Source organism: Bacillus cereus group sp. N31 (assembly GCF_016483245.1).
Taxonomy (GTDB): Bacteria; Bacillota; Bacilli; order Bacillales; family Bacillaceae_G; genus Bacillus_A; species Bacillus_A toyonensis.
The window spans coordinates 114,457-172,127 of record NZ_JAEHCH010000001.1; the positions used below are offsets into that span (position 1 = coordinate 114,457).

The following is a 57,671-nucleotide window of genomic DNA, read 5'->3' on the forward strand; positions in this document are numbered from 1 at the left end:
GAAAAGATGTACCAGATGGCGTTATGACAAAATGTCCGAAATGTAAAAAAATCATGTATACGAAAGAACTTCTGAAAAATTTAAAAGTATGTGTGAACTGTGGATATCATCATCCTATGAATGCATGGGAGCGCCTTGATAGTATATTGGATGAAGGGTCATTCCGTGAGTATGACAAAGAAATGGTTTCATTAAATCCACTCGAGTTTCCAGGATATGAAGAGAAATTAGAGAACGATCGTAAGAAGACTGAATTGAATGAAGCGGTTGTAACTGGTGAAGGAACAATTGATGACATGCTTGTTGTTGTTGCAGTAATGGATTCTCGTTTTCGAATGGGGAGCATGGGCTCTGTTGTAGGAGAAAAAATTGCCCGTGCGGTTGAAAAGGCATACGACTTACAAGTTCCATTTATTATCTTTACTGCTTCGGGTGGTGCCCGTATGCAAGAAGGTATATTAAGTTTAATGCAAATGGCAAAAACAAGCGTAGCTTTGAAAAAGCATAGTAATGCAGGAGGGTTATTTATTTCTGTTATGACTCACCCAACGACGGGCGGGGTTTCAGCGAGTTTTGCTTCACTTGGTGATTATAATCTTGCAGAGCCAGGTGCACTTATCGGATTTGCTGGTAGACGTGTAATTGAACAAACAGTGCGTGAGAAACTACCGGAAGATTTCCAAACGGCAGAATTTTTACTAGACCATGGTCAATTAGATGCGGTTGTGCATCGTGATGATATGAAAGAATCACTTCGTAAGATTTTAGAAGTTCATCAAGGAGGGGAAATGGCTGTATGGCAGAGCTAGAATTTGAAAAACCAGTTGTTGAGCTAAGAAATAAGATCCGTGAACTGAAAGACTATACGAAAAACAGCCAGATGGACTTCAGTGAGGAGATTCGTATTTTGGAAGACAAGCTAGAAAATTTAGAGGAAGATATATACGGCAATATGAAAGTATGGGACCGTGTGCAAATTGCTCGTCATGCAGAACGACCGACAACGCTCGATTATATTGAGCACTTATTTACTGATTTTTTTGAATGTCATGGAGATCGCCTATTTGGCGATGATGCAGCGATTGTCGGCGGCATTGCGAAATATAAGGGGATGCCTGTAACTGTAATTGGGCATCAGCGCGGAAAAGATACGAAAGAAAATATTCGTCGTAATTTTGGGATGCCTCATCCAGAAGGATATCGAAAAGCACTGCGTCTCATGAAACAAGCGGAAAAGTTTAATCGTCCTATTATTTGTTTCATCGATACGAAGGGAGCTTATCCTGGTAAAGCAGCTGAAGAACGTGGACAAAGTGAAGCTATTGCCCGCAATCTATTTGAGATGGCAGGTTTAACGGTACCAGTTATTTGTATCGTTATCGGTGAAGGCGGTAGTGGTGGTGCGCTAGGTCTTGGAGTAGGAGATTACATTCATATGCTAGAAAATTCCACTTATTCTGTTATTACACCAGAGGGTGCAGCGGCAATTCTTTGGAAAGATGCAGGAAAAGCGAAGGAAGCTGCAGAAGCAATGAAAATTACAGCAGCAGATTTGAAAGAATTAGGTGTAATTGATGAAATTATTCCAGAGGCAAAAGGTGGAGCTCACCGTAATCTTTTAAAACAGTCAGAAAATATAGACTTAATGATTAGAAAAACTTTTGAACAATTAAACGGAATTTCGAAAGATGAATTAATCGAAAAACGTTATGAAAAATATATGAAAATTGGGCAAGTTTCGTTTTCAAACGCTTCCATTGGGATAAAATAAGAAAAGCGTGCGTTCCTCTTCGCGAATGCACGTTTTTATTATGAAAAGACACATCTTCTCCATTGTGTTTTTATATTTTTTCGTGTTATTTTATTATAAGGCAAATAATCTTTATGAGGTGAGTACAAATGAAACGTATTGGTGTATTAACAAGTGGTGGAGATTCACCTGGTATGAATGCTGCCATTCGTGCAGTTGTTCGTAAAGCGATTTTCCATGATATTGAAGTATATGGTATTTACCATGGATACGCTGGATTAATTTCTGGTCACATTGAAAAATTAGAACTTGGTTCTGTTGGCGATATTATCCACCGCGGTGGTACGAAATTATATACAGCAAGATGTCCTGAGTTTAAAGACCCAGAAGTACGACTAAAAGGTATCGAGCAATTAAAGAAACACGGTATCGAAGGACTTGTTGTTATTGGTGGAGATGGCTCTTACCAAGGTGCTAAAAAATTAACTGAACAAGGATTCCCATGTGTTGGTGTACCAGGTACAATCGACAATGATATTCCTGGAACAGACTTCACAATTGGTTTCGATACAGCTTTAAATACTGTTATTGATGCAATTGATAAAATCCGTGACACAGCTACATCTCATGAACGTACATATGTTATCGAAGTAATGGGACGTCATGCTGGAGACATCGCATTATGGGCTGGTTTAGCTGATGGTGCAGAAACGATCTTAATTCCAGAAGAAGAGTATGACATGGATGATGTAATCGCTCGTCTAAAACGCGGTAGTGAACGTGGGAAAAAACACAGTATTATCATTGTAGCTGAAGGTGTTGGAAGTGCAATTGACATCGGTAAGCATATTGAAGAAGCAACAAACTTTGATACTCGTGTAACTGTATTAGGTCACGTACAACGTGGTGGATCACCAAGTGCACAAGACCGTGTATTAGCAAGTCGTCTTGGCGCAAGAGCAGTTGAGTTGTTAATTGCTGGTAAAGGTGGACGCTGTGTAGGTATTCAAGATAATAAACTTGTTGATCATGACATTATCGAGGCGTTAGCTCAAAAGCATACAATCGATAAAGATATGTATCAATTATCTAAAGAATTATCCATCTAATCGGCGTAATGTCGGATATTTGGGAACGGTTTCATAATTTTCGGAGGTGCAATATGCGTAAAACTAAAATTGTATGTACAATAGGTCCTGCTAGTGAAAGTATTGAGAAATTAGAACAATTAATGGAAGCGGGTATGAACGTTGCTCGTTTAAACTTCTCTCATGGTAGCCATGAAGAGCACGGCGCTCGTATTAAAAACATTCGTGAAGCTTCAAAGAAAACTGGTAAAACAGTTGGTATCTTACTTGATACAAAAGGTCCAGAAATCCGTACTCACGACTTCGTAGACGGACAAGCTGAACTTGTAACAGGTGCAGAAGTAGTTCTTTCTACTGAGCAAGTATTAGGTACTGCGGAGAAGTTCTCTGTATCTTATGCTGGTCTTTATGATGATGTAGACCCAGGTTCTCGCATTCTAATTGATGACGGTCTTATCGAGCTAGAAGTAATCGAAAAAGCTGACGGAAACATCCGTACAAAAGTTTTAAACAGTGGAACTGTAAAAAATAAAAAAGGTGTTAACGTACCAAACGTAAGCATTAAGCTTCCTGGTATCACTGAAAAAGACGTAAAAGATATCATCTTTGGTATCGAGCAAAAAGTTGATTTCATCGCAGCATCTTTCGTTCGTAAAGCATCTGACGTATTAGAAATCCGTGAATTATTAGAAGAGCATAATGCTCAATACATCCAAATCGTACCAAAAATCGAAAACCAAGAAGGTATCGACAATATCGATTCAATCTTAGAAGTTTCTGACGGTTTAATGGTAGCTCGTGGTGATATGGGTGTGGAAATTCCACCAGAAGAAGTACCTTTAGTACAAAAACGTCTAATCAAAAAATGTAACGTATTAGGTAAACCGGTTATTACTGCAACGCAAATGTTAGATTCTATGCAACGTAACCCACGTCCAACTCGTGCGGAAGCAAGTGACGTAGCTAACGCAATCTTCGATGGTACGGATGCAATCATGCTTTCAGGTGAAACTGCTGCTGGTCAATATCCAGTAGAAGCGGTAACAATGATGGCTAACATTGCAGTACGTGTTGAAAAATCATTACAATACGAAGATATGTTCAAAAAACGTATTAAAGAGTTCACTCCAACAATTACAGATGCAATTAGCCAATCTGTTGCGCATACAGCACTTGCTCTTGATGTAGCTGCGATCGTAGCTCCGACAGAAAGTGGACATACTGCGAAAATGATCTCTAAATACCGTCCAAAATCTCCAATCGTAGCTGTAACATCTGACGAGCAAGTAGGACGTCGTCTTGCACTTGTTTGGGGTGTACAAGCATTTATGGCTGGGAAACGTGCAGCGTCTACTGACGAAATGTTAGATACTGCGATTCACACAGGTATGGATGCAGGTCTAATCGGACTTGGAGACACTGTAGTAATCACTGCGGGTGTTCCAGTTGCTGAAACTGGTACAACAAACTTAATGAAAATCCATGTTGTTGGTGAAGAAGTTGCTAAAGGACAAGGAATCGGTCGTAAAGCTGCAAAAGGTAAAGTAGTTGTAGCAAAAACAGCTGCTGAAGCTGTAGCGAACGTAAACGAAGGTGATATCCTTGTTACAACAAGCACTGATAAAGATATGATTTCTGCAATCGAAAAAGCTGCTGCTTTAGTTGTAGAAGAAGGTGGTTTAACTAGCCATGCAGCTGTTGTAGGCGTATCAATCGGTATTCCTGTTATTGTTGGTGTAAACGGCGTAACAGCAACTTTAAAAAATGGCCAAGAAGTAACAGTTGATGCGGCACGCGGAATTGTTTATAATGGACATGCGGAAGTGCTATAAGAAGTAATACGGAGAGAAGGAGCGGAGTCCTTCTCTTTTTTTTACACAAAAACATGATAGAACTATTTTAAAACGTCTAAATTTGCTTTTACAAGCTGCTTGTTATGAAGTTTAATGTGAATGGATGTCTTACTTCTGTTTAGTCTATATGAGCGTTTTAGGGGTCTTTAAAGCGATTTGTGAAAGGAGTGCAGAACTGTGAAATGGTTGTTATTCTTGTTGATTTTAATACCGGCGGTTGAGATTACGGTATTAATTGGGTCGAGTCATGTAATAGGGTTATGGTCTACGTTCGCTATGATTGTATTTACTGGTGTTGTAGGTGTATATTTGGCGAAAAGGCAAGGGTTTAAAGTGCTTAGAGAGATTCAATCTAAGTTGAATAGAGGAGAAATGCCAGGCGAGGCAGTACTAGATGGTATTTTTGTATTTGTAGGAGGTATTCTTTTAGTGCTTCCTGGATATGTGACGGATGTAATGGGGTTTATTTTTGTTGTCCCTTTTACTAGGGCTTTATTGAAGCCGCTTGTTATGAAGTGGATGGAATGGAAGTTTAGAAAGAGATCTACTATTATTATTCAGAAGTAGTGCTTAGATTATAGCGATCTAAGCACTACTTTTTTTATTCTGTAAAAAGCCTGATTGGTGCGGGTTAATAATTAGTGGGGGATGAACAAAACCGGATTGATTAAAGTTTCACTTTATTGTGTAGGATATATATTTCTGATTGAACATGTAAATTGGATACTATTTGTTCTTAATGAATAGGATGTAGAAAAAATCCGCTATATTGAAGTTTTATTTTTGTGTATGAAGGATCGAGGAACGTAATGAAATCTGATAAAAGCAGGGAAATCGTTAGTTGAAGCCTTATCTTATACTAATTTGTATATTTATTCATTTACATAAAAAGTAATAAATGTAAGTAATAATTATAAAATAAATAGAATAAAAATGTATTTTCGGTTAAAAAATTCGTTTTTATATGCAAAAAAACAAGAGAATTATCCTTTTTGGGGGCAATTCTCTTTTTGCATGTAGTTAGTATGAAAAAGAAGTACAAGGAATAATGAGTGGGAAATTGCACTCATTATTCCTTAAGTTTTTTGTGTGAATTAGAAATTATTGTTTTGAAGAGGGTGAACCTTTAATGTATTTCCACAAGTCATGGAAGACATGAGCTTTGTGTAATGTATTAAGTAGTACTAATGTGACTGGACCGATGATTAATCCTAAGAAACCGAAGAGCTTAAAGCCGATAAATAGAGCGACTAGTGTCGCTAATGGATCCAGGCCAATATTAGATGAAAGTACTTTAGGTTCCATAATTTGCCTTTGGACAATCACGACGATGTATAGAATAAGAAGACCGATGGCGAATGCAGTGTCGCCAGTGAAAAATACGTATATAACCCAAGGGACGAAGACGGCTCCTGTCCCTAAGTATGGGAGTAAATCTACAACACCTGTAATAATCGCGATAGTAATAGCGTATGGTACGCGTAATATTAAAAGCCCGATTAGTACAATAACGGTTGTCATAGATACGAGTGTAAGTTGCGCTTTCACAAAACCGAACAAAGCTTTTCTTAAATCGACAAAAATAGTTTTTCCGTAGCCATGTACACGATTCGGTAGAAGTTTTCTTGCTTTTTGAGCAAGACGGTGCCAATCGTAACTAATGAAGAAAGTGGCTAATAAAATGAATACAAGAACAGTTAGAGTTGTTGGTAATGCACTAATGAAATTTGTTAATCCACTTATAATAGCTGTTAAAAGTTCTTTCATTTGTGTTGTTGCTTCAGTTCCTAAGTTTTGGATGTTTTGTGTAATTGTATAACGCTGCGGTTCTCCAAGATGATTAAATTTAGAAATTAAATCGTCATAGAGAGGCATAATATGATTAAGTGCAAATTGCTCTGCGAATTTAACGATATCCGGAAACTTTACTGTAACAAGTTGTAGTAAGTATGTTGTGGCAGATATTGCTTCTGTTACAAGGTATGTAACAAGCCCGACGATAGCTCCGAATACGAGAATTAAGCTAACGAGTACTGCTAGTGCGCGAGGGAATTGTAGTTTTTGATTAAGGAAATTGACGACAGGATTAATCAAATAAGCAAATGCAAAAGCGATAATAAAAGGATAGATAAGTCCTGACATGTATAGTAATACATAGAACCCAGCTACCGTTGCTACAATGACAAATATGAGTCGCAATATCATATATAGTAAGTTTCGGTTCAAAGATGTATACCTCCCATTCCAATTTGTATTAGCCTAATTCGTTCAACTTATAACGAGTAGCATTCACTGATTAAAGTTTCACTTTTATGTTATAGTGGAATGATGGATTTTCCCTGCTTTTTCAATACATGAACGACTGTAAAAGCTTGTTGATGATGCTTCTACTATATGGTAAAAACTTCATTTTCTCTTCTTTTTATTTTACCTGTTTCTTGTTAGAAAAGAAAGGAGAGACCATCGTTTTCAAAAATGTATATATGCTTTGATTTTTTTGGTTACAGTCTCGTTTTGTAAGTTAAAAATGCATACAAAAATGAAATTGTTGGCTTATTCTCATTGGCGAATAGACATCGATATGACATGTATAACGATAGGTTTAAAGGTATTTTTGTTTGGAAGCGAGTTCATTATTTTCAGAAAGGAAGTGCAAACATGATTAGTCAGTCAACGTTATTTTTATTCATACTACTTATTATAGGACTTATTGCTAAAAACCAATCGCTTACTGTAGCCATTGGAGTGTTATTCTTATTGAAGTTTACGTTTTTAGGAGATAAAGTCTTTCCTTATTTACAAACGAAAGGGATTAACCTTGGTGTAACAGTCATTACAATAGCAGTGCTCGTACCGATTGCGACAGGGGAAATAGGCTTTAAACAACTCGGAGAAGCAGCGAAATCATATTATGCATGGATTGCTTTAGCCTCAGGTGTGGCGGTCGCTTTGTTAGCGAAAGGCGGCGTACAATTATTGACGACGGACCCTCATATTACAACTGCGCTTGTTTTTGGGACGATTATAGCGGTTGCCTTATTTAATGGGGTGGCTGTAGGCCCGTTAATTGGGGCTGGAATTGCCTATGCAGTTATGAGTATTATACAAATGTTTAAATAAGGAATTTTATAGTAATATAAAATTTTTGAATTCTTTCTGTTCACAAAAGTCAGATAATTGTTTATAATAGAATTAGAAACTTTGAAAAGTTACATAACAGCAGAGACTTTACACCAGATAAAATAAAAATAACATAAAACAATTTTATAATGATATTGTTTTATGTTGTTTTTATCATAAAACTCTTCGGAATTCATTTTCCTCACTAACTTGTTGTTCTGAGCGTGAGGATTCGGGGAGACATTCACGCTCATGCTTTCCATGTAAGCAATGGACATTAAGAGGGGAACATCGCAACAAATGTGCATGATCGTGCATTTTGCTTGCCTAAAGAGTGAACGGGCGTTCATAATTCATAAGGGGAGCAAATAGATATAAGGAGCAAGGTTGGGAGAATTTTTCAGGAAAAGGAGAGAATGTCATGACTGTTATTCGAGGTTTAGAAGGGGTAGTAGCAACAACATCATCTGTGAGCTCTATTATTGATGATACATTAACTTATGTTGGGTATAATATTGATGATTTAGCTGAGAATGCTACATTTGAAGAAGTAGTGTACTTATTATGGCACCGCAAGCTTCCTAACGAACAAGAACTAGCGGAATTTAATGAAACTGTATCAGAATACTATAAAGTGCCAGGTGAAATTTTAACATATTTGAAACAAGTAGATTTAAAGATCGCACATCCTATGTCTGTTTTACGAACTGCAATTTCCATGCTATCATTATACGATGAGAGCGCTGAAATTATGGATGAAAAGTCCAATTATTTGAAAGCGGTTAAATTACAAGCTCAAGTGGGGACTTTAATTGCCGCTTATGCAAGAATCCGTAAAGGTTTAGATATTGTTGAACCGAGAAAAGATTTATCATTAGCTGCAAACTTCTTGTACATGTTAAATGATCGTGAGCCAAATGAAGTTGAAATTGAAGCTTTTGATAAGGCGCTTGTACTTCATGCAGATCATGAGTTAAACGCTTCTACATTTACTGCACGTGTTTGCGTAGCTACACTTTCAGATGTATATTCTGGTATTACTGCAGCAATCGGTGCGTTAAAAGGTCCTCTTCACGGCGGGGCAAATGAAAATGTAATGAAGATGTTAACTGAAATTGGCGAAGAAGAAAATGTAGAATCATATATTCATAATGCTCTTCAAAATAAAGTGAAAATCATGGGCTTTGGTCATCGTGTGTATGAGCAAGGTGATCCACGTGCAAAACATTTACGTGAAATGTCTAAGAGATTATGCGTGCTTTTAGGAGAAGAGAAATGGTATAATATGTCTATCAAAATTGAAGACATTGTAACAAAAGAAAAAGGTCTTCCACCAAATGTTGATTTCTATTCAGCTTCTGTATACCATTGTTTAGGAATTGACCATGACTTATTTACACCTATTTTTGCAATTAGCCGTATGTCAGGCTGGTTAGCTCATATTCTAGAACAATATGAAAACAACCGTTTAATCCGTCCGCGTGCTGATTATAATGGACCAACACATCAAGTATATGTTCCAATTGCACAACGATAAGCGAAAAACACTATTTCGATAGTAAAAATACGCTTTCAAAAGTCTGATTTTTTTGGGAAGATGTAATGATTAGAATATTTTAATTTGACTAACGGTTTGAACTGAGGGGTTATTCCCTCAGTTTCATACATATGAAATTTCAAACATGGGGGTTATCACATTGACGACAGGTGAAAAAATTACTGTAACTAATGGTGTTATGAATGTACCAAACAATCCGATTATTCCATTTATCGAAGGAGATGGAATTGGTCCTGATATTTGGGAAGCTGCATCTCGCGTACTAGAAGCAGCAGTAGAAAAAGCTTATGATGGTGAGAAGAAAATCGTTTGGAAAGAAGTGCTTGCAGGGGAAAAAGCATTCAACCAAACAGGCGAGTGGTTACCAGAAGAGACTTTAAATTTAATCCGTGAATATTTAATCGCAATTAAAGGTCCACTTACAACTCCAGTTGGCGGTGGTATTCGTTCTCTAAACGTAGCGCTTCGTCAAGAATTAGATTTATACGTATGTCTACGTCCAGTTCGTTATTTTGAAGGTGTTCCTTCACCTGTAAAACGTCCGGAAGATACTGATATGGTTATTTTCCGTGAAAATACAGAAGACATTTATGCTGGAATTGAATATGCACAAGGATCTCCAGAAGCAGAAAAAGTTCTTGCTTTCTTAAAAGAAGCAATGGGTGTTAATAAAATCCGCTTCCCAGAAACATCTGGTATTGGTATTAAACCAATTTCAGAAGAAGGGACAAAGCGTCTTGTTCGTGCTGCAATTCAATATGCAATTAACGAAAAACGCTCTTCTGTTACATTAGTTCATAAAGGAAACATTATGAAATTTACAGAAGGTGCTTTCAAAAACTGGGGTTATGAAGTTGCGGAACAAGAATTTGGCGATAAAGTATTTACTTGGGCTGAATATGATCGCATCGTTGAAAAAGATGGCAAAGATGCAGCGAATAAAGCGATGGCAGACGCAGAAGTGGCTGGAAAAATCATCGTAAAAGATTCTATTGCAGATATCTTCTTACAACAAATTTTAACTCGTCCACGTGAGTTCGATGTTGTTGCAACAATGAACTTAAATGGTGACTATATCTCTGATGCACTTGCTGCACAAGTAGGTGGAATTGGTATTGCACCTGGTGCAAACATTAACTATGTGACTGGACATGCTATATTTGAAGCTACACATGGTACAGCTCCAAAATATGCAGGTTTAGACAAAGTAAACCCATCTTCTGTTCTTCTTTCTGGTGTATTATTACTAGAACATTTAGGATGGAATGAAGCTGCGAAATTAGTAACTGATTCAGTTGAGAAAACAATTGCATCAAAAGTAGTAACATACGACTTCGCTCGTCTAATGGAAGGCGCAACAGAAGTGAAATGTTCTGAATTTGCTAATGAGCTTATTAAAAACATGGATGTAGCGATAATCAAAAACGCATAATTAAAGTGGGGGGTAAATTATGACAATCAAACGCAAGAAAGTTTCAGTCATCGGTGCAGGATTTACAGGAGCAACAACAGCATTCTTATTAGCACAAAAAGAACTTGCAGATGTTGTATTAGTGGACATTCCACAACTGGAAAATCCAACAAAAGGGAAAGCGTTAGATATGTTAGAAGCGAGCCCAGTACAAGGTTTTGATGCTAACATTATTGGAACATCTGATTACGCAGATACTGCTGATTCTGACGTTGTCGTTATTACAGCAGGTATTGCACGTAAGCCTGGTATGAGCCGTGATGACTTAGTAGCAACGAACTCTAAAATTATGAAAAGTATTACGCGCGACATTGCAAAACATTCACCAAATGCAATTATTGTTGTATTAACAAATCCAGTTGATGCAATGACATATTCTGTATTTAAAGAAGCGGGATTCCCGAAAGAGCGTGTTATCGGCCAATCGGGCGTATTAGATACAGCTCGTTTCCGTACATTCATTGCACAAGAATTAAATCTTTCTGTGAAAGACATTACAGGATTTGTTCTTGGTGGACACGGTGACGACATGGTACCTCTTGTACGTTATTCCTATGCGGGTGGCATTCCGTTAGAAACGTTAATTCCGAAAGAGCGTTTAGAGGCAATTGTAGAACGTACACGTAAGGGTGGCGGAGAGATTGTAGGCTTATTAGGAAATGGTAGTGCATATTACGCACCAGCGGCTTCTTTAGTTGAAATGACAGAAGCAATCTTAAAAGATCAACGCCGTGTATTACCGGCTATTGCGTATCTTGAAGGTGAATATGGTTATAGTGACCTTTACTTAGGGGTACCAGTAATTCTAGGTGGTAACGGAATTGAAAAAATTATTGAATTAGAACTTCTTGCAGAGGAAAAAGAAGCGTTAGATCGCTCTGTAGAGTCTGTACGTAACGTTATGAAAGTTCTTGTTTAATAATTAAATATAAGCGGAAAAAGATTCGGGGCCCCGAATCTTTTTCTACTATTTAATGAAATGTTTTTTTGAAATAATATGAAAACGCTATCATTTGTAGTATCCTATAATGAAACTGTAGATTTATACTATACATTGCCCTCATCATAGTAAATTTCGGATAAGGTATCGCTTTTAGTAGGATAATAAGGTGAAAAAATCGGAGGGGGTTGTAACATGTTAAAGAAAAAAGTTCAAATTGGTCGTAAAATGGATGAAATTACAGTAGGAGAGAAACTATCTATCACTGAAAAAATTGAGGATAAAGATTTGTTATTGTATTTAGGGCTAACGAATGATGCCAATCCATTATATATTCAGCATGATTACGCATCCCAAACTCCGTATGAAAAGCCGATTGTACCAAGCATTATGCTAACGGGAATGATTACAACGGCGGTTACGAAATATTTACCAGGTCCAGGTAGTCATATTATTAGGAAGGACCTTACGTTCGTGAAGCATGTTCACCATTATGAAACGTTACAAATCCACTTTGAAGTTGTGGCTGTTTCTGAGGAGGCACATACAATTGATATGCTTGTATCTGCTCATGATGAAAAAGGAGAAACGGTTGTTAAAGGTTCATTAACGGTAACGCCACCTTTTAAATCTGTTTCCATTATGGAAAAAGCATTAGATAATTTTTAAAACATGAAAATATGAATAGCGCTAGCATACCTTTAATAAGGGAGCTAGCGCTATTTTTAGTTGAAGAATCCTTCAGCAAATCCTTCAGCGAAATCTGAACAACCCGTTTTAATCGTATCCCAGCTTGGAGCGTTAAAAGTAAGAATACATGTTACTACTAAAGTTAGAATAGGTAGTACTAGTCGCATAATAGAATCTCCATACAATTAATATTCATATATATTAATTATTATATTAAATTATCACATACTTTAATAACTGAAGTCAATTGAAGGAGGGATTTTTTAAGTGAGATGGAAAAGGGAAGACGTTATTTTTGAAACGATAAGAGAAGCTGAAGTGTGGGCAGACGGGATCGCGAATGAAATGTACGGAAGAGTATTTGATGGATATGAAACACCGGACTATAAAATAGCGTATGTTCTATCTTTTTTCTTAGCACAAAATCGAGAATTCAATGTTCATACGGAAGTAGAATGTAATGAGAATATAGAATTGTATAAAGTGTGGATAGTAACACGTTAATTGAGCCGAGTGTAATTGTTTTTAGAGATAACGAGAGCATAATCTGAATCCATGAATAGACAATTATATTGAGGGGGGACCTGTTTTCTAGTATGATGAGAATAACGGGGAAAATACTAGGATGAAGAAGGTTTCAAGTCTATAACTTGGAGGAAAAGAATGAACAATCGTATTTTAGTAGTTGATGATGAGGAATTTATCTTAACTTTAATTGAATTTAATTTACAACAAGCTGGTTTTGAAGTTATAACAGCGATGGACGGAGAAATGGCGCTTCAAAAAGCGACAACAGAACGTCCGGATTTAATTATATTAGATTTAATGCTTCCAAAAATGGATGGTATGGAAGTTTGTAAAGAATTACGATTGCAGCGTGTTATGACGCCGATTTTAATGTTAACAGCAAAAGATGATGAATTTGATAAGGTGCTAGGTCTTGAACTTGGGGCGGATGATTATATGACGAAGCCATTTAGTCCAAGAGAAGTTGTTGCTCGTGTGAAGGCGATTTTGCGTCGTACGAAATTACAGCAAGAAGAGCAAGTTGCAGAAGCGCCAGATGAAGATAGCATCCTAATTGCAGACCTTAAAATTTTACCGGAGTTTTATGAGGCTTATTTCCAAGGAAGAAAGCTTGAATTAACCCCAAAAGAATTTGAACTACTTGTTTATCTTGCGAAAAATAAAAGTCGCGTGTTGACGCGTGATCAATTATTAAGTGCTGTATGGAATTATGATTTTGCTGGTGATACACGAATTGTTGATGTTCATATTAGCCACTTGCGCGATAAAATTGAAAAAAATACGAAAAAACCGACGTACATTAAAACGATACGTGGTTTAGGATATAAATTAGAGGAGCCAAAAGGGGATGAATAAATTTCGTTCCAGGCTTCTTTTTACATTTGTTTCTCTTATTGTGTTTATTTTAGTTGGACTAGGTTTACTGTTAGAAACCGTGTTTGAAAACTATTATATAGATCATGCGAAAGAGAGAATGGTAAAAGAAACAGGATATGTTGCGGTATTAGCAGAAGAACAAGGTTTTGAGGATGTTTTAAAAAAGCCGTATGTATTTGAAAAGTTAGAAGAAAAAATACCAGCTTCTATTATATTTGTGGATGAAAAAAAGAAAGTTCAATATAGCAAAGGACCACACTCTGCATTTAGTCAAGAGATGATTAAAGAACTTTCTGCCGAAACAGCGAAACAAAGAAATAAAGTCATTACGAAAGAAACGGATCAGAAGAATGAATTTTATCATGCGGTGTTCGTTCAAGATGTAGCAGGGAAACAAGGATACATTTTGGTGAAAAGTACAATTGAGCCTCTGAAAGATGTTCATCAAAAAACGTGGGGATTATTAATTATTGGATTTGTTATCGCTTGTCTTGTAGTCGTGTTTTTAGGTATGAAAATTACAGGGCAATATATTAGGCCAATTGAATCAGTTACGAAAGTGGCGATTGAATTAGCGAAGGGAAATTATAAAGCACGTGCTTATGAAAGTCATTCGGATGAAACAGGAATGCTGAGTAAAGCGATTAATATTTTAGCTCGTAATTTACAAGAGATGACACTTGAACAAGAAATGCAACAAGATCGTCTGCATACGTTAATCGAAAATATGGGAAGTGGAATGATTTTAATTGATAGCCGCGGTTATATAAACCTTGTAAACCGTTCTTATAAAGAGACTTTCCACGTAACAGATGAAGAATATTTAGATCGCTTATATTATGAATCGTTCCACCATACAGAAATTATAGAGCTTGTGGAAGAAATCTTTATGACAGAAGTGAAAGTGCGTAAACAAATGTTATTGCCACTTGGAATTGAGCGAAAGCATTTCGAAGTATATGGAGCGCCGATTATCGGGACGAACCATGAATGGAAAGGGATTGTTCTCGTATTCCATGACATAACAGAGTTAAAGAGATTAGAACAAATGAGAAAAGACTTTTTAGCAAATGTTTCTCATGAACTAAAGACGCCAATTACTTCTATTAAAGGTTTTTCAGAAACGCTCTTGGATGGAGCGATGGATAATAAGAAATTCTGCGAACATTTCTTACACATTATTTTAAAAGAAAGTGAACGCATGCAGGGGTTAATTGAAGATTTATTAGATTTGTCAAAGATTGAGCAACAAGGGTTTAAACTAAATATGGAAACCGTTGATATGAAGGGACTTCTTGAAGATATTCATATGGTGCTTGACAATAAAGCAGGCGAAAAAGAAATCTCTTTACAAGTGAATGTATTAAAACGTGTCTCTGTCATTGGAGATCCTGGTCGTTTGAAACAAATCTTTATTAATTTAATTAATAATGCAATCGTATATACACCGGCTGGAGGCGTTGTTTCTGTTGAATTAGCAGAAGATAAATACAATGCTTATATAAAAGTATCTGATACTGGAATTGGTATTAGTAAAGATGAAATTCCACGTATTTTTGAACGTTTTTACCGAGTGGATAAAGCGAGAAGTAGAAATACTGGTGGTACAGGTCTTGGATTATCGATTGTAAAGCATTTAGTTGAGGCACATCACGGTACAATTACTGTGGATAGTGAAGTTGGGGAAGGGACAACATTTACAGTTGTTTTACCGAAATCGGCAACTGAAAAATAGGATGAAGGATATTTACAATATATTAACAATGGCTTAATTAAATATTAATAAAGCTCTGTTAATATAATACATGAAAACCCCTTCATCCAAGGAGTAATTTTGGACGAGAATAGTTATGCTGTTCTCGTCACTTCCCTTTATGCCAATATAAGTTTGATATATATGAAAGAAAAAAACCGTTATTTTTCTTCTCTCTATTAGTCATGTTAATATAGAGAGAGGAAAGGAACGGTTTTTTTTCTATGTGAAAATCGTTTCAAATTTGTATGGGGAGGTTTCTGTTGTGGAAAAAAAAGTCGTATTAGTAGATGGTAATAATATCGCGTATCGTGCTTTCTTTGCACTACCGCTTTTAAATAACGACAAAGGTATACATACGAACGCAATTTACGGTTTTACAATGATGTTAATGAGAATATTAGAGGAAGAAAAGCCAACGCATATGCTTGTTGCGTTTGATGCAGGAAAAACGACATTCCGTCATAAAACGTATAGCGAGTATAAAGGAGGACGTCAAAAGACTCCACCTGAGTTATCAGAACAATTCCCGTTTATTCGTGAGATGCTTGATGCATTTAATGTACCGCGTTATGAACTAGAAAATTATGAAGCGGATGACATTATGGGGACGTTAGCGAAAGAAGCGAGTGAGCAAGGGTTTCATGTTAAGGTTATTTCAGGAGATAAAGATTTACTTCAACTTGTTTCTGATAATACGCTTGTATGTATACCTCGAAAAGGGATTACAGAAGTAGATGAATATACGAAAGAAGCTTTATTTGAGAAATACAGTTTATCACCAAAGCAAATTATCGATATGAAAGGTTTAATGGGGGACCAGTCAGATAATATTCCGGGTGTACCAGGAGTTGGTGAAAAAACTGCAATTAAATTGTTAACGCAATTTGAAACGGTTGAAGCAGTGTATGAAAATATCGATCAAGTAAGCGGGAAGAAATTAAAAGAAAAACTAGAAGCGAATAAAGAACAAGCTCTTATGAGTAAAGATCTTGCAACTATTATTACAGATGCGCCGATTACAGTGCATGTGGATGATATGGAGTATAAAGGATATGAAGCAAGTGATGTGATTCCAATGTTCGAGAATTTAGGATTTACATCTCTTTTGAATAAATTAGGTGTTACGCCAGAAGAAACAGCTCCAGCTGAATTAGATGATATTACATTTGATATTGTGGAAGAAGTTACAGAAGAAATGCTTCAGCAAGATAGTGCACTTATTGTAGAAGTACAAGAAGATAACTATCATAAAGCGGACATTCAAGGTTTTGGTATTCAAAATGAAAATGGTTGCTACTTTATTCAGACGGACATAGCACTTGCATCCGAGGCTTTCAAAGCATGGCTTGCAAATGGAGAAATGAGAAAGCATACATTTGATGCGAAGCGAGCTATCGTTGCACTCAAATGGAAGGGTATAGATATTCAAGGAATCGACTTTGATTTATTAATTGCTGCTTATTTACTTGATCCAGCTGATACGGATAAAGATTTCCGTACTGTAGCGAAAATGAAAGAAACGCATGCCGTGAAATCGGATGAAGAAGTTTATGGAAAAGGTGCGAAGCGTGCTGTTCCAGAGCTAGAAGTAGTAGCGGAGCATGTAGCTCGAAAAGTGCATGTATTATATGATGTAAAGCAAACGTTCTTGGAAGAATTAAAAAAGAACGAGCAATATAAATTGTTTACAGAGTTAGAATTACCACTTGCACGTGTACTAGCTGATATGGAAGTAAAAGGTGTAAAAGTTGATACGGAGCGCCTTCGTAATATGGGAGAAGAACTTGCGGGTAGATTAAAGGGAATGGAACAGGAAATTTATAAGCTTGCGGGAACAGAATTTAATATTAATTCACCGAAGCAACTTGGGGTTATTCTGTTTGAGAATTTAAACTTACCAGTTATTAAAAAGACGAAAACAGGTTATTCTACGTCAGCTGATGTACTAGATAAACTTATGAATCATCATGAAATTATTCCAAACATTTTACATTATCGTCAGTTAGGGAAATTAAATTCAACTTACATTGAAGGTTTACTAAAAGTTGTACATGAAGATTCATCGAAAATTCATACTCGCTTTAATCAAGTTTTAACACAAACAGGTCGATTAAGTTCAACAGATCCGAACTTGCAAAATATACCGATTCGATTAGAAGAAGGAAGAAAGATTCGTCAGGCATTTGTTCCATCAGAAGAAGGATGGATTATGTATGCGGCCGATTATTCACAAATTGAACTTCGTGTATTAGCTCATATTGCAAATGATAAAGGGCTAGTTGAAGCGTTCCAACATGATATGGATATTCATACGAAAACAGCTATGGACGTATTCGGTGTTGGAAAAGATGAAGTAACTTCGAATATGAGACGACAAGCGAAAGCTGTTAACTTCGGAATTGTGTATGGTATTAGTGATTACGGTCTTTCACAAAACTTAGGAATTACAAGAAAAGCAGCAGCGGAATTTATTGAAAAGTATTTAGAAAGTTTCCCTGGTGTACAAGAATACATGGATGACATCGTAAAAGATGCGAAACAAAAAGGGTATGTGGCTACCTTATTAAATCGTCGCCGTTACATTCCGGAAATTACGAGTCGTAATTTCAATTTACGTAGCTTTGCTGAGCGTACAGCTATGAATACACCAATTCAAGGTAGTGCTGCAGATATTATAAAGATAGCTATGATTATTATGGCAGATCGTTTAGAAGAAGAAGGATTACAAGCGCGTCTTCTTCTGCAAGTACACGATGAATTAATCTTTGAAGCACCAAAAGAAGAAATTGAAAAATTAGAGAAGCTTGTACCAGAAGTAATGGAGCATGCAATTGAACTCGCAGTTCCACTGAAAGTTGATTATTCTTACGGTCCAACTTGGTACGACGCAAAATAAGGAAGTGATGAAATGCCTGAATTACCAGAGGTTGAAAACGTCAGACGGACACTCGAAAATCTTGTAACAGGAAAAACGATTGAAGATGTTATTGTTACGTATCCAAAAATAGTAAAACGACCAGATGATGCGGAAATCTTTAAAGAAATGCTCAGAGGCGAGAAAATTGAAACGATAAAGCGAAGAGGTAAGTTTTTGCTTTTATATGTAACGAATTATGTTATCGTTTCACATTTGCGTATGGAAGGAAAGTTTTTACTGCATCAAGAGGATGAGCCAATTGATAAGCATACGCACGTCCGTTTCTTATTTACAGATGGAACTGAATTACATTATAAAGATGTGAGAAAGTTTGGTACGATGCATCTCTTTAAAAAAGGTGAAGAGTTGAATCAAATGCCTCTTGTTGACTTAGGTCCAGAGCCATTTGATGCTGAATTGACACCACAGTATTTACAAGAAAAATTGCAAAAGACAAATCGTAAAATAAAAGTCGTATTATTAGATCAGCGTCTTTTAGTAGGGCTTGGAAATATATATGTAGATGAAGTTTTATTCCGTTCTCATATCCATCCAGAGCGAGAAGCTGCATCTTTAACGCAAGAAGAAATCGAAAGAATTTACGAAGCAATTGTTACAACGCTAGGCGAAGCAGTGAAGCGAGGCGGAAGCACAATTAGAACGTATATGAATTCGCAAGGGCAAATTGGTTCATTCCAAGAACTTTTAAATGTATATGGGAAAAAGGGAGAACCATGTGTAACTTGTGGCACGATATTAGAAAAAACAGTTGTTGGCGGAAGAGGGACGCATTATTGCCCAATTTGTCAGCCTAGAATATAGAAAAGAGATAACATCGGATAGGCATTTGTCATATACATACAGCAGAGCTATGTATAAGGGAGGAGCTTACCGATGTACCTTTATTTATCTCTTATTTTATTAGCTTTTACATTAAGCTTAGATAGCTGTAGTGTAGGGCTGACATATGGTTTGAGAAGCGTAAGAATTCCACTAAGATCAATTATAATTATCGGAATCTGTTCAGCGGCTGTTATGCTTGTTTCAATGGGAATTGGACATATGATTGCGAAAATATTTTCACCTGTTATCGCAACGCGTATCGGTGGGCTTGTTCTTATTGGAATAGGGATTTGGGTATTATATCAATTTTTTCGAAGTGATAAAAAGGAAGAACCGAAGCAAGAAGAGAAGGTTTGGAAACTAGAAATTGCTTCACTTGGGTTAGTAATTCAAATTTTACGGAAACCGACTGTTGCAGATTTTGATAAATCGGGAACTATTTCTGCAGGAGAAGCGCTACTTCTTGGTATCGCACTTTCCGTGGATTCGTTTGGTGCTGGAATTGGTGCATCTTTATTAGGTTATGCACCCGCTATGATGGCAATATTAGTTGCAGTTATGAGTTCTTTATTTTTGTTTATTGGAATGAAGCTGGGTACAGTTTTATCGAATATGAAATGGTTACAAAAATTTACATTCCTGCCTGGGGTATTACTCATTATTATTGGAATTTGGAAAATGTAAGTATGGGCGTGGAACATTAGTTTCGCGCCTTTTATTATGAGGAGGAGAAGTATTATGACAGTGGTAATTGGATTAACGGGAGGAATTGCAAGCGGAAAAAGTACGGTATCAGAAATGTTTCGTGGGCTAAGTATACCGGTTATTGACGCAGATGTTATTGCAAGAGAAGTTGTAGAACGAGGAAAACCAGCATATAACAAAATAGTAGAAGTATTTGGAACGGAAGTGTTACAAAAAGATGGAGAACTGGATCGGCCGAAATTAGGAAATGTTGTTTTCTATAATGAAGAAAAACGATTGCAGTTAAATAAAATTGTTCATCCTGCAGTACGTGAGGAAATGAATGCACAAAAGGAAATGTACATAAAAGAAAGTATGCAAGCGGTTGTGTTAGATATCCCTCTTTTGTTTGAAAGTAAATTAACAAGTCTCGTTGATCGTGTTTTAGTTGTAGCTGTCACGCCTAATACGCAATTAAAACGTTTAATGGAGCGAAATAATTTTTCGGAAGAAGAAGCAAAAGCACGTATACAATCGCAAATGCCGTTAGAAGAAAAAGTGAAGCATGCGGATGAAGTAATAAATAATGATGGCACAATTATGGGAACGAAAACACAATTACAGGAAATTTTAAAGAAATGGAACATTATTGACTAAAAAATTGTGAAATTAATGAAAATGCTTAGTGACATATCCCCTTTTTGTGTTATACTATTATTGGGATTGGAGATAAATAGTATAACGCATTCAAGGGGGATAACATATTATGACTCGTGTGGCAATTAATGGATTTGGACGTATTGGGAGAATGGTATTTCGTCAGGCAATAAAAGAAAGCGCATTCGAAATTGTAGCAATCAATGCAAGCTATCCATCTGAAACGTTAGCACATTTAATTAAATATGATACAGTTCACGGCAAGTTTGACGGAACAGTAGAAGCATTTGAAGATCACTTATTAGTTGATGGGAAAATGATTCGCCTTTTAAACAACCGCGATCCAAAGGAATTGCCTTGGACAGATCTAGGTGTTGAAGTTGTAATTGAAGCAACTGGTAAATTTAATTCAAAAGAAAAAGCAATTCTTCACGTTGAAGCTGGAGCGAAAAAAGTTATTTTAACAGCGCCTGGTAAAAATGAAGATGTAACAATTGTAGTTGGTGTGAACGAAGACCAATTAGATATTACAAAACATACCGTTATTTCAAATGCATCTTGTACAACAAACTGTTTAGCGCCTGTTGTGAAGGTGTTAGATGAGCAGTTTGGAATTGAAAACGGTTTAATGACGACTGTTCACGCTTATACAAATGACCAAAAAAATATTGATAACCCACATAAAGATTTAAGAAGAGCACGTGCTTGCGGACAATCAATCATTCCGACAACGACAGGTGCTGCGAAAGCGCTAGCAAAAGTTCTTCCGCATTTAAACGGAAAACTTCATGGCATGGCACTTCGTGTACCAACACCAAACGTGTCTCTTGTTGACTTAGTAGTAGATGTAAAACGTGATGTGACAGTTGAAGCTATTAACGATGCATTCAAAACGGTTGCAAACGGTGCGTTAAAAGGTATTGTAGAATTTAGCGAAGAGCCTTTAGTATCTATTGACTTTAATACAAATACACACTCAGCTATTATTGATGGCTTATCTACAATGGTAATGGGTGATCGTAAAGTAAAAGTACTTGCTTGGTATGATAACGAGTGGGGCTACTCTCGTCGTGTTGTAGATCTTGTAACGTTAGTTGTTGACGAATTAGCGAAACAAAAAAATGTGCAACATATTTAAGTGAATAAGGGAGAGGGCAAGTGAATATTGCCCTCTCTTTTTTATTTTTTTCTGAAAAGGAAAAAAATTATATGAGTATATTTTGGAAAGTGGACATACCACGAAGCGTTGTTATTACTGTATTTGTGAATCATTTCTTTTTTTTAGGGAAAAGTAAAGAGGAAAATATGACAGAAAATCGAAAAAACTGTTGTTGCAAAATGAAAATAAACAAAGTATACTAACACTCGTAAACTTAAGAGCTGAGGTACGTAGTCACTACTTAAAGGGTTAGGACCTCTCTGGACTAACTTTCCCCCGTGGTAGTGGAGCAAGCCAAATTGCAAATTAGTTTTCAATTCGAACAGTTAGAATAAATTTACAAGGGGGAACTGTAGAATGGATACTATGGATACGATGGGTCGTCACGTGATCGCTGAACTTTGGGATTGCGATTTCGACAAGCTTAATGACATGCCGTATATTGAACAATTATTTGTGGATGCAGCACTAAGAGCTGGTGCTGAAGTGCGTGAGGTTGCTTTCCATAAATTTGCACCACAAGGTGTAAGTGGAGTAGTAATTATCTCGGAATCACATTTAACAATTCATAGCTTTCCGGAGCACGGTTACGCAAGTATTGATGTTTATACTTGTGGGGATCGTATTGATCCAAATGTTGCTGCAGAATATATTGCAGAAGGTTTAAACGCGAAAACGCGTGAGAGCATCGAGCTTCCTCGAGGCACTGGTAGCTTCGAAATTAAGCAGAGAGAAACAAAAGCTCTTTAAAAAAGAACATAATTGATTTAAAATGTAAAGAGGTGTATAATGCACCTCTTTTTTAGTTTATAAAAAAGGAAAAACATAACGTGTTCATTAGTTAGTTAAATGGAGCTCTCACACATAAGTTAGTGCTACATCTACCATCTTATTTTGTTGGGAAAATAGATGATGAAATCATGTATTTAAACTTAGAGTGGTAAGAGCATTAGAATGAGTTATATAATATTGTATATATATTTTTACGTGAATGAAGTAGAGAAAAATAAAAATTAAATTGTAAGGGAGTGAATGAATTGCGTTGTCCATCCTGTTCTCATAATGGCACAAGAGTGTTAGATTCGCGTCCGGTAGACGAAGGACGCTCTATTCGAAGAAGGAGAGAGTGTGAAAGTTGTTTAAGTCGCTTTACGACATTTGAAAGAGTAGAAGAGTCACCTCTTATCGTTGTTAAAAAAGAAGGCACACGAGAAGAGTTTAATAAAGAAAAGATTTTACGCGGTTTAATTAAAGCATGTGAGAAAAGACCAGTATCTTTAAGACAATTAGAGGAAGTAACACAAAGTGTGGAACGTGAACTTCGTAATTTAGGTATATCAGAAGTGAAAAGTGATATGATTGGTGAAATTGTTATGGAAGAACTTCGTGATATCGATGATGTTGCTTACGTACGCTTTGCTTCTGTATATCGTCAATTTAAAGATTTAAATGTATTTATTGAAGAATTAAAAGATATACTGCAAAAAGAAAGAGAATAGAAGCTGTATTCAATTCTCTTTACATACTGTAAGTAATGAGGTAAGAGAGCTAGAAGCGTAAGCTAATAGCTCTTTTTCGCTAATAACCATTGGGGATTTTGTTCATCCCGAAATGATTATTAGCCTTCGCCAATCGGGCATTTACGGGAAGGTATCTCCTACCAAACTTCCGTGCATTCGCCGAATTTTGATGTGGGAGTCTTACTGCCCGCAAATAGCGGGATAAAATATATAATGAAGATAGAACGAATGAATTAGAGGATAGATTGGATGAGAGAAAGGAAAAGCAAGAATGCAAAAACAGTCATGGATGGAGCTATTGCCGATTGATCGTTATAAAGTAAGTACGAAAGGACTACTACATAATTACGACCGAAAAGTGTTAACGATGTTGTATCAGCCGTTAATAGGTAGTAGAGCTTTTAGCTTGTACATGACGCTATGGGGGGCGTTAGAGCAAGATCGTGTATTTGGAAAAGAGAATACACATCATTCCCTTATGGTGACCATGCAAATGCAACTTCCCGAAATATATGAGGAACGAGTAAAGCTAGAGGCAATTGGGCTTTTAAAGGTATATATTAAGAAAGAAAAAGATATTCGAATGTTTATATACGAATTGCAACCACCTTTATCTCCAAAGCAGTTTTTTGATGATATTGTTTTAAGTATCTTTTTATACAATCGATTGAGTCGGACAAAATATAATCAAGTAAAACAATATTTCTTAGAAGAAGAATTTGATTTTGCTTCTTATGAAAATATTACACGTTCTTTTAATGAGGTGTTTGATTCGTTTAATCCAGGACAGCTTGAGCATGCGCAAGAAGAACTCCGTATTCCAAAAGCGACAATGATGCCAAATAATGAAAAGGGAGATGCTCCTAAAGTTTGGAACGATTTCTTTGATTTCTCCTTATTTGTAGACGGATTGTCCGCTCTTGTTCCTAAAAAGGCGATTACAGATCAAGTGCGAGAATGTGTCATTACACTTGCTTACGTGTATGGTGTGGATGTGTTATCGATGCAAAATATCGTTCTTGGTGCGGTGACAGAGATGCAAACAATTGATATGGAAAGGCTTAGAAAAGGAGCGCGCGATTGGTACCAATTCGAAAATGGTCAAGCGTTACCAATATTAAGTGAAAGAGTACAGCCACACGCTGCACGTACGATGAAAGAGAAAGAGCCTTCATCGCAAGAAGAGATGCTTATAAAACAATTAGAAGAAATCTCACCAAAACAACTATTGAAAGAGATTTCTGGTGGTGCAGAGGCGACGAAAGCGGACTTGCAAATTGTTGAGGATGTTATGATCAATCAAAAATTAACGCCAGGAGTTGTGAATGTACTTATTTATTACGTTATGCTACGCTCAGATATGAAGCTTGCGAAAACGTATGTGGAGAAGATTGCTGGGCATTGGGCTCGTAAAAAGGTCGGTACAGTAGCTGAAGCAATGGCGCTAGCAAAAGAAGAAAACCGTCAATACCAAGAATGGGCTGAGACGAAGAAAAAAGGTCGTACAGCGAAGAAAACAGTACGAAAAGAAATGGTACCAGATTGGTTGAAAGAAGAGCCGAAAGAAAAAGAAACTGTGAAAAATGATGTAGGTGCGGAAAAAGATACAAGTACGTTAGAAGATGAACGAAAACGACTAGAAGAAGTGTTGAAAAAATATAAGCGTGATTAATAGAAGAGAATGAACGCTCTTTGAGGTGAGGAAATGGAGCATATTCAAAATTCATTTACAAAATTAATGGAAAATGAAAATTTTAAAAACAGATATGAAGTATTAAAGGCGGAAGTGATGGCACATCCGCGTGTGAAAGAATTTATAGACGAGCATAAAGGCGAAGTAACAACTTCTATGATTGAGCGCAGTCTTGTGAAGTTATATGAATATATTGGACAATGTGTAGGTTGTTCAGATTGTCCGGATCTAGGGACATGTAAAAATATGCTGCAAGGATATGAACCGAAGCTCGTTATCCAAGGTAAGATGATTGATATTCAATACGATCGTTGCATTAGAAAAGTAGCATATGATGAGAGAAAAAAATATGAAAAACTCGTTCAAAGTGTATATATGCCAACGGATATTTTACAGGCGACTATGGAAAATTTAGACCCTTCAGAGTTAAATGCACGTATTGATGCAATTGGTGCAGCGAATGAATTTTTAAGCACATATGAACCGGGTAAAAAAGTACAGGGGTTATATCTTTACGGTAAATTTGGTGTAGGGAAAACATATCTTTTAGGGGCGATTGCGAATGAGCTTGCTCGAAAGAAAATAAGTTCCATGCTCGTATACTTCCCAGAATTTTTACGTGAAATTAAAAGTTCGATTCAAGATAATTCAATTGGAGAAAAGATTGATGCGGTTAAACGGGTACAAGTTTTAATGTTAGATGATATCGGAGCGGAAGCGATGTCTAGTTTCGTACGTGACGATGTACTCGGTGCAATCTTACAATTCCGTATGCTAGAAAACTTACCAACGTTCTTTACGTCTAATTTTGATTTCAAACAGTTGGAACATCACTTAACGTATACACAGCGCGGTGAAGCAGAAGAAATGAAAGCGGCCCGTATTATGGAACGAATTAAATATTTAGCGAAACCAATTACAATCGGTGGGAAAAACCGCCGTCATAAGTAAAGAGCAAGCTGAGAAGCTTGTTCTTTTTTGTTTTGAATGCTTTTCAGCGTAGTCGAATTGTAAAACGAACAGTTCTTATTGAAAATTCATAGTAGCTTGTATCATTTTTTTCTCCCTCCCTTAATATATATAAAATTAGCAAGCCATATCGAGTGGATTTTCTAACGAAAGGAAATGCAATTCTACTAAGAGTGAACTTCCACGGGCCAAACTCTTATAGGATTTGTAACGTATAGATACAATCCTTTAGAGCGGGGATAAAAGGGGGGACAAAAGTGATTGAAATTTGCTTCGAAGAAAAAAATGATGCTATGTACGTATATAAACAACTACTGAAAAGGGCGGAAGTGTTATATAAAGAAACGAGTGTGTATTTACAGGAACAAAAAGTTGTAATTCACATACCAGTATGTGAATCACACTATATTGAAAAGATTTTATTGCCAGTCATGGTATATTTCATTGTGAATGTGAAACAAAATGAGTGGATTTATACAATTTTAAAAGAAAAGTTTTTTTATGAAGAACAAGAAGAGTGTCATCAAATATTGCATATAGCACAAGAAGTTTTAAAGGGAAGAAGAAAAGGGGTTGCTCGTGAGTTAACACGTTACACATTTGAATCGTATATTAAGTCTTCTTTAAATAATTGGCTTTGTGATCCGCTCTCATTCTCGTTTTCATCATATGTTCGTTTTCGTCTTCGTACATATAGGGAAATGGTAGCTAAGCTTACTGAAGTGGCAATTGATGAGTATAAGATGGAACAAGAATATCAAATGTTCATTGAGACGCTCCGGCAACAAGTTAGTAATCGAAAGTCACGTTTGTCCTGTATGCATCTTATTTTTGATGAAAGTTTTATTTTCTATGATGATAAAGGTAGACGTTTAAAACAGGAGAAATTGGTCCAATATATAGATGAAGATTTGCTAAAGCAAAAAGATGTATATATTGATACAAAAGTAATTGCACCACTTCTTTCTATTTCACCGAAAAAAATCTATTTGTATACGAAAGAACAAGACCATAATATGATTATTACTTTGCGAAACGTATTTCAAGAACGGATACAAATACACGGATTACATGAGTTTGAACGCAATGTGAAAAATTTAAAAAATAAAGGTAACGCCCTTGATTTTCTAAGTTTTTGAGCATATAATTACCTACATAAATGAAATATATTGAAATGTCATGATGAGGACATGAGTAGTTTTCTACGATTTTCAGAGAGGGAAGCCTTAGGGTGTGAGCTTCCTAGTACGGGATTATTACTTACCACCTCTAAACTTTAGCAGTGAACGATTTTTTTAGTAATTGCTAACGGACAACACCGTTATGTTGAACTTGAGCAATTAACAATCATGTTAATTGGAACAAGGGTGGAACCACGAATTCAACACTCGTCCCTTTTTACGGGATGAGTGTTTTTTATTTTGAGAAAAAGAGGAGTGACCAGTGATGGCAGATGTAGTTAAAATTACTTTCCCTGATGGAGCTGTGAAGGAGTTTCCAAAAGGCGTAACAACTGAAGAAATCGCAGCTTCTATTAGCCCAGGCTTAAAGAAAAAAGCTGTAGCTGGAAAATTAAACGATGAGATGATCGATCTTGTTACACCAATCGAAGAAGATGGTGCAGTTTCTATTATTACATTAGATTCAGAAGATGGCTTATACATTTTACGCCATTCAACAGCCCACCTTTTAGCACAAGCGTTAAAACGTTTATATAAAGATGCTAAGCTTGAGCTTGGCATTGGTCCAGTAATTGAAAATGGCTTCTACTACGATATTGATATGGAAGAAGCAATTACAGTTGAAGACTTCAAGAAAATCGAAAAAGAAATGCAAAAAATCGTGAACGAGAACTTAGAAATCGTTCGTCATGAAGTACCACGTGCAGAAGCACTTCGTCGTTTTGAAGAAATCGGCGATGAGTTAAAATTAGATTTAATTAACGATCTTCCAGAAGATGCAGTTATTTCAATCTATGAGCAAGGCGAATTCTTCGACCTTTGCCGCGGTGTTCACCTTCCATCTACAGGAAAAATTAAAGTGTTTAAATTATTAAGCGTTGCAGGTGCTTACTGGCGCGGCGATAGCAATAATAAAATGCTACAACGTATTTACGGTACTGCATTTGTTAAGAAAGCAGAATTAGATGAGCATTTACGTATGCTTGAAGAAGCGAAAGAGCGCGATCACCGTAAATTAGGTAAAGAATTAAAATTATTTACTAATAGCCAAAAAGTAGGACAAGGTTTACCACTTTGGTTACCAAAAGGTGCAACGATCCGTCGTATTATCGAGCGTTACATCGTTGATAAAGAAGCAAGCTTAGGCTATGATCACGTATACACTCCAGTACTAGGAAGCAGAGAGCTATATGAAACTTCTGGTCACTGGAATCACTACCGTGATGGTATGTTCCCATCAATGGAAATGGATAATGAAGAGTTAGTTCTTCGTCCAATGAACTGCCCTCACCACATGATGGTTTATAAAAACGATATTCACAGCTACCGTGAATTACCAATCCGTATTGCGGAACTTGGAACAATGCACCGCTATGAAATGTCAGGTGCGTTATCTGGATTACAACGTGTACGCGGAATGACTTTAAACGATGCGCACATTTTCGTACGCCCAGATCAAATTAAAGAAGAGTTAAAACGTGTTGTAAACTTAACTCTAGAAGTGTACAAAGATTTCGGTTTAGAGAACTATTCATTCCGTCTATCTTATCGTGACCCAGCAGATACTAAAAAGTACTATGCTGATGATGAGATGTGGGAAAAAGCACAAGGTATGTTAAAAGAAGCTATGGATGAAATGGGTCTTGATTACTACGAAGCTGAAGGTGAAGCGGCGTTCTACGGTCCAAAACTTGACGTTCAAGTTCGTACTGCTCTTGGAAAAGACGAAACACTTTCAACTGTACAATTAGACTTCTTACTTCCAGAACGCTTTGAATTAGCTTACGTTGGTGAAGATGGAAAACAACATCGTCCAGTTGTAATTCACCGTGGTGTTGTATCAACTATGGAACGTTTCGTAGCATTCTTAATTGAAGAATACAAAGGTGCATTCCCAACTTGGTTAGCTCCAGTTCAAGCGCAAGTAATTCCAGTTTCTCCGCAAGTGCATTTAGACTATGCGAAGAAAGTACAAGATGAATTGCGCCGTGCTGGTATTCGTGTTGAATTAGATACTCGCGAAGAGAAAATTGGTTACAAAATCCGTGAAGCACAAATGCAAAAAATTCCGTACATGCTTGTAGTAGGTGACAATGAAGTAACTGAAAATGGCGTAAACGTACGTAAATATGGTGAACAAAAATCAGAAACAATCGCATTAGATGCTTTTGTTGACATGATTAAAGTAGAAGGAAAAAGATAAGAAAGAGCCGCGGTATACCGCGGCTTTTCTTTTTAATATAAAAGAGAAAAACTAGAAAAAATAACCATGTAACTCTTATCATAAAAAAGTATTGCATGTATGCTAGTTGTTTGTTACAATATTTCTTGTTGTTAGTAAAACACATCGCGTCTTCTTGACAGACGTCATGTCCTATGATAAACTCATCAAGGATAATAGAATATTGTTTTGTGGAACAAGTAGAAGCACCCGCTTCTCACCTGATGGACGCATTCGCAGTTAGCAGGTAAATGTATTTCTTACTTAAGATTTTACAAGTGTGGGTGTCGTATGCCCGCACTTTTTTTGTCGGGTTCTATGACTACAAAATATGTTCTGAGAAAACCTTGGAGGTGGCTTACTATTAGCAAGGATATGATGATTAACGAGCAAATTCGTGCACGTGAAGTACGTTTAGTTGGCGCAAATGGCGATCAACTTGGAATCAAGTCTCGTAATGACGCTTTAGACTTAGCTGCAAATCTTAATCTTGATTTAGTATTAGTTGCTCCAAATGCGAAACCGCCAGTATGCCGCATTATGGACTACGGTAAATTCCGCTTTGAGCAACAGAAGAAAGAAAAAGAACAGCGCAAAAATCAAAAAGTAATTAGCATGAAAGAAGTTCGTTTAAGTCCAACAATTGATGAACACGACTTTAACACAAAACTTCGTAATGCTATCAAGTTTTTAGAGAAAGGCGACAAGGTTAAAGCGTCAATTCGCTTTAAAGGACGTGCCATTACTCATAAAGAAATCGGTCAACGTGTTTTAGATCGCTTCTCAGAAGCTTGTGCTGAAGTTAGTACAATTGAATCTAAGCCTAAAATGGAAGGACGTAGTATGTTCTTAGTTTTAGCACCGAAAAACGATAAGTAATAGATAGAGGAGGAAATACCTATGCCTAAACAAAAAACTCATCGCGGCGCTGCAAAGCGTTTCAAAAAGACTGGATCAGGTAAACTGAAACGTTCTCACGCTTACACAAGCCATTTATTCGCTAACAAATCTACAAAAGCTAAACGTAAACTACGTAAAGCTGGTGTAGTAAGCGCTGGTGACTTCAAACGCATTCGTCAAATGCTTGACAACTTAAAATAAGTTCGGCTGATATATAGAACAATTAGGAGGTAATATTATGCCAAGAGTAAAAGGTGGTACAGTTACTCGTCAACGTCGTAAAAAAGTTATAAAATTAGCAAAAGGTTACTACGGTTCTAAAAATACATTATTCAAGGTTGCTAACCAACAGGTTATGAAATCTCTAATGTATGCATTCCGTGACCGTCGTCAAAAGAAACGTGACTTCCGTAAATTATGGATCACACGTATCAACGCAGCAGCTCGTATGAATGGTCTTTCTTACAGCCGCTTAATGCACGGTTTAAAAAATGCTGGCATCGAAGTTAACCGCAAGATGCTTGCTGACTTAGCTGTTCATGACGAAAAAGCTTTCGCTGAATTAGCAACAGTTGCAAAAAACAACATTAACTAATTAATTAGTTGAAACCTTAGAAGAATTTTCTTCTAAGGTTTTTTGTTTGTTTTCAAAGAGAAGTTTGAAGTGAATGAAGCTCTAAAGATTTATGGAAGCATCGTTATCGATATGACAAAATCAACATAAAAACTATAGCGATATAGAAGAATATGCATATGAAGTCAGGAGAATTCTCCTGGCTTTTTTCAATTATGCTCGTTTGGAAAGAAGAGTATCTTTCCTAGCCGAAACGACACTGCTATAATGGAAAGATGATATGGAACTTTCATCAGATGAACAATATACGAGCGATGACTGAAACGTATTTGTAAATTAAGGACAAGCTATTTTATAAAGAGGTAGATAGCTGACTTATTCATAAGAACTGAAACATAATAATGAACTTTGAGATGAAACAACATTGTTGCATAAAATGCGATGTTGGAGGAGGACAATAGAATGGACTTACTACAACTATTTAAATTACAAAAAGAATTAGATGACCGTATTGCAAAAGAACATGACTTACAACCGAAAAAGTTGTTAAAAGAAAAAATGCTAGCTCTTCTTGTAGAAATTGGAGAACTTGCAAATGAAACACGCTGTTTTAAATATTGGAGCAATAAACCAGCATCAGAACGTGAAGTAATATTAGAAGAATACGTAGATGGTTTGCATTTTATTTTATCAATCGGAATCGATTTAGGTATTGATAAAAACTTCTTATTCTATAAATGTGCACAAACGAATAAAACACAAGTGGAAATTTTCTTAGACACATATGCGAAAGTAATTCGTTTTACAGATCAACCATCTATCACGAACTATATTGAATTATTTACAAGCTATCTTCGACTTGGACAAGCACTTGAATTTGAACAAGAAGAAATTGAAAAAGCGTATTTAGATAAAAATGAAGTAAATCATCAGCGTCAAACACAAGGATACTAATTTAATTTTTGAATATTTCAATTTCCTTTTGTATAATAAGGTGACTGAAGAAAAAGGAGGGTGTTGGCAATGACAAAATTAGACGCGACATTGACAATGCTAAAAGAGTTAACAGATGCACGTGGTATTGCTGGTAACGAGCGTGAACCACGTGAAGTAATGAAGAAATATATTGAGCCGTTTGCGGACGAACTTTCTACTGATAATTTAGGAAGTTTAGTTGCGAAAAAAGTTGGGGAAGAAAACGGCCCGAAAATTATGGTTGCAGGTCATTTAGATGAAGTTGGCTTTATGACTACGCAAATTGATGACAAAGGCTTCCTTCGTTTTCAAACAGTTGGTGGCTGGTGGTCACAAGTTATGCTTGCACAGCGCGTGACAATTGTAACGCGTAAAGGAGATGTAACAGGTGTAATTGGTTCAAAACCACCACACATTTTACCTCCAGAAGCTCGTAAAAAGCCAGTTGATATTAAAGACATGTTCATCGATATCGGTGCTTCTAGCCAAGAAGAGGCAATGGAGTGGGGCGTACGACCAGGAGATCAAGTTGTACCTTACTTTGAATTCCAAGTGATGAAGAATGAAAAAATGTTACTTGCAAAAGCATGGGATAACCGAATCGGTTGTGCGATTGCAATTGACGTATTAAAACAATTAAAAGATGAAAAACATCCAAACGTTGTATACGGCGTTGGAACTGTACAAGAAGAGGTTGGTCTTCGTGGTGCAAAAACATCTGCGAATTATATCAAACCAGATATCGCGTTCGCAGTAGATGTTGGTATCGCTGGAGATACACCGGGTGTAACGTCAAAAGAAGCGCAAAGTAAAATGGGCGATGGACCGCAGATTATTTTATATGATGCTTCTGTTATTGGACATACAGGTTTACGTGATTTCGTAGTTGATGTTGCTGACGAACTACAAATTCCATACCAATATGATTCAGTAGCTGGCGGGGGAACAGATGCAGGTGCGATTCACATTTCTGTAAATGGTATTCCGTCTATGGCAATTACGATTGCGACACGCTACATCCATTCGCATGCGGCAATGTTACACCGTGATGATTATGAAAATGCAGTGAAGTTAATTGTAGAAGTTATTAAACGTCTTGATAAAGAGGCTGTACATAACATTACATTTAATTAATAGAAAAAAGCGAAGGAGAATCTCCTTCGCTTTTTTATGTGTTAAAAAGGTCTTTCTAATCCTGCGGCAGTATGGGCCCCTAAAATAATTAAACGAGTTAATTGCATGGCCATAAAATGCGGGGTATATATCATCCCTCTTTTTAACCATGACATAATCATCCCGATGTGAGCCCCTGTCACATAACTAATTAGAATATCACGAGGAACCATAAGATTTTTATCATTTGGTTGTGAAATTGATAAGCTTAATGTTAAATGCGTTTGTATTGTTTTCATCATTTTATAAGAGTAGTTTCCTGCAGCTTTATCCCCGAGCATAACATTATAGAAGTTCACGTTTTCTGCGATGTGTTCGAACAGAGCCAAAAATGTTGGATGTGGTGAATCGAATGTAAGTTGAAAATCCTCTTTATTTTTATTTTTCGGTTTGATTACTTCTGCTAGCTTCTCTAACATTTCTTCAATGCTTTTGTCTAATAAGTCGTATTTATCATGGTAATGGCTATAAAATGTAGCGCGATTTACAGGAGCGCGTTCTGCGATATGTTGAACAGTTACATTTTCAAACCCTTTTTCGCCTACTAAAGCGACAAAAGCATCCTGTATGAGTTGTCTCGTCCGCTTTACACGTGGATCATTTGTATTTTTAATAGACATTTTACTTCTCCTCGTTTCATTTTATACACTTAAACAACAAATCGTTATTATATTGTTGTTTAAGCGACATTTCATACTTAAATTGTCGGTTGTAGATTCGAAATAATTATTTATAATTATAAACGATAGTCCTTTAGAAATCAGCACCACTCGCAGGTAGACGAAATCCGGTTTATGCTGCTGAAGGTGTGCTTTTTTTGTTTAAAGGTTAATATAATTAACAATTAAACAATATAAACAATAAGGATGTAAATAGTTTAGAAAAAAATTATATGCGATATAAGGAGAGGAATGCAATGAATCAGTTTCGAAGAATGGTGATTATCAACATTATCACATTAATTGTACTAGTTGGCGGCGGCATTGGCGGTTATTACTATTACAATCAAGCGGAAAACTATTTAAAAACAGAAAATGCAAAAATTGATGGAAAGGTAATTCCAATTGCTTCACCAGCAGCAGGTAAATTGACTGACTGGAAAGCTGAAGTAGGAAAAAACTACAATGAGAACGATAAATTAGGTGCTGTCACTGTAGCTGGAGCAAATGGGGAGCAAACAGTAGACGTAACAATTCCGCAAAACGCGACAGTTGTACAATCAAACGCAACGACAAATGCTTTCGTTGGAGCTGGTAGCCCAATTGCTTATGCATTTGATATGAACAATTTATGGGTAACAGCAAACATTGAAGAAACAGATGTTGACGATGTGCAAAAAGGTCAAGATGTAGACGTGTATGTAGATGCATACCCAGACACGACGTTATCAGGAAAAGTAGAACAAGTTGGATTAACAACAGCGAATACATTCTCTATGTTACCATCAAGCAACGCAACAGCGAACTATACGAAAGTAACACAAGTGGTACCAGTTAAAATTTCTTTAGATCATAGTAAATCAGTAAATATTGTTCCTGGCATGAATGTGACAGTTCGTATTCATAAGTAAGGGGGAGATGAGATGTCCTCAATTGCAATTGCAGGATATGCACTATTTTGTATAATCGTCTTCTTCCTTGTAAATCGTCTTTTACGAAAGAAAAAAACGAACGTGGGAGAAGAACAAGTCCCAGCCGTAAGTAAAATAGAAGTAAGTAAGGTAGAAACAGAAGAAAAAGAAATTGAACGAAAGCAAGAAACAGAAATTTCTAATGTAGTTGAGTTAGAAACAGGTAAGCAAGAAGAAGTAAAACAAGAAAAAGAAATGCCGAAAAAACAAACGTCTATGCCTATAGAGAATGTGAACGTAAAAGCAGTTGTAACAGTATTAATTCTCGGGATGTTCGTTTCTATTTTAAACCAAACGATCATTAACGTTGCATTGCCTCCGTTAATGAATGAATTTAATGTATCAACTTCAACAGCACAATGGTTAATTACAGGCTTCATGCTCGTAAATGGTATTTTAGTACCGATTAGTGCCTTTTTAGTTTCACGATTTACGTATCGTAAATTGTTCGTAGCGGCAATGTTATTCTTCACGGTAGGATCTATCATTTGTGCTACTTCAGGAAACTTTACAATGATGATGACGGGCCGAGTGATTCAAGCGGTTGGAGCGGGTATTTTAATGCCGGTTGGTATGAATATTTTCATGACATTATTCCCGCCTCATAAGCGAGGAGCAGCTATGGGATTACTAGGGGTAGCGATGATTTTAGCACCAGCTATCGGACCAACTGTAACAGGATGGGTAATTGAAAACTATAGCTGGAACTTAATGTTCTACGGAATGTTTGTGATTGGTTTAATTATTACTTTCCTATCTTTAAAATTCTTTACACTAGCTCAGCCGGTATCTAACACAAAGCTAGATGTATTCGGTGTTATTAGTTCAAGTATTGGACTAGGTAGCTTATTGTATGGATTTAGTGAAGCGGGAAATAATAGCTGGACTAGTGCAGAGGTTGTGATATCACTTATCATTGGTGTAGTAGGTATTGCAGTATTTATTTGGAGAGAGCTAACAACGGACAATAAAATGCTTGATTTACAAGTGTTTAAATATCCAGTATTTACTTTTACTTTAGTAATTAACGCAATCGTAACGATGGCATTATTCGGAGGTATGCTATTACTTCCAGTATATCTACAAAATATTCGTGGCTTTACGCCAATTGAATCTGGTTTACTACTTCTTCCAGGATCATTAATTATGGGGATCATGGGACCAGTAGCAGGTAAATTATTCGATAAATATGGCATTCGTCCATTAGCGATAATTGGATTGGCAATTACAACTTATGCGACATATGAATTTACAAAATTATCGATGGATACACCGTATAGCGTTATTATGACGGATTATATTATACGTTCAATTGGTATGTCATTCATTATGATGCCAATTATGACTGCTGGTATGAACGCGCTGCCGATGAAATTAATTTCTCACGGTACAGCAACGCAAAATACGTCAAGACAAGTAGCTGGTTCAATTGGAACAGCGATCTTAATCACACTTATGACGCAACAAACGACTGCTCACGTAGCGGATTATGGCAACATGTTAACAACGTCAAATCCAATTTTAGTTGATAAAGTACATGGTATGGGCCAAAGCTTAGCGGCTTTAGCTGGATCAGCTCAAGCGGGAGATGCGATGAGCACGCAACTACTATTTGGACAAATCTCAAAGCTATCTGCAATTAACGGTATTAACGATGCATTCTTAATTGCAACGATACTTGCGGGTATTGCTTGGGTGTTATCGTTCTTCTTACCATCAGGCAATAAACCAAATAGAAAAGCAGGGAATTAATTTCCCTGCTTTTTTGTGTTTTTTATGTAGTTAGATATAAAAGATGATAACTAGTTACAGAGCATAATCCTGTTATAACCAAAATCGTCCCCATAGAACGAATACTTGATATTTGTCTGCCGCTTATAATAGCTACTAGTCCAGCTAATGAGAAGAAGCACCAATATAAAGTTCCCGAAATTGGAACCATTCCCTCTAAATCTATTCCATAACCTATACAAATGATAGGAACAACGATAAGTGATATGCTAATTAAACCAGCTATAACGATAAGTGATTTTCGATATTTAATTCCGGCAGCAATTAAATAAATGCCAACGATGCCTTCACATAATAACAAAATAGGGGCTAAGATAAGCCAAATAAATAAACCGGTAGATTCCATATGTAATAACTCCTTAATGAATAAAATATGAATCAGGCATGGACAATAGCTGCAAACAGTCCTATTGAGAAAATAATGAGTCCCATGTTGCGTATACTCTTAATTTTTGAATGTACCCCATTCAATCCTGCTAATAAACCAGCTAGAGAGAAAAGCATCCAATATAGTACAGGTGGAATGTGAAGAACGTTCTCTCCATTGATACCTTTGTTTAAAAAAAGTAAAAGGCATTATAACGAATGAAAAGCAAATAATTCCCATTAAGGTAACAAGTAATTTCCGATGTTTAATTTCTGTTACCATTAAAAAATACCACCAGCAATCCCGCATAGTAAGAGAAGTGGCGTAAAAAGCATCCAAATAATACTGAATATATGTAAACTCTTTTATGTGAATTAAGTTATATTTTACTACATGAGGTTTATTTTGGATATTATTAATAAAATCGAAAAATAGTTATTGGCGATTTGAAAAGCTAGAGGATAGTATAACGAAAATTATACTGACGCCTGTCCTAACTTCTGGTGAAGAGGGGGAAAAGAAAACGAATTATCGAAAAGTGCTAACAGAAGAGGAGTTTGAAGTTGTTATAAAAGAGTGAAAGAGGTATCGTGATGATACCTCTTTTTAACTTAAGAATGCTAACATATTATTCATAATATGAAATAATATAGCTGGAATAATGGATTTTGTTTTTTTGCATAAAATAGCCATTAATAATCCCATGAAGAAAGTAATTACCATTACCCCAAGTGAGTATGTATGAGCGATACCGAAGAAGAAGCTTGTTATGATGGCTGCAATCCAAAATGGAAAGCGCTCTGAGAAGAAGCGAAGTATAAAGCCACGGAAAATAAGCTCTTCAAAAATTGGTGTAAGTATAGCGAAACCGAGAAGTAATAATATTTGATATTGCTTAAAAACGTCTAAGTTTAATGCGGAAGATTGCTGCTTTGTTGCGTCTTGGAACATATAATTTAACAAGATGTAATTGATTAAAATGTTTATAGCGAAGAAAAGAAGTAAGTATACGTATGTACGCCATTCTTTAAGTGCTTTAAAGTTAAATGATTGTAGTAGTAATTTTTTTGCGGGTTCGAATTTAAAAATGAAGAATAACAACACGGCTAGTTGTAATACGATACTTGCAGTATTTGCGATAGATTCATACAGGGCGATTTGTTTTTTATCTGTAAGACCAGCTGTATAAATTGTTAAGGGCATTGCGAGGAACACAGTAATAAGTCCAGTTCCGAAAAAAGCGAATAAAATGGAGCTAATAAATTGTCCCCATGACATAGAGTATTTCTGTTCATTAGAAAGTTGTGTAGCAGGTTGCATTTGTGAAATCACCTCTTTATATTTATATATTTAATTATAAAGTGTTTCATTTTTATATGTAACATTTAAATATTACATATAAAGGTGTATTTTCCATAAAATAATAAAAGAGGTATCACCCTATAGTGATGCCTCTTTCTCATTGATAACTATGTTCTGCCTTGTTATTTGATTTTGATTGCTCTATTTGCAATTCACGCTCTACCAATCGATCTAACTGCTGAATTGCTTTTAGTGCTTTTTCATAAGAGATAGTTCGATAGTGGTGTGCGCCGCCTGGTTCTTCGTCTGCTTCATCTGCCCACTTAATAATGTTTTGTAGAGGTGTTCTTTCAAGTGATTGTTCTACTAGGAAAGAATCAGTATGCAATAGAATTGCAACAGAAATTTCTTTGGCTTGCTTCGGATGTTCGCCTAATCGGATTAATAACTTATGAGCTCTTTCCGCTCCTTTAATTGCATGTATATCATTCTTTTTATATAAGTCATAGTCCCATTCGCCGCCTGTGTACCATGTATGATGTCCGATATCGTGAAGGAAACCGGCTTTTGTCGCAGCATCGACTGAGGCGTGATGCTTTTTGGCTAAGTGAAACGCATGGTAAGCGACAGCAATCGCGTGGACCATTCCAGAACGATTTACGTATTTTTGGGTAATGTGGTGTTTAAAAATTTGTTCAAGCGTAATACGATGCATAAAACATTCACTCCTTTTATCTAATGGTGTCTGTGAAGAAAATCGATCGGTTTAAATGTATTTTGAACATTGTACTCCATCCGGATAGCGTTAGTAAAGTAGAAATGTTTAGGAGAAGAAAAAATTTTTCGCAAAAAAATCACCTTGGCTTATGCGAAGGTGATTTTCAAATTGCTTATTTTTTTAATCCTTGCTCTAGCGTTTCTAACATTTCGTGCTTTTCATTTTCATCAGCGTTTTTCCAAATGACTTCGAATAAAACACCAAGACCTGGAAGCATTTTTTCTTCACCGCTTTGAATTGCATCGACAATCGTTTCTTGTAATTGATCTTGTGAATTTCCAGATACATTCGCTAATACAGCACCACGTAAATTAAAACTCATTGCTTTCACCTCTTCTTCAGAATTGAAACTGACGTTAGTTTTTGTTCTTTTTTATGTAAATATGTATGAAAAATAGGCTATAATGATAAGACAAGAAGAGAGGGAAATACATATTATGAAAAACATTGATTCAGTACAAAATCCGCGTGTGAAGCAGTGGAAAAAGCTGCAAACGAAAAAAGAACGCGATAAAAAAGGGTTGTTCTTTGTTGAAGGATTCCACTTAGTGGAGGAAGCTTTAAAGGCAGGAGTTGTAACAGAACTTATCGTTTCAGATCAAACAGACCTTCCGAAAGATTGGACAGTGAATGATGTTGAAATGTATATCGTGCCTGAAGCGATTGTAAAAATACTTCGTGAAACAGAAACGACACAAGGTGTATTTGCTGTCTGTGAAAAGCATGAGAAAGAAGTAGCTCTTACTGATGGGAAATTTCTTTTATTAGACGGCCTTCAAGACCCAGGTAATTTAGGAACGATTATTCGTACAGCTGATGCAGCTGGTATTCACGCCGTTGTGCTTGGAGAAGGTTGTGTTGATGTTTATAATAGTAAAGTACTCCGCTCTACACAAGGTTCTATTTTCCACTTACCAATTGTAAAAGGGAACTTAGAAGAATGGGTAGACAAGTTAAAAGAAAATAACGTTCCTGTATATGGAACAGCTCTTGAAAATGGAGTTCCGTATGGGGAAGTAACACCAGCTGGCAGTTTTGCATTAATTGTTGGAAATGAAGGAAATGGCGTACGCCAAGAAATTCTTGCGAAAACGGATCAAAACTTGTATATTCCGATTTATGGCGGGGCAGAATCATTAAATGTTGCGGTTGCAGCAGGGATTTTAACGTATTATTTACAAAGCCCGGTTGCGAACAAATAAAAAACTTCTTATAATAAGTTGAAGTACATGTTCGTAATGAACATATAATAAAAGTTAAATAACGAAAAACGTTGATAGAGAAGAGTAGCTGACAAAATCGCCATATAGGGAGAGAATGCCGTAGACTGAAAGCATTCTTATGGTAGACGGAAGTGAATTCACCTCTGGAGTTGACGCCAGGACCATGTATATGTAAAGGCGTTCCGGTCAGAATTGATCGTTATAACTAATGAGTGGGCAGACTTGTTCTGTCAATTTAGGGTGGTACCGCGAATTTACCTCGTCCCTTTTTGGGAGCGGGGTTTTTTTATTTTTAAAATTAGGAGGGTTCCAAATGGAAGCACGTTTAAAAGAGCTAAAGCAAAAAGCGTTAGAGCTTATTGAAGAAGCGAAAGAGCTAAAGGGCTTAAATGACGTACGCGTAGCGTATTTAGGGAAAAAAGGCCCAATTACAGAAGTATTACGCGGCATGGGGAAATTATCAGCGGAAGAGCGTCCACGTATGGGAGCATTAGTAAATGAAGTACGTGAAGCGATTCAAACGCGTTTAGACGACAAAATTGGTAACTTAGAAAAAGCAGTAATTGAAGCGAAATTAGCTACTGAAACAATTGATGTTACCTTGCCAGGTCGTCCTGTTGAAACAGGTTGTCACCATCCGTTAACAGCTGTTGTTGAACAAATTGAAGATGTATTCATCGGTATGGGTTACGAAGTAGCTGAAGGAACAGAAGTAGAAAAAGACTACTACAACTTCGAAGCATTAAACTTACCGAAAGATCATCCAGCGCGTGATATGCAAGATACATTCTACATTACAGAAGAAACGTTACTACGTACACATACATCTTCTGTGCAAGCACGTACGATGGAAAATAATAAAGAAAAAGGTCCAATCAAAATTATTTGTCCTGGTAAAGTGTATCGCCGCGATGACGATGATGCGACGCATTCACATCAGTTCATGCAAATTGAGGGTCTTGTAATTGATAAAAACATTCGCATGAGTGATTTAAAAGGTACATTGCAAGTATTCGTGAAAAAGATGTTCGGTGAAGATCGTGAAATCCGTCTTCGTCCAAGTTTCTTCCCATTCACAGAGCCATCTGTAGAGATGGATATTTCTTGTATGATGTGTCACGGTAAAGGTTGCGGCACTTGTAAAGGAACTGGCTGGATCGAAATTTTAGGCGCAGGTATGGTTCACCCGAACGTACTTGAAATGGCTGGTTATGATTCAAAAGAATATCAAGGTTTCGCATTTGGTATGGGCGCAGAGCGTATCGCAATGTTGAAATACGGCGTAGATGACATTCGCCATTTCTATACAAATGATGTACGTTTCTTACAACAATTTAAACGAGCGTAAGGGAAGGAGAGGATAAGTATGTTCGTATCATATCGTTGGTTACAAGAGTATGTAGATATTAAAGATGTAACAGCACAAGAACTAGCAGACAAAATCACGAAAAGTGGTATTGAAGTAGAAGGTGTTGAAGTATTAAATAAAGGTGTAAAAGGTGTTGTTGTTGGTCACGTATTAGAATGTGAAAAACACCCAGAAGCTGATAAATTAAGCAAATGCTTAATCGATATCGGTGAAGAAGAGCCAGTTCAAATTATTTGTGGTGCTGCTAACATTGCAAAAGGTTTAAAAGTACCAGTTGCAAAAGTTGGCGCTGTACTTCCTGGTAACTTCAAAATTAAAAAAGCAAAACTACGCGGTGAAGCTTCTCATGGTATGGTTTGTGCTCTTCAAGAGCTTGGCATTGATGGAAAGTTAGTTTCAAAAGAATACGCAGATGGTATCTTCATCTTCCCAAGTGACGCTGAAGTTGGTGCAGATGCACTTGAAATTTTAAACTTACACGATGAAGTACTTGAGCTTGGTTTAACACCAAACCGTGCAGATTGCTTAAACATGTTAGGTGTTGCATATGAAGTAGCTGCTATTTACGGCCGTGAAGTAAAACTTCCAGCTATCGACTTACAAGAAACAGCAGAAAAAACTGCTGATTACATTTCTGTAAGTGTAGAAGCGAAAGAAGAAAATCCATTATACATTGCAAAAATGGTAAAGAACGTAAAAATTGGTCCATCACCAATGTGGATGCAAACTCGCCTTATGGCAGCTGGCATTCGTCCAATTAGCAACGTAGTTGATATTACAAACTACATTTTAATGGAATACGGTCAACCGTTACATGCATTCGATTACGATAAATTAGGTTCAAAAGAAATCGTTGTTCGTCTAGCAAAAGAAGGCGAAAAAATTGAAACGTTAGATGATCAAGAACGTACGTTACAAGACCATCATCTTGTAATTACAAACGGAACAAAAGCTTTAGCTGTTGCTGGTGTAATGGGCGGAGCAGATTCTGAAGTTACAAATGAGACAGTGAACGTTTTAATCGAGTCTGCATACTTTGCAGGTCAAACAGTGCGCCGTACATCAAAAGACTTAGGTCTTCGCAGTGAATCAAGTGCACGTTTCGAAAAAGGAATCGACCCAACACGTACATTTGAAGCAATTCAACACGCAGCTGCTTTAATGGCGAAATACGCTGGCGGTGAAGCACTTGAAGGTGTAGTAGAAGCTGACAACTTACAAGTACAAGAGCGTACAGTATCTGTTACTGCTGAAAAAGTAAACCGTGTATTAGGTACAAATATTTCTGCAAGTGAAATGGGTACAATGTTCACAAACTTAAAATTCCCATTTACAGAAGTAGAAGGAACATTCCACGTGAATGTACCAGCACGTCGTCCTGATATTACAATTTCAGAAGACTTAGTAGAAGAAGTGGGCCGTCTATACGGTTATGATCACATTCCAGTTACATTACCTTCTGGAACGATGACACGTGGTAAATTAACATCAGCACAAACAAAACGTCGTAAAGTACGTCGCTTCTTAGAAGGTGCTGGTTTATATGAAGCAATCACGTATTCATTAACAAGCGCTGACAAAGCGAAACAATATATGGTTGAGCCAAACGAAAAAGCGCCTGTCGCTCTTGCACTTCCAATGAGTGAAGAACGCAGCCAACTTCGTTTAAGCTTAGTGCCACAATTGTTAGAAGCAGTTTCATACAACGTTGCACGTAAAAACGACAGCGTTGCTTTATACGAAGTAGGTTCTATCTTCTTACCGACAGAAGAAGGAGAACTTCCGAAAGAAGAACAACATCTTGCAGGTGTTATGACAGGCCTTGCTCTTCACCATGCATGGCAAGGTGAGAAGAAAGTAGTAGATTTCTTCGTTATGAAAGGTGTGCTAGAAGGATTATTCGACGTACTTGGCGTTGCAAACCAAATCGCATATGCACCAGCAAAACGTGAAGGTATGCACCCAGGTCGTACAGCTGACATCGTATTAGATGGGGAAGTAATTGGTTTTATCGGTCAATTGCACCCTGAAGCAGAAAAACAATTAGATGTGAAAAATACATTCGTATTCGAACTATCTCTTGTAAAAGTATTCGGTGCAGACGTGGAAGAAACTTACTACGCAGCAATTCCACGTTTCCCATCTATGACACGTGATATGGCTGTTGTCGTAACGAAAGAAACAAAAGCTGGCGAAATGAAGCAAGTTATTGCTGAAGCTGGTGGAGAACTTCTGAAAGACGTAACACTATTCGACTTATACGAAGGTGAAAAAATGGAAGAAGGCAAGAAATCACTTGCATTCTCTATGACTTACTTCGATGCAGAACGTACGTTAACAGATGAAGAAGTAACAGAAGCACATAACCGTGTATTAACAACGGTAGAAGAGAAATTTGGTGCGGAGTTACGTAAGTAATAAGAAGTTGCCGGATCTATTCCGGCAATTTTTTTTATGATGCGATTGTCGATATATTATAAAAATCGCCGATATATTTGAAGTTACGGTCGATATATTGCGAAAATCGCTGATATATTTTCTGGTGTCTTGCATCTTTCCCTCGAATGTAGTACATTAATTTTAGTTTAACAAAATGAAAGACGATGATAAGGAAAAGTAGTATATACTATAATCCATAGCGAGTCAGGGACGGTGAGAGCCTGATGAGGCGGTATATGTGAAGAACACCTTGGAGTTGCTAACCGAAATTGAATCTTGTATTCAAGAGTAGACTTAGACGGGAATCCGGCCTGTTACAAACCGGGAAGTATGTATTACATACGAGTTAAAGTTGGTCTTTATGACAAATTGGGTGGTACCGCGAAGTTTAACCTTTCGTCCCTTTATGGATGAAAGGTTTTTTTGTATTTAAATATATCAGCAAAGGAGAATTTCACTATGGAAAACACATTAGTAAAAAGTCTGTATAGAGATACAGAAAAGTATGCAGATCAAACAGTACAAGTATCAGGGTGGATTCGTAACTTACGTGATTCAAAAGCATTTGGTTTCATCGAATTAAACGACGGTAGCTTCTTCAAAAGCGTTCAAATCGTTTTCGATACAGAATTAGAGAACTTCAAAGAAATTGCAAAACTTCCACTTAGCTCTTCAGTTAAAGTAGAAGGTAAAGTAATTGCAACGCCTGGAGCGAAGCAACCATTTGAAATTAAAGCAGAAAAAATTGATATCGAGGGCTTATCAGATTCTGATTACCCACTTCAAAAGAAGCGTCATACGTTTGAATACTTACGTACAATCGCTCACTTACGCCCAAGAACAAATGCATTCTCTGCAACGTTCCGCGTACGTTCTATCGCAGCATTTGCGATTCACCAATTCTTCCAAGAGCGTGGATTCGTACATGTTCACACACCAATCATTACTGGTAGTGATACAGAAGGTGCTGGCGAAATGTTCCGTGTAACAACGCAAGATTTAAACAACGTATCAAAAGGTGAAGACGGACAAGTTGATGAATCAAAAGACTTCTTCGGTAAAGAAACAAACTTAACAGTAAGTGGACAGCTGAACGCTGAAGCTTATGCATTAGCATTCCGTGATGTATACACATTCGGACCTACATTCCGTGCGGAGAACTCAAACACAACTCGCCATGCAGCTGAGTTCTGGATGGTTGAGCCTGAGATTGCATTTGCTGAATTAGGCGATGTAATGGATCTTACAGAAGATATGCTGAAATATGCAATGAAATATGTATTAGAACATGCACCAGAAGAAATGGACTTCTTCAACAGCTTCGTTGATAAAACAGTTCTAGAGCGCATGAACAATGTGATTAACTCTGACTTCGGTCGTATCACTTATACAGAAGCAATTAAAGTACTTCAAGAATCAGGTGCTGACTTTAAATACCCAGTAGAATGGGGTATTGACTTACAAACAGAGCATGAAAGATACTTATCAGAAGAAATCTTCAAACGCCCTGTATTCGTAACAGACTATCCAAAAGACATTAAAGCGTTCTATATGCGTATGAATGAAGACGGTAAAACAGTAGCTGCTACTGACCTTCTAGTTCCTGGCATCGGCGAATTAATCGGCGGAAGTCAACGTGAAGAAAGAATGGACGTTTTAGTAGACAGAATTAAAGAATTAGGTATGAACGAAGAGGACTACTGGTGGTACTTAGAACTTAGAAAATACGGCGGTACAAAACACGCTGGATTCGGTCTAGGTTTCGAGCGCTTCCTAATGTACATCACTGGTATGGCTAACATCCGTGACGTAATTCCATTCCCAAGAACTCCAGGTTCTTCTGAGTTTTAAGATATAAAAAAAGCGAGAGCAACTGCTCTCGCTTTTTTTATTGAGAAAGGTTGTAATTGCAACCTTAACTTTATAAAGTATTTCACGACTAGAAAAGATGTTGTTCATAGTTCAATTCCCACTTCATATATAAGTAAAACGAATGCGACATTTATATAGGGAAGGGGTTTTTATACAATGGGGGAAATTCCAAGTCATACAAAGTGGACATTGCGTGACAAGTATATAGTAATCACTGGTGCAACAAGTGGTATTGGATTAGCGGCAGCTAAGGTGTTTGCAAAAAGCGGTGCTAAGCTAGGAATCATTGCACGTAATGAAGCAAAAGCGAATGATGTTATGACTCAACTTGAAAATATAACGGAGGGGAATGCAGTGGTAGATATATTTTTCGCTGATATGTCTTCCCAACAATCTATACGCCAGGTAGCTACCAATATTTTAGAAAGATGTCCGAGAATTGATATATTAGTAAATAATGCGGGTGCTTTATTTCAAACAAGGCAAATTACAGAGGACGGTTTGGAGATGACCTGGGCGGTAAACCATTTAGGTCCATTCTTACTTACAGATTTGTTGTTGGAGCGTTTAAAAGAAAGTGCTCCTGCTCGCGTCATTACCACTGCATCTCACGGTCACAAAATGGCTAAAAAGGGAATTGATTTCGATGATCTAGATGCAGAACAACTGTATCGCGGTATTAAGAAGTTCATGGGCGGTCCTACAATGCGTTATGCACAAACAAAACTAGCTAACATTTTATTCACCTCTGAATTGGCACAGCGGTTGGAGGGAACGGGTGTTAGTGCTTATAGCTTTGACCCGGGGCTAGTGAATACGAATTTTAACCAGGATAATGGTCTAGCTGCTCGCTTAACTATGGCAGCAATGAAACCTTTCTCCCGTACGCCGGAGAAAGGTGCTGAAACTTTAGTATGGCTAGCAGAATCAACTGGATTTACTAATCAGAGTGGTTATTACTATGCCGATAAACAAGTAGGGGAAATGTCTGAAGCTGCCTTGGATAAGGATGCAGCAAAGCGTCTATGGGACATAAGCGAAAACCAAACACGAGAGTAAAAGAGTAGCGAGTATATGTTCAGATTATTATGTTGAATAGTTTTTTACCCTTAAGTAAAAAGTAACCTTGGGGGTGAGTGCAATGAGTAAAAAAGTGAAAAAAGACCATTCAAGATCAATCCTAGGTTCTCCAGAAGTGGAAGGACAAGGGACAACAACACATGAAACTGGTTCTCATAAAGTATCTTCATCAAATAAGAAGCAGAAACGAAGCTAATATAAAAAAGGGAGAGTCTTGGGGGCTCTCCTTTTTTATAGGAGAATTACTAAAAATGAGTTAATTTAGCGATATAGTTAGGAGAGGAAAATAGTAAATGCAATTACATTGAATCGAGAACACATGAAACAAAAAACAGGAGTTTGTAAGCCCCTGTTTTTGTCGATACTATTTCAATAAGCGAAACGCTTTCTCTGTATTAGCAAAATGCAGTTTTACAAACTCAGGTAATCTTTCTTTACCTACTTTTTGAATTAATTTAGCAGCGGCGATATCAACTTGTTTACCAGCACCTTTTGGAAGTGGCATACCAGCTTTTTTACTTAGTTCGTCAAATTGTTTTACGAATGAGTAACGAGCTAAAATGGAAGCGGCGGCAACAGCTAAATGAACACTTTCACCTTTCGTAGCGAAGTAAACATTTTCACGCTGTACCTGTTTTTGTTTTGCTAAATACTTATAGTATGTATCAGGTTGCGTAAATTGGTCGATTAAGATACCTTCTGGTGTTGTAGGAGCAATTTTCGCTAATAAGTTTGTAATGGCTTTATTGTGTAGTAAAGCTTTTAGCTTACCTTGATTATTTCCTTTATCAAATAGCTCGTTATATTTTTCATTATGAAGAACGAGAGAGCTGTAAGGAACAACGTGAAGTAGTTGTTTTGCAATAGCGGTAATTTGAGCATCGTTTAAGTTTTTGGAGTCTTTTACACCAAGTTCTTTTAAAAGTGGAATTTGTTTTGCGTCCACATATACAGCAACTACTGTCATCGGTCCGAAGTAATCACCAGTACCTACTTCATCTGATCCTGCTATAGACATTGTACCGATGGAAGCAGGCGGTGCAAAACGATGAGAATCGACCGATTTTTTTACAGTTGTTTTCGGTGTTTGAGAGACAGTTTGCCAACGAGAAGCTTCTGCTTCAGCACGTCCACCTTGGAACATTACTTTTCCAGATTTATATGCTGTAATCGTGCAAGATGGCACCTTTGCCATAAAGATACCGCCTTGCGGAATTTTTGAGCTAAGTGCTTGTTTATATTGTTGTTTCATGTCTTCAATTACTGTAGAACTTGTTTGTATTACGATAGAATTTGACAAAATGGTCGCTCCTTTTTTATATTGTTATTTTTATCATATCGGATTGTTCTTTCTGTTTCCATATTATGATGGTTCATGGTATGATAAACTTTAGGATTCTGTACGTGATTGGAGGCCGGTGAGTTGTCACAACAAAAGGGAAATAAAAGTCGAATTAATGTAGAAATATATGGCCAACAGTATTCAGTTGTTGGCGATGAAAGTACAAGTCATATCCGCATGGTAGCAGCGATTGTGGATGATAAAATGCGCGAACTCAATGCCAAGAATCCTTCGCTTGATACGAGTAGACTAGCGGTATTGACGGCGGTAAACGTCATACACGATTACATAAAATTAAAAGAAGAACATGAGAAGTTGAAAGAAAGTATGACAAAAAAAGGAATGGAATAAACATGATTGATATTATTATCATTTTACTGCTTGTTATGGGATTTTTCCTCGGATTACGCAGAGGTTTTATCTTACAACTTGTAAAGTTAACAAGCTTTATTATCGCATACCTTGTTGCATACTGGTACTGTAAAGATTTAGCGCCAGCACTTGCGAAATTTATTCCGTATCCATTTGATAAAAATGTATCTGTTCCAGAATGGATTGATGCAAATAATATTGAGACAGTATTTTATCAAGCAATTGCGTTTATCGTATTATTTATTATTACAAAAATCGCACTTTCATTACTTGGTAATTTGTTAAATATGTTTGCAGAAATACCGGTGTTAAAGCAAGTAAATGCGTTTGCGGGGGCAATCCTCGGATTTTTAGAAGTATATATTATTTTGTTTGTTTTAATTATTGTTGGAAATATTCTTCCGATTGAACAAATACAAACACCATTACAAAAATCATCAATTAGCAAAATAATTGTAGACGATACACCGATTCTCTCTGAAAAGGTGAAGGAGCTATGGCAGACAGGTAGCAGAGTATAACTTCTCTTTTTTCGGAAAGAGGAGTTTTTTTCTATGAAAGAAAGGCGGGGCAATGATGAAAGTAAATAAAAAACAAGTTATTAAATTACTAGAGACAATCGGGCTTTTTATGGAATTAAAGGGTGCGAATCCATTTAAAATATCTGCATTTCGTAAAGCAGCAGCGGCACTAGAAAGTGATGATCGTAGTCTTTCTGAAATTGAAGATTTCACAAAGATTCCAGGTATCGGAAAAGGAACGGCAGCAGTTATTCAAGAATATATAGAATCGGGAACATCTGAAGTATTACAAGAACTTGAAAAAGAAGTGCCAAGCAGTTTGTTACCGTTATTAAAACTTCCGGGCCTTGGTGGTAAAAAGGTAGCTAAGTTATACAAAGAACTTGGTGTAGTGGATATGGAATCGTTAAAAGCTGTTTGTGAGGAAAATAAAGTACAAGCTTTAGCAGGTTTCGGTAAGAAAACAGAAGAGAAGATATTAGAAGCAATTGATCAAGTAGGATCTCGTCCAGAACGTTTACCGATTGCGATGGTATTACCTATTGCCGGGGAAATAGAGGAGAAGTTGTCGAATATTGCTGAAGTAATTCGTTTTTCTCGCGCTGGTAGCTTACGCCGTGTTCGTGAGACAGTGAAGGATTTAGATTTCATTATTGCAACGACAGAACCAGCAGCAGTACGTGAACATTTATTGCAATTCGATAATATGATTGAAGTAATTGCAAGTGGAGATACGAAAGTTTCTGTTCGTCTTCAATACGAATATGATATTTCAATCGATTTCCGTTTAGTAAAACCAGAAGAGTTTATTACAACACTTCACCATTTCACAGGATCAAAAGACCATAACGTAAAAATGCGCCAAATTGCAAAAGATAAAGGCGAAAAAATTAGTGAGTACGGTGTAGAGAACTTGGAAACAGGTGAAGTAAAAACATTCGAGACTGAAGAAGAATTTTTTGCTCATTTCGGTCTTCCATTTATCCCACCAGAAGTGCGTGAAGATGGAAAAGAAATTGAATTAATTAAAGAGTATCCAAACTTAATTCAGTTTTCTGATATACAAGGTGATTTACATATGCATACAACGTGGAGTGACGGTGCTTTTTCTATTGAAGAAATGGTACAGGCATGTCGTGCCCGTGGATATAAGTTTATGGCGATTACTGATCACTCACAATACTTGAAAGTAGCGAACGGTTTAACGAAAGAGCGTCTTCGTGAACAAGCGAAAGAAATTGAACGTATGAATGAAAAGTATCCAGACATTACAATTTTACGCGGAATTGAAATGGACATTTTACCGGATGCATCACTTGATTTTGATGATGAAGTATTAGCAGAATTAGATTATGTTATTGGAGCTATCCACTCTAGCTTCTCGCAAGACCGTGAAACGATTATGAAGCGTCTTCGCGCTGCACTTGAGAATAAACATGTTACAATGATTGCTCACCCGACAGGGCGCCTTCTTGGACGTCGCGAGGGTTACGATGTAGACACAGATTTATTAATTGAACTCGCAAAAGAAACAAATACAGTTTTAGAATTAAATGCAAATCCGAACCGTCTAGATTTAAGCGCGAAATTATTAAAACAAGCACAAGATACTGGTGTAAAAGTAGCGATTAATACGGATGCTCATACACTTGAAATGTTAGAAGACATGGAAACAGGTGTAGCAGCAGCGCGTAAAGGTTGGATTCAAAAAGATAACGTGATTAACACGTGGGATATTGAACGTTTATTAGACTATATTAAACGTAATAAGTAACACAAGGGGGACCTGCAACATGTTAGAAAGAACGTTGCGTGTATTAGAATACAATAAAGTAAAAGAACAATTACTTGAACATACAGCCTCTTCACTTGGTCGTGACAAAGTGAAGAATTTAGTACCGAGCACTGATTTTGAAGAAATTGTAGAACTACAAGATACGACGGATGAAGCGGCGAAAGTCATTCGTTTAAAAGGGAGTGCGCCATTAGGTGGTATTACTGATGTTCGCTCAAATGTGAAGCGTGCAAAAATCGGAAGTATGTTAAGCCCAAATGAACTACTTGATATTGCAAATACGATGTATGGTAGTCGCAATATGAAACGTTTTATCGAAGATATGGTTGATAATGGTGTCGAGCTTCCGATTTTAGAAACTCACGTCGCTCAAATTGTATCTTTATATGACTTAGAAAAGAAAATTACAAATTGTATCGGTGATGGTGGTGAAGTAGTCGATAGCGCAAGTGATAAACTACGTGGTATTCGTAACCAAATTCGTACTGCGGAAAGCCGTATTCGTGAAAAGTTAGAGAATATGACGCGTTCTTCAAACGCACAAAAGATGTTATCTGATGCGATTGTAACGATCCGTAACGAACGTTACGTAATCCCGGTAAAACAAGAATACCGCGGTGTATATGGTGGTATTGTTCACGATCAATCTGCTTCTGGACAAACTTTATTTATTGAACCACAAGTAATTGTAGAATTAAATAACGCACTTCAAGAAGCACGTGTGAAAGAAAAACAAGAAATCGAACGCATCTTATTAATGTTAACGGAAGAAGTGGCAGTAGAAGCTGATATTGTTTTGTCTAACGTAGAAGTAGTTGCAAATCTTGACTTCATTTTTGCAAAAGCTTTTTATGCGAAGCGAATTAAAGCAACGAAGCCAATCGTAAATAACGAGCGCTACATGGATTTAAGACAAGCGCGTCATCCGCTTATTGATCCGGAAATTATTGTGCCAAATAACATTATGCTCGGTAAAGATTTCACAACAATTGTAATTACAGGACCGAATACAGGTGGTAAAACAGTTACGCTGAAAACGGTTGGTATTTGTGTGTTAATGGCGCAATCTGGTCTTCATATTCCAGTAATGGACGAGTCAGAGATTTGTGTATTTAAAAATATTTTCGCTGATATCGGTGATGAGCAATCGATTGAACAAAGTTTAAGTACGTTCTCCTCACATATGGTGAACATTGTTGATATTTTAGAAAAAGCTGATTTTGAAAGCTTAGTTTTATTCGATGAATTAGGTGCTGGAACAGACCCACAAGAAGGGGCTGCACTAGCAATTTCAATTTTAGATGAAGTATGTAATCGTGGTGCTCGCGTTGTTGCAACGACGCATTACCCGGAATTAAAAGCATACGGATATAACCGTGAGCAAGTTATTAATGCGAGTGTTGAGTTCGATGTGAACACATTAAGCCCAACGTATAAATTATTAATCGGTGTACCAGGACGTAGTAACGCCTTTGAAATTTCGAAGCGCCTCGGATTATCTGATCGCGTTATTGATCAAGCACGTAATCAGATTAGTACGGATACAAATAAAATTGAAAATATGATTGCGAAGTTAGAAGAAAGTCAAAAGAACGCAGAGCGTGACTGGAACGAAGCAGAAGCGCTTCGTAAGCAATCTGAAAAACTTCATCGCGAATTACAGCGTCAAATTATTGAATTTAACGAAGAGCGTGATGAAAAATTATTAAAAGCGCAAAAAGAAGGGGAAGAAAAAGTCGAAGCTGCGAAGAAAGAAGCAGAGGGCATTATTCACGAACTTCGTCAATTGCGCAAAGCGCAGCTTGTAAACGTGAAAGATCACGAGCTTATTGAAGCGAAGAGCCGTCTAGAAGGTACAGCGCCAGAGCTTGTGAAGAAACAAAAAGTGAATGTGAAAAACACAGCGCCAAAACAACAATTACGTGCAGGCGATGAAGTAAAAGTATTAACGTTCGGTCAAAAAGGTCAATTACTTGAAAAAGTAAGTGATACAGAGTGGAGCGTACAAATTGGTATTCTGAAGATGAAAGTGAAAGAATCCAATATGGAATACATTAATACACCGAAGCAAACAGAGAAAAAAGCAGTCGCAAGTGTGAAGGGTAGAGATTATCACGTGTCGTTAGAGCTTGACCTTCGCGGTGAGCGTTACGAAGATGCAATGATGCGCGTTGAAAAATATTTAGACGATGCACAGCTTGCAAGCTATCCTCGTGTGTCAATCATTCACGGTAAAGGAACAGGAGCGCTTCGCCAAGGTGTACAAGATTACTTGAAAAAACATCGCGGCGTGAAAAACTACCGTTACGGTGACATGGGCGAGGGAGGCCTAGGCGTAACAGTTGTCGAATTAAAATAGCAAACAACGAAACAAAGGGGAAACCATTATATGTTTATGGACAAACTTGCAAAAGCATTGTTAGCTTGTTGTGGAATATTTTTGGTGATTGGGGTTATTTATTTAGTTGTTTTTGCGAAGTGAAGGAGCGTCAATCGTGGCATAATGATATTGCCATAGATTGACGCTTTTAATATACGAAAAGGAACAAAATATGAAAATCAACCAATACATAAGCGAAGCAAAATCCTGCTCAAGACGCGAAACAGATCGTCTTATTAAAGCTGGACGCGTGGCTATTAACGGCGAAATTTGTACGCACGGTGCTCTCGTGAGCGATGATGATGTTGTAACGATTGATGGGCAGGTTATTGCAAAAGAAGAGAAAGAAAAGGTGTATATCGCTTTTCATAAACCAGTTGGAATTACTTGTACAGCAGCCGATCATATTGAAGATAATATTATTGATTATATCAATTACCCAGAGCGAATCTTTCCCGTTGGACGATTAGATAAAGCATCGGAAGGACTTATTTTATTAACGAATGATGGCGCGATTGCGAATCAAATTTTACACGGAGATCACGAGCATGAGAAAGAATACGTTGTGACGGTAGATAAACCTTTTACAGATTGGTTTATTGATGAGATGTCCAGCGGTGTAAAGATTAAAGATGGAATGACGAAGCCATGCAAAGTGACGAGAGTCGGCCAATCTACATTTCGCATCGTTTTAACACAAGGAATGAACAGGCAAATTCGTAGAATGAGCCGTGCTTTCGGGTTTACTGTAACAAAGCTAAAGCGAGTGCGCATTATGAATATAGAATTACATGAGCTTGAAGTGGGAAAGTGGCGGAGCGTTACAGCTGAAGAGTTAGAAATTTTAATAGGGCAGTTATAGGGAGGAAAAATTTTCTCCCTATATTTTTTTGTCAGAAAAAATAAAACTATTGATTTTTTAAAAAATAGCCCATATAATAAAAAACAACAAGTTTCGACAAGATATTTTATAAAAGTAATGATGAGGACATGAGTTGTTTTCTACGATTCTCAGAGAGGGAAGCCTTAGGCTGTGAGCTTCCTAATACGAAAAGACAATCTTACCACCTCTAAACTTCAAGAGTGAACTGCATGCATGATGCATTGTAATTCTTGGCGGATAAAACCGTTATCAATTTACACGAGCTATAAAATGAGCTTATTTCGTTATAAATTCATTTTATTAGAATAAGGGTGGAACCACGATTTCAACACTCGTCCCTTTGTTAGGGACGGGTGTTTTTTGCGTTCTTTTACGGGGAAGTATGCTTGAAAGAGGAGATGTGACGGATTTTAATTCAGAATATTTTGTCAATTAATTATTTAGGAGGTTAGTAGAAATGAAATCATCTTTAAAATTTTCTGAGATGTTTGCAATAAGTTTAATGTTATTTGCACTATTTTTCGGTGCAGGTAATATGATTTTTCCACCAGCGTTAGGACAAGGTGCTGGAACAGATGTATGGATCGCGTTATTTGGTTTTATCGTAACAGGTGTTGGATTGCCTTTATTAGGGGTAATCGTTATAGCTCTAAAGGGAGATATTAATGAGCTAGCAGGACGTGTGCATCCTATCTTCGCACTTGTTTTTATCACTGCAATTTATTTATGCTTAGGCGTATTCGTAAGCGTTCCGCGTACAGGGACAGTTGCTTATGAAATGAGTGTTGCACCATTTTTACCAAGTGAGATAGCTAGCCAATCCTATCCACTTGTTATCTTTACATTTATTTTCTTTGCGGTAACTTTCTATTTAGCTTTAAATCCTTCAAAATTAGTGGGACGCATCGGTAAAGTGTTAACTCCAATTTTATTAGCTGTTATTGCAATTATTGTAGGTAAAGCACTTATTACACCAATTGGAGAATTTGGTTCACCGACAGAAGCGTATAGTGCTCCTCTTTTCAAAGGTTTTATTGACGGATATTTAACTTTAGATGGACTGGCAGCACTTGTTTTCGGAAATGTTGTCATTAATGCTTTAAAAGCAAAAGGTGTTACAAATAAGAATAGCATTGCGAAAGTAACAATCTTTGCAGGATTTATTGCAGCACTTGGTTTACTACTTGTGTATTTAGCGCTTGCGTATCTTGGAGCTTCTAGTGTATCGCTTGGAATGGGCGCAAACGGAGGCATTATTTTAACAAACGTTGTAAATCATTTATTTGGTAGTTACGGAACATTATTACTAGGTATCGCAATTACAGCAGCATGTTTAACAACTTCTGTAGGTATTGTTGCAGCTTGTGGAGAATATTTCTCTTCCTTATTACCAAAGCTTTCATATCAAAAAGTCGTTTTCATTTTCTGTGTACTAGCATTTATGGTAGCCAATCTTGGTTTAACGCAGTTAAACGCATTAGCATTACCAATCTTAATCGCCATTTATCCAATTGGAATCGTTCTTATCGTATTATCACTTGTTGAAAACTACGTTCGTCTTCCATTAGCGATGTATGTGGGTGGTATTGTAGGAGCGTTCGCAATTAGTTTCTTTGATGGATTACACAATGCAAATCTTCAAATTGCAGCATTAGCACCTATTCTAAATAAGATTCCATTATATAGTGTAGGAATTGGTTGGTTAGTTCCAGGCATAATCGGTATAGGATTTGGTTATATAGTTTCTAAGTTTCAAAAGCAGGAAATTGCTGTAGAAAAATAGAGAAAAGAGGCTTTCTATAATAGAAAGTCTCTTTTTTTATAGAAAAAGTTGTACATAGAGAAATTTAGATATTAAAAAATTTATACGTAATATAGTTGACAAAAAATTTATGAGTAGGCTAAGATTGACTTAGTTGTGGAAATATTGGAAGGGAAGTGAAGGAAAGGGGTTTCTATAACTATAGTGTTGTTATGGGAAGAGGTGAAAGAAGAGGAAAAGGGATAGTTTATTTTTTTGATTTATATTGAGAATGATAATCAATTAATAAGTTTTATAATTTTTTCTCAGTTTCTATGCCTTCGTATAAGGAATAGGGTGAGATATTATTTTTAATATTCAATGAGAATGATAATCAATAATACTTATGTTACATAAAAGAATGCTAATTAAATATAGGTGGAAAAGGTTATTTTTTTCTTATAAATTGAGAATAATTATCATTTTCAAAAAGTGAAATGCAAGATAAACAAGGAGGAAACAAGAAAAATGAAAAAGTTTTCTGTATTACCCGCTTTTATTATGACATTTGTATGTATGCTAGCTTTTCTTGTAGTGCCGTTCGGACAAGCTTCAGCAAAATTAGCTGACGGTACGTATGATATTAACTACGTAATACAAAAAGCGGAAAACGAGTCAGCTTCAATGGCAAATGATTATTTTGAAAAGCCAGCTAAGTTAGTTGTAAAAAATGGTGAGATGAAAGTTCAAGTTCCAATGAACCATAGTGCTTGGATTACAGAATTTAAAGCACCGGAGAATGGAAATTTTGTTGATGCAAAAGTAGTGAGTAAGGACGAAGCGGCTGATAAAAGAACGGTTGAATTTAAAGTTGATGATCTATCAAAGCCGTTGGGAGTAAAAATTCATGTTGTTGTACCAAGTGCAAACTATGACCACCACTATACAATTCGTTTTGCGTTTGATGCAAATGTAAAAGCTGTAGGTGGCGATAACGGTGTAGTTGCTGCAACAAAAAATAATGACCAAGCGAAAACAGATACACAAGTAAAAGAAGAAAAAACGAAAGTAGAGAATAAAGAAGCGAATAAAGAAACAAATGAGAGTGGAAAAGCTGAGAAAACAGATAATCCAAAAACAGGAGACGAAGCACGTATCGGATTATTTGCAGCGTTACTTCTTGTTTCAGGTGTTTTCTTAATTCGTAAAGTGAAGCTAAACAAATAAATATTTCAAAGGGTGATGAATATATGTTTAAACAATTTAAAATGATTATTGCCGTATTTGCTGTTTTATTTACGTTTATCGCAACACTAGGTTCACAAGATGCAAAGGCTGCTACAAAACTAGCTGATGGGAAATATAATATTGCTTTTACTGTATGGAAAGGCGATAAAGATGAATCATCTAGAATGAATAGTTATTTTGAAAGCCCAGCAACATTAACAGTTAAAAATGGAAAACAATATGTTTCATTTAAAGTGAAAGATAGTTCTTCTATTAAAAGTTTCCAAGTAGAAAAAGATGGTCAATTTGTAGAAACAACTGTGTTAAGTGAAAACAAAACAGATAATACTAGAGTTGTAGAATTTGAAGTTGCTGACTTGTCAAAAAAACTAAACGGCAAGGTGAAAATTAATATCCCAATTATCAAATACAATGCTTCATATGATATTCGCTTTGTATTTGA

53 protein-coding genes, 2 pseudogenes and 5 other annotated features (2 of these 60 only partly in view) are annotated in these 57,671 nt (G+C 36.8%); of the genes and pseudogenes, 46 read left to right on the plus strand and 9 right to left on the minus strand.

Annotated features, from left to right (window positions below; translation table 11 throughout):
• The 5 genes from accD to JDS81_RS00680 all read left to right on the plus strand — a co-directional run.
• Positions 1 to 809, plus strand: partial view of an acetyl-CoA carboxylase, carboxyltransferase subunit beta gene (accD, locus tag JDS81_RS00660; protein ID WP_000942864.1) — the 3' portion only. 61 nt of this gene lie to the left of the window's left edge; 809 of the gene's 870 nt are visible here — the last part of the coding sequence; the start codon falls outside the window, past its left edge; its stop codon occupies positions 807 to 809.
• Positions 797 to 1,771 (plus strand): acetyl-CoA carboxylase carboxyl transferase subunit alpha, encoded by a 975-nt coding sequence (gene accA / locus JDS81_RS00665; RefSeq protein ID WP_000818790.1) that lies wholly within the window; start codon positions 797 to 799, stop codon positions 1,769 to 1,771. Before accD ends, accA begins: the two co-directional genes overlap by 13 nt.
• A gap of 128 nt (positions 1,772 to 1,899) precedes the next feature.
• Positions 1,900 to 2,859 (plus strand): 6-phosphofructokinase, encoded by a 960-nt coding sequence (pfkA, locus tag JDS81_RS00670; RefSeq protein ID WP_000821156.1) that lies wholly within the window; start codon positions 1,900 to 1,902, stop codon positions 2,857 to 2,859.
• A gap of 53 nt (positions 2,860 to 2,912) precedes the next feature.
• Positions 2,913 to 4,670, plus strand: a complete 1,758-nt coding sequence (gene pyk, locus JDS81_RS00675) for a pyruvate kinase (protein WP_001232682.1) — start codon at positions 2,913 to 2,915, stop codon at positions 4,668 to 4,670.
• A gap of 198 nt (positions 4,671 to 4,868) precedes the next feature.
• Positions 4,869 to 5,258 (plus strand): FxsA family protein, encoded by a 390-nt coding sequence (locus JDS81_RS00680; protein ID WP_000871649.1) that lies wholly within the window; start codon positions 4,869 to 4,871, stop codon positions 5,256 to 5,258.
• Positions 5,259 to 5,792: 534 nt separating this feature from the next.
• Here JDS81_RS00680 and ytvI read toward each other — a convergent pair.
• The gene (gene ytvI / locus JDS81_RS00685) at positions 5,793 to 6,917 is read right to left on the minus strand and encodes a sporulation integral membrane protein YtvI (protein WP_001081386.1); all 1,125 of its coding nucleotides are present in this window, start codon (positions 6,915 to 6,917) and stop codon (positions 5,793 to 5,795) included.
• A 432-nt stretch (positions 6,918 to 7,349) separates the two neighbouring features.
• Between ytvI and JDS81_RS00690 the strand changes: the two genes are divergently transcribed.
• The 5 genes from JDS81_RS00690 (at position 7,350) to JDS81_RS00710 (ending at position 12,449) form a co-directional block, all read left to right on the plus strand.
• Positions 7,350 to 7,811, plus strand: a complete 462-nt coding sequence (locus tag JDS81_RS00690; RefSeq protein WP_000625507.1) for a DUF441 domain-containing protein — start codon at positions 7,350 to 7,352, stop codon at positions 7,809 to 7,811.
• A 421-nt stretch (positions 7,812 to 8,232) separates the two neighbouring features.
• Entirely contained in the window at positions 8,233 to 9,348 is a 1,116-nt protein-coding gene (gene citZ, locus JDS81_RS00695) for a citrate synthase (protein WP_000216095.1), read from the plus strand.
• A 160-nt stretch (positions 9,349 to 9,508) separates the two neighbouring features.
• Positions 9,509 to 10,801, plus strand: a complete 1,293-nt coding sequence (icd, locus tag JDS81_RS00700) for an NADP-dependent isocitrate dehydrogenase (RefSeq protein WP_000206907.1) — start codon at positions 9,509 to 9,511, stop codon at positions 10,799 to 10,801.
• A gap of 19 nt (positions 10,802 to 10,820) precedes the next feature.
• Positions 10,821 to 11,759 carry a malate dehydrogenase gene (mdh, locus tag JDS81_RS00705; protein ID WP_000153235.1) on the plus strand — a complete coding sequence of 313 codons (939 nt, stop codon included), beginning with the start codon at positions 10,821 to 10,823 and terminating at the stop codon, positions 11,757 to 11,759.
• Positions 11,760 to 11,975: 216 nt separating this feature from the next.
• Entirely contained in the window at positions 11,976 to 12,449 is a 474-nt protein-coding gene (locus JDS81_RS00710) for a MaoC family dehydratase (RefSeq protein ID WP_000914174.1), read from the plus strand.
• Positions 12,450 to 12,505: 56 nt separating this feature from the next.
• Here the strand turns inward: JDS81_RS00710 and JDS81_RS30730 are convergent, their stop codons facing one another.
• Positions 12,506 to 12,637, minus strand: coding sequence for a hypothetical protein (locus JDS81_RS30730; RefSeq protein WP_001241585.1), 132 nt, complete (start codon positions 12,635 to 12,637; stop codon positions 12,506 to 12,508).
• Between the two features lie 100 nt (positions 12,638 to 12,737).
• Here JDS81_RS30730 and JDS81_RS00715 point away from each other — a divergent pair, with 100 nt between their 5' ends.
• The 19 genes from JDS81_RS00715 (at position 12,738) to JDS81_RS00805 (ending at position 33,057) form a co-directional block, all read left to right on the plus strand.
• Positions 12,738 to 12,974, plus strand: a complete 237-nt coding sequence (locus tag JDS81_RS00715) for a hypothetical protein (protein WP_001267376.1) — start codon at positions 12,738 to 12,740, stop codon at positions 12,972 to 12,974.
• Positions 12,975 to 13,133: 159 nt separating this feature from the next.
• The gene (gene phoP / locus JDS81_RS00720) at positions 13,134 to 13,853 is read left to right on the plus strand and encodes a two-component system response regulator PhoP (RefSeq protein WP_001065218.1); all 720 of its coding nucleotides are present in this window, start codon (positions 13,134 to 13,136) and stop codon (positions 13,851 to 13,853) included.
• Positions 13,846 to 15,609 (plus strand): sensory box histidine kinase PhoR, encoded by a 1,764-nt coding sequence (phoR, locus tag JDS81_RS00725; RefSeq protein ID WP_001032136.1) that lies wholly within the window; start codon positions 13,846 to 13,848, stop codon positions 15,607 to 15,609. Before phoP ends, phoR begins: the two co-directional genes overlap by 8 nt.
• A gap of 283 nt (positions 15,610 to 15,892) precedes the next feature.
• The gene (gene polA, locus JDS81_RS00730) at positions 15,893 to 18,526 is read left to right on the plus strand and encodes a DNA polymerase I (protein ID WP_097952289.1); all 2,634 of its coding nucleotides are present in this window, start codon (positions 15,893 to 15,895) and stop codon (positions 18,524 to 18,526) included.
• A gap of 12 nt (positions 18,527 to 18,538) precedes the next feature.
• Entirely contained in the window at positions 18,539 to 19,369 is an 831-nt protein-coding gene (gene mutM / locus JDS81_RS00735; protein WP_001114492.1) for a DNA-formamidopyrimidine glycosylase, read from the plus strand.
• Between the two features lie 72 nt (positions 19,370 to 19,441).
• A complete protein-coding gene (gene ytaF / locus JDS81_RS00740) occupies positions 19,442 to 20,074 on the plus strand; it encodes a sporulation membrane protein YtaF (RefSeq protein WP_000281731.1) in 633 nt (210 codons plus the stop codon).
• Positions 20,075 to 20,128: 54 nt separating this feature from the next.
• Positions 20,129 to 20,731: a dephospho-CoA kinase gene (coaE, locus tag JDS81_RS00745; RefSeq protein WP_097952291.1), complete on the plus strand. Its 603-nt coding sequence runs from the start codon at positions 20,129 to 20,131 to the stop codon at positions 20,729 to 20,731.
• Between the two features lie 109 nt (positions 20,732 to 20,840).
• Positions 20,841 to 21,869 (plus strand): glyceraldehyde-3-phosphate dehydrogenase, encoded by a 1,029-nt coding sequence (locus tag JDS81_RS00750; protein WP_000198973.1) that lies wholly within the window; start codon positions 20,841 to 20,843, stop codon positions 21,867 to 21,869.
• A gap of 387 nt (positions 21,870 to 22,256) precedes the next feature.
• Entirely contained in the window at positions 22,257 to 22,640 is a 384-nt protein-coding gene (speD, locus tag JDS81_RS00755; protein WP_002003660.1) for an adenosylmethionine decarboxylase, read from the plus strand.
• Positions 22,641 to 22,927: 287 nt separating this feature from the next.
• Positions 22,928 to 23,389, plus strand: coding sequence for a transcriptional regulator NrdR (gene nrdR / locus JDS81_RS00760; RefSeq protein ID WP_001203687.1), 462 nt, complete (start codon positions 22,928 to 22,930; stop codon positions 23,387 to 23,389).
• A 292-nt stretch (positions 23,390 to 23,681) separates the two neighbouring features.
• On the plus strand, positions 23,682 to 25,082 hold the full coding sequence (locus JDS81_RS00765) for a replication initiation and membrane attachment family protein (RefSeq protein WP_001171837.1): 1,401 nt from the start codon (positions 23,682 to 23,684) through the stop codon (positions 25,080 to 25,082).
• Between the two features lie 33 nt (positions 25,083 to 25,115).
• Positions 25,116 to 26,054 carry a primosomal protein DnaI gene (dnaI, locus tag JDS81_RS00770; RefSeq protein ID WP_000400118.1) on the plus strand — a complete coding sequence of 313 codons (939 nt, stop codon included), beginning with the start codon at positions 25,116 to 25,118 and terminating at the stop codon, positions 26,052 to 26,054.
• 275 nt (positions 26,055 to 26,329) lie between these two features.
• Complete coding sequence (gene ytxC, locus JDS81_RS00775; protein WP_000569632.1) at positions 26,330 to 27,211, plus strand: putative sporulation protein YtxC; 882 nt, start codon at positions 26,330 to 26,332, stop codon at positions 27,209 to 27,211.
• Between the two features lie 31 nt (positions 27,212 to 27,242).
• Positions 27,243 to 27,471 (plus strand) — a binding site (T-box leader).
• A 47-nt stretch (positions 27,472 to 27,518) separates the two neighbouring features.
• Entirely contained in the window at positions 27,519 to 29,456 is a 1,938-nt protein-coding gene (gene thrS, locus JDS81_RS00780; RefSeq protein ID WP_000786073.1) for a threonine--tRNA ligase, read from the plus strand.
• A gap of 210 nt (positions 29,457 to 29,666) precedes the next feature.
• Positions 29,667 to 29,787: a sequence feature (ribosomal protein L20 leader region), on the plus strand.
• Between the two features lie 62 nt (positions 29,788 to 29,849).
• Positions 29,850 to 30,353 (plus strand): translation initiation factor IF-3, encoded by a 504-nt coding sequence (gene infC, locus JDS81_RS00785; RefSeq protein WP_000973214.1) that lies wholly within the window; start codon positions 29,850 to 29,852, stop codon positions 30,351 to 30,353.
• A gap of 21 nt (positions 30,354 to 30,374) precedes the next feature.
• On the plus strand, positions 30,375 to 30,575 hold the full coding sequence (rpmI, locus tag JDS81_RS00790; RefSeq protein ID WP_001125945.1) for a 50S ribosomal protein L35: 201 nt from the start codon (positions 30,375 to 30,377) through the stop codon (positions 30,573 to 30,575).
• Positions 30,576 to 30,612: 37 nt separating this feature from the next.
• Positions 30,613 to 30,969: a 50S ribosomal protein L20 gene (rplT, locus tag JDS81_RS00795; RefSeq protein WP_001138362.1), complete on the plus strand. Its 357-nt coding sequence runs from the start codon at positions 30,613 to 30,615 to the stop codon at positions 30,967 to 30,969.
• Between the two features lie 441 nt (positions 30,970 to 31,410).
• Positions 31,411 to 31,902 (plus strand): dUTP diphosphatase, encoded by a 492-nt coding sequence (locus tag JDS81_RS00800; protein WP_000365050.1) that lies wholly within the window; start codon positions 31,411 to 31,413, stop codon positions 31,900 to 31,902.
• A gap of 69 nt (positions 31,903 to 31,971) precedes the next feature.
• Positions 31,972 to 33,057 (plus strand): M42 family metallopeptidase, encoded by a 1,086-nt coding sequence (locus JDS81_RS00805; protein WP_097952295.1) that lies wholly within the window; start codon positions 31,972 to 31,974, stop codon positions 33,055 to 33,057.
• A 41-nt stretch (positions 33,058 to 33,098) separates the two neighbouring features.
• On the opposite strand, the gene JDS81_RS00810 is transcribed toward JDS81_RS00805, so the two are convergent.
• Positions 33,099 to 33,716: a TetR/AcrR family transcriptional regulator gene (locus JDS81_RS00810; protein ID WP_097952297.1), complete on the minus strand. Its 618-nt coding sequence runs from the start codon at positions 33,714 to 33,716 to the stop codon at positions 33,099 to 33,101.
• Positions 33,717 to 34,012: 296 nt separating this feature from the next.
• On the opposite strand from JDS81_RS00810, the gene JDS81_RS00815 reads away from it, so the two are divergent.
• On the plus strand, positions 34,013 to 34,666 hold the full coding sequence (locus JDS81_RS00815; protein ID WP_001071409.1) for an HlyD family secretion protein: 654 nt from the start codon (positions 34,013 to 34,015) through the stop codon (positions 34,664 to 34,666).
• A gap of 12 nt (positions 34,667 to 34,678) precedes the next feature.
• A complete protein-coding gene (locus tag JDS81_RS00820) occupies positions 34,679 to 36,478 on the plus strand; it encodes a DHA2 family efflux MFS transporter permease subunit (RefSeq protein WP_000094770.1) in 1,800 nt (599 codons plus the stop codon).
• A 22-nt stretch (positions 36,479 to 36,500) separates the two neighbouring features.
• Here the strand turns inward: JDS81_RS00820 and JDS81_RS00825 are convergent, their stop codons facing one another.
• On the minus strand, positions 36,501 to 36,863 hold the full coding sequence (locus tag JDS81_RS00825) for a hypothetical protein (protein ID WP_000446230.1): 363 nt from the start codon (positions 36,861 to 36,863) through the stop codon (positions 36,501 to 36,503).
• A 13-nt stretch (positions 36,864 to 36,876) separates the two neighbouring features.
• Positions 36,877 to 37,237, minus strand: a pseudogene (locus JDS81_RS00830) (ammonia permease).
• A gap of 62 nt (positions 37,238 to 37,299) precedes the next feature.
• On the opposite strand from JDS81_RS00830, the pseudogene JDS81_RS30880 reads away from it, so the two are divergent.
• Positions 37,300 to 37,464 (plus strand): annotated as a pseudogene (locus tag JDS81_RS30880) (DUF4179 domain-containing protein); the annotation flags it as partial.
• 26 nt (positions 37,465 to 37,490) lie between these two features.
• Here JDS81_RS30880 and JDS81_RS00835 read toward each other — a convergent pair.
• The 3 genes from JDS81_RS00835 to sspI all read right to left on the minus strand — a co-directional run bounded on the left by JDS81_RS00835 (position 37,491) and on the right by sspI (position 39,286).
• Positions 37,491 to 38,204, minus strand: coding sequence for a CPBP family intramembrane glutamic endopeptidase (locus tag JDS81_RS00835; protein ID WP_097952299.1), 714 nt, complete (start codon positions 38,202 to 38,204; stop codon positions 37,491 to 37,493).
• Between the two features lie 139 nt (positions 38,205 to 38,343).
• On the minus strand, positions 38,344 to 38,901 hold the full coding sequence (locus JDS81_RS00840) for an HD domain-containing protein (RefSeq protein ID WP_000554798.1): 558 nt from the start codon (positions 38,899 to 38,901) through the stop codon (positions 38,344 to 38,346).
• 175 nt (positions 38,902 to 39,076) lie between these two features.
• A complete protein-coding gene (gene sspI, locus JDS81_RS00845; RefSeq protein WP_000009509.1) occupies positions 39,077 to 39,286 on the minus strand; it encodes a small acid-soluble spore protein SspI in 210 nt (69 codons plus the stop codon).
• 82 nt (positions 39,287 to 39,368) lie between these two features.
• Between sspI and JDS81_RS00850 the strand changes: the two genes are divergently transcribed.
• The 6 genes from JDS81_RS00850 (at position 39,369) to JDS81_RS00875 (ending at position 47,143) form a co-directional block, all read left to right on the plus strand.
• Positions 39,369 to 40,166: a TrmH family RNA methyltransferase gene (locus tag JDS81_RS00850; RefSeq protein WP_002060131.1), complete on the plus strand. Its 798-nt coding sequence runs from the start codon at positions 39,369 to 39,371 to the stop codon at positions 40,164 to 40,166.
• 62 nt (positions 40,167 to 40,228) lie between these two features.
• Positions 40,229 to 40,457: a binding site (T-box leader), on the plus strand.
• A 43-nt stretch (positions 40,458 to 40,500) separates the two neighbouring features.
• Positions 40,501 to 41,535 carry a phenylalanine--tRNA ligase subunit alpha gene (gene pheS, locus JDS81_RS00855; protein ID WP_000388217.1) on the plus strand — a complete coding sequence of 345 codons (1,035 nt, stop codon included), beginning with the start codon at positions 40,501 to 40,503 and terminating at the stop codon, positions 41,533 to 41,535.
• An 18-nt stretch (positions 41,536 to 41,553) separates the two neighbouring features.
• The gene (gene pheT, locus JDS81_RS00860) at positions 41,554 to 43,974 is read left to right on the plus strand and encodes a phenylalanine--tRNA ligase subunit beta (protein ID WP_097952301.1); all 2,421 of its coding nucleotides are present in this window, start codon (positions 41,554 to 41,556) and stop codon (positions 43,972 to 43,974) included.
• Between the two features lie 176 nt (positions 43,975 to 44,150).
• Positions 44,151 to 44,402: a binding site (T-box leader), on the plus strand.
• Between the two features lie 52 nt (positions 44,403 to 44,454).
• Positions 44,455 to 45,846 carry an asparagine--tRNA ligase gene (gene asnS / locus JDS81_RS00865; protein WP_000432185.1) on the plus strand — a complete coding sequence of 464 codons (1,392 nt, stop codon included), beginning with the start codon at positions 44,455 to 44,457 and terminating at the stop codon, positions 45,844 to 45,846.
• A 177-nt stretch (positions 45,847 to 46,023) separates the two neighbouring features.
• Positions 46,024 to 46,926, plus strand: coding sequence for an SDR family oxidoreductase (locus JDS81_RS00870; RefSeq protein WP_097952303.1), 903 nt, complete (start codon positions 46,024 to 46,026; stop codon positions 46,924 to 46,926).
• Between the two features lie 82 nt (positions 46,927 to 47,008).
• Complete coding sequence (locus tag JDS81_RS00875) at positions 47,009 to 47,143, plus strand: YuzL family protein (protein WP_000039591.1); 135 nt, start codon at positions 47,009 to 47,011, stop codon at positions 47,141 to 47,143.
• 168 nt (positions 47,144 to 47,311) lie between these two features.
• Here JDS81_RS00875 and rnhC read toward each other — a convergent pair whose 3' ends face one another.
• Positions 47,312 to 48,247: a ribonuclease HIII gene (gene rnhC / locus JDS81_RS00880; protein ID WP_000071618.1), complete on the minus strand. Its 936-nt coding sequence runs from the start codon at positions 48,245 to 48,247 to the stop codon at positions 47,312 to 47,314.
• Positions 48,248 to 48,370: 123 nt separating this feature from the next.
• On the opposite strand from rnhC, the gene zapA reads away from it, so the two are divergent.
• The 8 genes from zapA to JDS81_RS00920 all read left to right on the plus strand — a co-directional run.
• The gene (gene zapA, locus JDS81_RS00885; protein ID WP_000082703.1) at positions 48,371 to 48,640 is read left to right on the plus strand and encodes a cell division protein ZapA; all 270 of its coding nucleotides are present in this window, start codon (positions 48,371 to 48,373) and stop codon (positions 48,638 to 48,640) included.
• Between the two features lie 2 nt (positions 48,641 to 48,642).
• Entirely contained in the window at positions 48,643 to 49,182 is a 540-nt protein-coding gene (locus JDS81_RS00890; RefSeq protein ID WP_000565405.1) for a CvpA family protein, read from the plus strand.
• A 55-nt stretch (positions 49,183 to 49,237) separates the two neighbouring features.
• Positions 49,238 to 50,956 carry a DNA polymerase/3'-5' exonuclease PolX gene (gene polX, locus JDS81_RS00895; protein WP_098055558.1) on the plus strand — a complete coding sequence of 573 codons (1,719 nt, stop codon included), beginning with the start codon at positions 49,238 to 49,240 and terminating at the stop codon, positions 50,954 to 50,956.
• 19 nt (positions 50,957 to 50,975) lie between these two features.
• Positions 50,976 to 53,336, plus strand: a complete 2,361-nt coding sequence (locus JDS81_RS00900; protein WP_097952307.1) for an endonuclease MutS2 — start codon at positions 50,976 to 50,978, stop codon at positions 53,334 to 53,336.
• Between the two features lie 193 nt (positions 53,337 to 53,529).
• Positions 53,530 to 54,219: a 23S rRNA pseudouridine(2604) synthase RluF gene (locus tag JDS81_RS00905; RefSeq protein WP_000700727.1), complete on the plus strand. Its 690-nt coding sequence runs from the start codon at positions 53,530 to 53,532 to the stop codon at positions 54,217 to 54,219.
• 108 nt (positions 54,220 to 54,327) lie between these two features.
• Positions 54,328 to 54,583 (plus strand) — a binding site (T-box leader).
• A 114-nt stretch (positions 54,584 to 54,697) separates the two neighbouring features.
• A complete protein-coding gene (gene brnQ6 / locus JDS81_RS00910) occupies positions 54,698 to 56,023 on the plus strand; it encodes a branched-chain amino acid transport system II carrier protein BrnQ6 (RefSeq protein WP_000842657.1) in 1,326 nt (441 codons plus the stop codon).
• 486 nt (positions 56,024 to 56,509) lie between these two features.
• Positions 56,510 to 57,208, plus strand: a complete 699-nt coding sequence (gene isdC, locus JDS81_RS00915; protein WP_000714740.1) for a heme uptake protein IsdC — start codon at positions 56,510 to 56,512, stop codon at positions 57,206 to 57,208.
• Between the two features lie 23 nt (positions 57,209 to 57,231).
• Positions 57,232 to 57,671 carry the 5' portion of an NEAT domain-containing protein gene (locus tag JDS81_RS00920; RefSeq protein WP_097952309.1) on the plus strand. Its footprint extends 19 nt past the window's final position, so the window shows 440 of its 459 coding nt (coding positions 1-440); its start codon is at positions 57,232 to 57,234; its stop codon lies off the right edge, out of view.

Excerpts from the sequence above, each read along its gene's own strand:
- accA (WP_000818790.1), top strand. The coding sequence starts at position 797 with ATGGCAGAGCTAGAATTTGAAAAACCAGTTGTTGAGCTAAGAAATAAG.
- pfkA (WP_000821156.1), top strand. The coding sequence starts at position 1,900 with ATGAAACGTATTGGTGTATTAACAAGTGGTGGAGATTCACCTGGTATG.
- pyk (WP_001232682.1), top strand. The coding sequence starts at position 2,913 with ATGCGTAAAACTAAAATTGTATGTACAATAGGTCCTGCTAGTGAAAGT.
- JDS81_RS00690 (WP_000625507.1), top strand. The coding sequence starts at position 7,350 with ATGATTAGTCAGTCAACGTTATTTTTATTCATACTACTTATTATAGGA.
- citZ (WP_000216095.1), top strand. The coding sequence starts at position 8,233 with ATGACTGTTATTCGAGGTTTAGAAGGGGTAGTAGCAACAACATCATCT.
- mdh (WP_000153235.1), top strand. The coding sequence starts at position 10,821 with ATGACAATCAAACGCAAGAAAGTTTCAGTCATCGGTGCAGGATTTACA.
- JDS81_RS00710 (WP_000914174.1), top strand. The coding sequence starts at position 11,976 with ATGTTAAAGAAAAAAGTTCAAATTGGTCGTAAAATGGATGAAATTACA.
- JDS81_RS30730 (WP_001241585.1), bottom strand. The coding sequence starts at position 12,637 with ATGCGACTAGTACTACCTATTCTAACTTTAGTAGTAACATGTATTCTT.
- phoP (WP_001065218.1), top strand. The coding sequence starts at position 13,134 with ATGAACAATCGTATTTTAGTAGTTGATGATGAGGAATTTATCTTAACT.
- phoR (WP_001032136.1), top strand. The coding sequence starts at position 13,846 with ATGAATAAATTTCGTTCCAGGCTTCTTTTTACATTTGTTTCTCTTATT.
- mutM (WP_001114492.1), top strand. The coding sequence starts at position 18,539 with ATGCCTGAATTACCAGAGGTTGAAAACGTCAGACGGACACTCGAAAAT.
- ytaF (WP_000281731.1), top strand. The coding sequence starts at position 19,442 with ATGTACCTTTATTTATCTCTTATTTTATTAGCTTTTACATTAAGCTTA.
- coaE (WP_097952291.1), top strand. The coding sequence starts at position 20,129 with ATGACAGTGGTAATTGGATTAACGGGAGGAATTGCAAGCGGAAAAAGT.
- JDS81_RS00750 (WP_000198973.1), top strand. The coding sequence starts at position 20,841 with ATGACTCGTGTGGCAATTAATGGATTTGGACGTATTGGGAGAATGGTA.
- speD (WP_002003660.1), top strand. The coding sequence starts at position 22,257 with ATGGATACGATGGGTCGTCACGTGATCGCTGAACTTTGGGATTGCGAT.
- JDS81_RS00765 (WP_001171837.1), top strand. The coding sequence starts at position 23,682 with ATGCAAAAACAGTCATGGATGGAGCTATTGCCGATTGATCGTTATAAA.
- dnaI (WP_000400118.1), top strand. The coding sequence starts at position 25,116 with ATGGAGCATATTCAAAATTCATTTACAAAATTAATGGAAAATGAAAAT.
- thrS (WP_000786073.1), top strand. The coding sequence starts at position 27,519 with ATGGCAGATGTAGTTAAAATTACTTTCCCTGATGGAGCTGTGAAGGAG.
- infC (WP_000973214.1), top strand. The coding sequence starts at position 29,850 with ATGATGATTAACGAGCAAATTCGTGCACGTGAAGTACGTTTAGTTGGC.
- rpmI (WP_001125945.1), top strand. The coding sequence starts at position 30,375 with ATGCCTAAACAAAAAACTCATCGCGGCGCTGCAAAGCGTTTCAAAAAG.
- rplT (WP_001138362.1), top strand. The coding sequence starts at position 30,613 with ATGCCAAGAGTAAAAGGTGGTACAGTTACTCGTCAACGTCGTAAAAAA.
- JDS81_RS00800 (WP_000365050.1), top strand. The coding sequence starts at position 31,411 with ATGGACTTACTACAACTATTTAAATTACAAAAAGAATTAGATGACCGT.
- JDS81_RS00805 (WP_097952295.1), top strand. The coding sequence starts at position 31,972 with ATGACAAAATTAGACGCGACATTGACAATGCTAAAAGAGTTAACAGAT.
- JDS81_RS00810 (WP_097952297.1), bottom strand. The coding sequence starts at position 33,716 with ATGTCTATTAAAAATACAAATGATCCACGTGTAAAGCGGACGAGACAA.
- JDS81_RS00815 (WP_001071409.1), top strand. The coding sequence starts at position 34,013 with ATGAATCAGTTTCGAAGAATGGTGATTATCAACATTATCACATTAATT.
- JDS81_RS00820 (WP_000094770.1), top strand. The coding sequence starts at position 34,679 with ATGTCCTCAATTGCAATTGCAGGATATGCACTATTTTGTATAATCGTC.
- JDS81_RS00825 (WP_000446230.1), bottom strand. The coding sequence starts at position 36,863 with ATGGAATCTACCGGTTTATTTATTTGGCTTATCTTAGCCCCTATTTTG.
- JDS81_RS00835 (WP_097952299.1), bottom strand. The coding sequence starts at position 38,204 with ATGCAACCTGCTACACAACTTTCTAATGAACAGAAATACTCTATGTCA.
- JDS81_RS00840 (WP_000554798.1), bottom strand. The coding sequence starts at position 38,901 with ATGCATCGTATTACGCTTGAACAAATTTTTAAACACCACATTACCCAA.
- sspI (WP_000009509.1), bottom strand. The coding sequence starts at position 39,286 with ATGAGTTTTAATTTACGTGGTGCTGTATTAGCGAATGTATCTGGAAAT.
- JDS81_RS00850 (WP_002060131.1), top strand. The coding sequence starts at position 39,369 with ATGATAAGACAAGAAGAGAGGGAAATACATATTATGAAAAACATTGAT.
- pheS (WP_000388217.1), top strand. The coding sequence starts at position 40,501 with ATGGAAGCACGTTTAAAAGAGCTAAAGCAAAAAGCGTTAGAGCTTATT.
- pheT (WP_097952301.1), top strand. The coding sequence starts at position 41,554 with ATGTTCGTATCATATCGTTGGTTACAAGAGTATGTAGATATTAAAGAT.
- asnS (WP_000432185.1), top strand. The coding sequence starts at position 44,455 with ATGGAAAACACATTAGTAAAAAGTCTGTATAGAGATACAGAAAAGTAT.
- JDS81_RS00870 (WP_097952303.1), top strand. The coding sequence starts at position 46,024 with ATGGGGGAAATTCCAAGTCATACAAAGTGGACATTGCGTGACAAGTAT.
- JDS81_RS00875 (WP_000039591.1), top strand. The coding sequence starts at position 47,009 with ATGAGTAAAAAAGTGAAAAAAGACCATTCAAGATCAATCCTAGGTTCT.
- JDS81_RS00890 (WP_000565405.1), top strand. The coding sequence starts at position 48,643 with ATGATTGATATTATTATCATTTTACTGCTTGTTATGGGATTTTTCCTC.
- polX (WP_098055558.1), top strand. The coding sequence starts at position 49,238 with ATGAAAGTAAATAAAAAACAAGTTATTAAATTACTAGAGACAATCGGG.
- JDS81_RS00900 (WP_097952307.1), top strand. The coding sequence starts at position 50,976 with ATGTTAGAAAGAACGTTGCGTGTATTAGAATACAATAAAGTAAAAGAA.
- JDS81_RS00905 (WP_000700727.1), top strand. The coding sequence starts at position 53,530 with ATGAAAATCAACCAATACATAAGCGAAGCAAAATCCTGCTCAAGACGC.
- brnQ6 (WP_000842657.1), top strand. The coding sequence starts at position 54,698 with ATGAAATCATCTTTAAAATTTTCTGAGATGTTTGCAATAAGTTTAATG.
- isdC (WP_000714740.1), top strand. The coding sequence starts at position 56,510 with ATGAAAAAGTTTTCTGTATTACCCGCTTTTATTATGACATTTGTATGT.